Annotated in this window: 52 protein-coding genes and 1 riboswitch (2 of these 53 cut by a window edge); of the genes, 21 read left to right on the top strand and 31 right to left on the bottom strand. The window is 62.0% G+C overall.

The genetic code is table 11. The annotated features are described in order from the left end of the window. A protein-coding gene (locus ABEA58_RS01700) for a TonB-dependent receptor (protein WP_345548247.1) crosses the window boundary here: on the bottom strand, nucleotides 1–1,036 show its start. It extends 1,253 nt beyond the left edge of the window; only the first 1,036 of its 2,289 coding nucleotides appear in the window; the start codon lies at nucleotides 1,034–1,036; its stop codon lies off the left edge, out of view. Between the two features lie 711 nt (nucleotides 1,037–1,747). Beyond that, nucleotides 1,748–2,386, bottom strand: coding sequence for a pyridoxamine 5'-phosphate oxidase (gene pdxH / locus ABEA58_RS01695; protein WP_345548246.1), 639 nt, complete (start codon nucleotides 2,384–2,386; stop codon nucleotides 1,748–1,750). A gap of 221 nt (nucleotides 2,387–2,607) precedes the next feature. On the opposite strand from pdxH, the gene ABEA58_RS01690 reads away from it, so the two are divergent. The 7 genes from ABEA58_RS01690 (at nucleotide 2,608) to ABEA58_RS01660 (ending at nucleotide 9,861) form a co-directional block, all read left to right on the top strand. Further along, nucleotides 2,608–4,212: a 5-guanidino-2-oxopentanoate decarboxylase gene (locus ABEA58_RS01690; protein ID WP_345548244.1), complete on the top strand. Its 1,605-nt coding sequence runs from the start codon at nucleotides 2,608–2,610 to the stop codon at nucleotides 4,210–4,212. Nucleotides 4,213–4,237: 25 nt separating this feature from the next. Continuing rightward, nucleotides 4,238–5,671 (top strand): aldehyde dehydrogenase family protein, encoded by a 1,434-nt coding sequence (locus tag ABEA58_RS01685; RefSeq protein WP_345548242.1) that lies wholly within the window; start codon nucleotides 4,238–4,240, stop codon nucleotides 5,669–5,671. A 66-nt stretch (nucleotides 5,672–5,737) separates the two neighbouring features. Further along, nucleotides 5,738–5,867, top strand: a riboswitch (SAM-I-IV-variant riboswitch). 71 nt (nucleotides 5,868–5,938) lie between these two features. Next, complete coding sequence (locus tag ABEA58_RS01680; RefSeq protein WP_345548240.1) at nucleotides 5,939–6,172, top strand: hypothetical protein; 234 nt, start codon at nucleotides 5,939–5,941, stop codon at nucleotides 6,170–6,172. Between the two features lie 96 nt (nucleotides 6,173–6,268). Then, nucleotides 6,269–7,480, top strand: coding sequence for a glycine C-acetyltransferase (locus tag ABEA58_RS01675; protein ID WP_345548238.1), 1,212 nt, complete (start codon nucleotides 6,269–6,271; stop codon nucleotides 7,478–7,480). 90 nt (nucleotides 7,481–7,570) lie between these two features. After that, nucleotides 7,571–8,593: an L-threonine 3-dehydrogenase gene (gene tdh, locus ABEA58_RS01670; protein WP_345548237.1), complete on the top strand. Its 1,023-nt coding sequence runs from the start codon at nucleotides 7,571–7,573 to the stop codon at nucleotides 8,591–8,593. Between the two features lie 347 nt (nucleotides 8,594–8,940). Further along, complete coding sequence (gene sodC, locus ABEA58_RS01665; RefSeq protein ID WP_345548235.1) at nucleotides 8,941–9,471, top strand: superoxide dismutase [Cu-Zn] SodC; 531 nt, start codon at nucleotides 8,941–8,943, stop codon at nucleotides 9,469–9,471. Nucleotides 9,472–9,726: 255 nt separating this feature from the next. Next, nucleotides 9,727–9,861, top strand: a complete 135-nt coding sequence (locus ABEA58_RS01660) for a hypothetical protein (RefSeq protein WP_345548233.1) — start codon at nucleotides 9,727–9,729, stop codon at nucleotides 9,859–9,861. 21 nt (nucleotides 9,862–9,882) lie between these two features. On the opposite strand, the gene ABEA58_RS01655 is transcribed toward ABEA58_RS01660, so the two are convergent. Together ABEA58_RS01655 and ABEA58_RS01650 are read right to left on the bottom strand one after the other, a co-directional pair. Continuing rightward, the gene (locus ABEA58_RS01655; RefSeq protein ID WP_345548231.1) at nucleotides 9,883–11,223 is read right to left on the bottom strand and encodes a cation:proton antiporter; all 1,341 of its coding nucleotides are present in this window, start codon (nucleotides 11,221–11,223) and stop codon (nucleotides 9,883–9,885) included. A gap of 25 nt (nucleotides 11,224–11,248) precedes the next feature. Next, complete coding sequence (locus ABEA58_RS01650) at nucleotides 11,249–12,793, bottom strand: FMN-binding glutamate synthase family protein (protein WP_345548230.1); 1,545 nt, start codon at nucleotides 12,791–12,793, stop codon at nucleotides 11,249–11,251. Nucleotides 12,794–12,905: 112 nt separating this feature from the next. Here ABEA58_RS01650 and ABEA58_RS01645 point away from each other — a divergent pair, with 112 nt between their 5' ends. From ABEA58_RS01645 to ABEA58_RS01615, 7 genes are all read left to right on the top strand, one after another. Continuing rightward, nucleotides 12,906–13,994, top strand: coding sequence for a PA0069 family radical SAM protein (locus ABEA58_RS01645; protein ID WP_345548228.1), 1,089 nt, complete (start codon nucleotides 12,906–12,908; stop codon nucleotides 13,992–13,994). 176 nt (nucleotides 13,995–14,170) lie between these two features. Continuing rightward, nucleotides 14,171–14,458: a GIY-YIG nuclease family protein gene (locus tag ABEA58_RS01640; protein ID WP_345548226.1), complete on the top strand. Its 288-nt coding sequence runs from the start codon at nucleotides 14,171–14,173 to the stop codon at nucleotides 14,456–14,458. Nucleotides 14,459–14,669: 211 nt separating this feature from the next. Then, nucleotides 14,670–14,990 carry a DUF3301 domain-containing protein gene (locus tag ABEA58_RS01635; protein ID WP_345548224.1) on the top strand — a complete coding sequence of 107 codons (321 nt, stop codon included), beginning with the start codon at nucleotides 14,670–14,672 and terminating at the stop codon, nucleotides 14,988–14,990. A gap of 11 nt (nucleotides 14,991–15,001) precedes the next feature. Next, nucleotides 15,002–15,232: a DUF1653 domain-containing protein gene (locus ABEA58_RS01630; RefSeq protein ID WP_345548222.1), complete on the top strand. Its 231-nt coding sequence runs from the start codon at nucleotides 15,002–15,004 to the stop codon at nucleotides 15,230–15,232. An 80-nt stretch (nucleotides 15,233–15,312) separates the two neighbouring features. Further along, complete coding sequence (locus ABEA58_RS01625) at nucleotides 15,313–16,392, top strand: saccharopine dehydrogenase family protein (RefSeq protein WP_345548220.1); 1,080 nt, start codon at nucleotides 15,313–15,315, stop codon at nucleotides 16,390–16,392. A gap of 187 nt (nucleotides 16,393–16,579) precedes the next feature. After that, entirely contained in the window at nucleotides 16,580–17,110 is a 531-nt protein-coding gene (locus tag ABEA58_RS01620) for a phosphatase PAP2 family protein (RefSeq protein ID WP_345548219.1), read from the top strand. Next, on the top strand, nucleotides 17,107–18,216 hold the full coding sequence (locus ABEA58_RS01615; RefSeq protein ID WP_345548217.1) for an MJ1255/VC2487 family glycosyltransferase: 1,110 nt from the start codon (nucleotides 17,107–17,109) through the stop codon (nucleotides 18,214–18,216). Before ABEA58_RS01620 ends, ABEA58_RS01615 begins: the two co-directional genes overlap by 4 nt. 143 nt (nucleotides 18,217–18,359) lie before the next feature. Here the strand turns inward: ABEA58_RS01615 and ABEA58_RS01610 are convergent, their stop codons facing one another. From ABEA58_RS01610 to ABEA58_RS01580, 7 genes are all read right to left on the bottom strand, one after another. Next, the gene (locus ABEA58_RS01610; protein ID WP_345548215.1) at nucleotides 18,360–19,706 is read right to left on the bottom strand and encodes an ATP-binding protein; all 1,347 of its coding nucleotides are present in this window, start codon (nucleotides 19,704–19,706) and stop codon (nucleotides 18,360–18,362) included. A gap of 43 nt (nucleotides 19,707–19,749) precedes the next feature. Then, entirely contained in the window at nucleotides 19,750–20,424 is a 675-nt protein-coding gene (locus ABEA58_RS01605; RefSeq protein WP_345548214.1) for a response regulator transcription factor, read from the bottom strand. Between the two features lie 21 nt (nucleotides 20,425–20,445). Next, the gene (locus tag ABEA58_RS01600) at nucleotides 20,446–20,826 is read right to left on the bottom strand and encodes a PepSY domain-containing protein (RefSeq protein ID WP_345548212.1); all 381 of its coding nucleotides are present in this window, start codon (nucleotides 20,824–20,826) and stop codon (nucleotides 20,446–20,448) included. Nucleotides 20,827–21,374: 548 nt separating this feature from the next. Then, a complete protein-coding gene (locus ABEA58_RS01595) occupies nucleotides 21,375–22,088 on the bottom strand; it encodes an alpha/beta fold hydrolase (RefSeq protein ID WP_345548210.1) in 714 nt (237 codons plus the stop codon). A 132-nt stretch (nucleotides 22,089–22,220) separates the two neighbouring features. Next, nucleotides 22,221–23,591 (bottom strand): L-cystine transporter, encoded by a 1,371-nt coding sequence (locus tag ABEA58_RS01590; protein WP_345548208.1) that lies wholly within the window; start codon nucleotides 23,589–23,591, stop codon nucleotides 22,221–22,223. 33 nt (nucleotides 23,592–23,624) lie between these two features. Then, nucleotides 23,625–23,987 carry a TlpA family protein disulfide reductase gene (locus ABEA58_RS01585; RefSeq protein ID WP_345548206.1) on the bottom strand — a complete coding sequence of 121 codons (363 nt, stop codon included), beginning with the start codon at nucleotides 23,985–23,987 and terminating at the stop codon, nucleotides 23,625–23,627. Nucleotides 23,988–24,030: 43 nt separating this feature from the next. Beyond that, nucleotides 24,031–25,434: a YihY family inner membrane protein gene (locus ABEA58_RS01580; protein WP_345548204.1), complete on the bottom strand. Its 1,404-nt coding sequence runs from the start codon at nucleotides 25,432–25,434 to the stop codon at nucleotides 24,031–24,033. A gap of 272 nt (nucleotides 25,435–25,706) precedes the next feature. Here ABEA58_RS01580 and arsC point away from each other — a divergent pair, with 272 nt between their 5' ends. The 4 genes from arsC (at nucleotide 25,707) to sppA (ending at nucleotide 29,017) form a co-directional block, all read left to right on the top strand. Continuing rightward, nucleotides 25,707–26,051, top strand: coding sequence for an arsenate reductase (glutaredoxin) (arsC, locus tag ABEA58_RS01575; RefSeq protein WP_345548202.1), 345 nt, complete (start codon nucleotides 25,707–25,709; stop codon nucleotides 26,049–26,051). Next, nucleotides 26,051–26,674, top strand: a complete 624-nt coding sequence (gene wrbA / locus ABEA58_RS01570; RefSeq protein WP_345548200.1) for an NAD(P)H:quinone oxidoreductase — start codon at nucleotides 26,051–26,053, stop codon at nucleotides 26,672–26,674. The genes arsC and wrbA overlap by 1 nt, the downstream gene beginning before the upstream one ends. Beyond that, nucleotides 26,671–27,018 carry a DUF2069 domain-containing protein gene (locus ABEA58_RS01565; protein ID WP_345548199.1) on the top strand — a complete coding sequence of 116 codons (348 nt, stop codon included), beginning with the start codon at nucleotides 26,671–26,673 and terminating at the stop codon, nucleotides 27,016–27,018. Before wrbA ends, ABEA58_RS01565 begins: the two co-directional genes overlap by 4 nt. A gap of 136 nt (nucleotides 27,019–27,154) precedes the next feature. Further along, nucleotides 27,155–29,017 carry a signal peptide peptidase SppA gene (sppA, locus tag ABEA58_RS01560; protein WP_345548197.1) on the top strand — a complete coding sequence of 621 codons (1,863 nt, stop codon included), beginning with the start codon at nucleotides 27,155–27,157 and terminating at the stop codon, nucleotides 29,015–29,017. A 697-nt stretch (nucleotides 29,018–29,714) separates the two neighbouring features. Here sppA and ABEA58_RS01555 read toward each other — a convergent pair. Both ABEA58_RS01555 and ABEA58_RS01550 read right to left on the bottom strand, forming a co-directional pair. Then, a complete protein-coding gene (locus tag ABEA58_RS01555) occupies nucleotides 29,715–30,689 on the bottom strand; it encodes a hypothetical protein (protein WP_345548195.1) in 975 nt (324 codons plus the stop codon). Continuing rightward, on the bottom strand, nucleotides 30,686–31,084 hold the full coding sequence (locus tag ABEA58_RS01550) for a hypothetical protein (protein WP_345548193.1): 399 nt from the start codon (nucleotides 31,082–31,084) through the stop codon (nucleotides 30,686–30,688). Before ABEA58_RS01550 ends, ABEA58_RS01555 begins: the two co-directional genes overlap by 4 nt. A gap of 472 nt (nucleotides 31,085–31,556) precedes the next feature. On the opposite strand from ABEA58_RS01550, the gene ABEA58_RS01545 reads away from it, so the two are divergent. From ABEA58_RS01545 to ABEA58_RS01535, 3 genes are all read left to right on the top strand, one after another. Continuing rightward, the gene (locus ABEA58_RS01545; protein ID WP_345548191.1) at nucleotides 31,557–32,531 is read left to right on the top strand and encodes an HAD-IIB family hydrolase; all 975 of its coding nucleotides are present in this window, start codon (nucleotides 31,557–31,559) and stop codon (nucleotides 32,529–32,531) included. A gap of 203 nt (nucleotides 32,532–32,734) precedes the next feature. Continuing rightward, complete coding sequence (locus ABEA58_RS01540) at nucleotides 32,735–33,958, top strand: glycosyltransferase family protein (protein ID WP_345548189.1); 1,224 nt, start codon at nucleotides 32,735–32,737, stop codon at nucleotides 33,956–33,958. A 14-nt stretch (nucleotides 33,959–33,972) separates the two neighbouring features. Beyond that, nucleotides 33,973–35,730 (top strand): sugar phosphorylase, encoded by a 1,758-nt coding sequence (locus tag ABEA58_RS01535; protein ID WP_345548187.1) that lies wholly within the window; start codon nucleotides 33,973–33,975, stop codon nucleotides 35,728–35,730. Nucleotides 35,731–35,760: 30 nt separating this feature from the next. Here ABEA58_RS01535 and ABEA58_RS01530 read toward each other — a convergent pair whose 3' ends face one another. From ABEA58_RS01530 to leuB, 18 genes are all read right to left on the bottom strand, one after another. Beyond that, nucleotides 35,761–36,987 carry an MFS transporter gene (locus ABEA58_RS01530; RefSeq protein ID WP_345548185.1) on the bottom strand — a complete coding sequence of 409 codons (1,227 nt, stop codon included), beginning with the start codon at nucleotides 36,985–36,987 and terminating at the stop codon, nucleotides 35,761–35,763. A gap of 78 nt (nucleotides 36,988–37,065) precedes the next feature. Further along, nucleotides 37,066–39,111, bottom strand: coding sequence for a transglutaminase TgpA family protein (locus ABEA58_RS01525; RefSeq protein WP_345548183.1), 2,046 nt, complete (start codon nucleotides 39,109–39,111; stop codon nucleotides 37,066–37,068). Beyond that, nucleotides 39,112–40,110, bottom strand: a complete 999-nt coding sequence (locus ABEA58_RS01520; RefSeq protein ID WP_345548181.1) for a DUF58 domain-containing protein — start codon at nucleotides 40,108–40,110, stop codon at nucleotides 39,112–39,114. After that, a complete protein-coding gene (locus tag ABEA58_RS01515) occupies nucleotides 40,111–41,022 on the bottom strand; it encodes an AAA family ATPase (RefSeq protein WP_345548180.1) in 912 nt (303 codons plus the stop codon). A 140-nt stretch (nucleotides 41,023–41,162) separates the two neighbouring features. Further along, nucleotides 41,163–42,350 (bottom strand): O-succinylhomoserine sulfhydrylase, encoded by a 1,188-nt coding sequence (locus tag ABEA58_RS01510; RefSeq protein ID WP_345548178.1) that lies wholly within the window; start codon nucleotides 42,348–42,350, stop codon nucleotides 41,163–41,165. A gap of 212 nt (nucleotides 42,351–42,562) precedes the next feature. Continuing rightward, the gene (gene purF / locus ABEA58_RS01505; RefSeq protein WP_345548176.1) at nucleotides 42,563–44,050 is read right to left on the bottom strand and encodes an amidophosphoribosyltransferase; all 1,488 of its coding nucleotides are present in this window, start codon (nucleotides 44,048–44,050) and stop codon (nucleotides 42,563–42,565) included. Between the two features lie 98 nt (nucleotides 44,051–44,148). Then, a complete protein-coding gene (locus ABEA58_RS01500; protein ID WP_345548174.1) occupies nucleotides 44,149–44,649 on the bottom strand; it encodes a CvpA family protein in 501 nt (166 codons plus the stop codon). A gap of 136 nt (nucleotides 44,650–44,785) precedes the next feature. Further along, nucleotides 44,786–45,421 (bottom strand): SPOR domain-containing protein, encoded by a 636-nt coding sequence (locus ABEA58_RS01495; protein ID WP_345548172.1) that lies wholly within the window; start codon nucleotides 45,419–45,421, stop codon nucleotides 44,786–44,788. After that, complete coding sequence (folC, locus tag ABEA58_RS01490; protein ID WP_345548170.1) at nucleotides 45,405–46,688, bottom strand: bifunctional tetrahydrofolate synthase/dihydrofolate synthase; 1,284 nt, start codon at nucleotides 46,686–46,688, stop codon at nucleotides 45,405–45,407. Before folC ends, ABEA58_RS01495 begins: the two co-directional genes overlap by 17 nt. A gap of 368 nt (nucleotides 46,689–47,056) precedes the next feature. Next, entirely contained in the window at nucleotides 47,057–47,911 is an 855-nt protein-coding gene (gene accD / locus ABEA58_RS01485) for an acetyl-CoA carboxylase, carboxyltransferase subunit beta (RefSeq protein ID WP_345548168.1), read from the bottom strand. Between the two features lie 160 nt (nucleotides 47,912–48,071). Beyond that, nucleotides 48,072–48,887: a tryptophan synthase subunit alpha gene (gene trpA, locus ABEA58_RS01480; protein WP_345548166.1), complete on the bottom strand. Its 816-nt coding sequence runs from the start codon at nucleotides 48,885–48,887 to the stop codon at nucleotides 48,072–48,074. A gap of 10 nt (nucleotides 48,888–48,897) precedes the next feature. After that, complete coding sequence (gene trpB / locus ABEA58_RS01475) at nucleotides 48,898–50,115, bottom strand: tryptophan synthase subunit beta (RefSeq protein ID WP_345548164.1); 1,218 nt, start codon at nucleotides 50,113–50,115, stop codon at nucleotides 48,898–48,900. Continuing rightward, on the bottom strand, nucleotides 50,112–50,789 hold the full coding sequence (locus tag ABEA58_RS01470; protein WP_345548162.1) for a phosphoribosylanthranilate isomerase: 678 nt from the start codon (nucleotides 50,787–50,789) through the stop codon (nucleotides 50,112–50,114). The genes trpB and ABEA58_RS01470 overlap by 4 nt, the downstream gene beginning before the upstream one ends. 80 nt (nucleotides 50,790–50,869) lie before the next feature. Next, nucleotides 50,870–51,748, bottom strand: coding sequence for a tRNA pseudouridine(38-40) synthase TruA (truA, locus tag ABEA58_RS01465; protein ID WP_345548160.1), 879 nt, complete (start codon nucleotides 51,746–51,748; stop codon nucleotides 50,870–50,872). Between the two features lie 86 nt (nucleotides 51,749–51,834). After that, nucleotides 51,835–54,813, bottom strand: coding sequence for a motility hub landmark protein FimV (locus tag ABEA58_RS01460; protein WP_345548158.1), 2,979 nt, complete (start codon nucleotides 54,811–54,813; stop codon nucleotides 51,835–51,837). Nucleotides 54,814–55,012: 199 nt separating this feature from the next. After that, on the bottom strand, nucleotides 55,013–56,008 hold the full coding sequence (locus ABEA58_RS01455) for an Asd/ArgC dimerization domain-containing protein (RefSeq protein ID WP_345548156.1): 996 nt from the start codon (nucleotides 56,006–56,008) through the stop codon (nucleotides 55,013–55,015). A gap of 355 nt (nucleotides 56,009–56,363) precedes the next feature. Continuing rightward, nucleotides 56,364–57,479: an aspartate-semialdehyde dehydrogenase gene (gene asd, locus ABEA58_RS01450; protein ID WP_345548154.1), complete on the bottom strand. Its 1,116-nt coding sequence runs from the start codon at nucleotides 57,477–57,479 to the stop codon at nucleotides 56,364–56,366. Nucleotides 57,480–57,566: 87 nt separating this feature from the next. Then, nucleotides 57,567–57,671, bottom strand: the end of a protein-coding gene (gene leuB, locus ABEA58_RS01445) for a 3-isopropylmalate dehydrogenase (protein WP_345548153.1). 969 nt of this gene lie beyond the right edge of the window; 105 of the gene's 1,074 nt are visible here — the last part of the coding sequence; its start codon lies beyond the right edge, outside the window; its stop codon occupies nucleotides 57,567–57,569.

Here is a 57,671-nt window from a genome sequence, read left to right as displayed (position 1 = left end):
AGGCGAGAATATTGGTGATGGTGCCGTTGCCGAAGGCCACGTCCTGGGTGAACTCGGTGATCACCTGGGACCACTCGTCGTCCTGGAAGCCCTCTTCATTTTGCGCCACCTCGAAGGAGTCGGCGCTGTTATCCCAATCGGTAGCGCCTACTGACCCTGCGATCTGCTGTGCGCCAGGCTCAACAAGAGAGCCACCTGAGGTGAATATTGGCACACCGCGGTTCTGCGCCACGACGCCATCGGAATCCATGCGGCCGTGCTCCATGCGCACCAGCAGCTCGGCGGTTTCCGACAGTGCGACACTGAAGCTGGGGCGAATAAACCAGGTCTCGGAGGCACCGGCCTTGTCGTTGCCGGTGTAGACGTTTTCAAACCAGCCCTGGTCGTTGTTGTAATAGGCGGTGAGGCGGCCATTGACGCTATCGGTAATGGCACCATTGACGCTGGTGGCAACCACGGAATCCAGATTGTCGGTGGTGGAAACCTTGACCTTGCTGGAGAACTCCTCGGTTGGGCGCGCGGTGCGAATCACCACCGCACCGCCAGTGACGTTGCGCCCGAACAGCAACCCCTGCGGGCCGCGCAGCACCTCAATGCCCTCCAGGTCGAACAGGTCGGTAACCACACCGGCGTTCACGCCCATGTACATACCGTCGACAAACACCCCGACGGTGGGATCAATGGAGGGGATGGAGCTGTTGACGCCGAGGCCGCGCACGGTGAAGTTCGCGGTGTTTTTTACCGTGCCGATATCATCCAGCTGCACGTTCGGCATTTTGAAAGACAGGCTCTGCAGGTCTTTGGTTTGCAGTGCCTCCAGCTGGTCGCCGGAATAAGCCGTTGCCGCTACCGGCACTTCTTGCAGACGCTCCGCTTCGGCGCGCTTGCGCGCGGTGACCTGCACCTCTTCCATAATGGTGCCCACGGCGCCCTCGGCCGCCTGCACCGCGCCGATGCCGCTGGCGAGCCAGAGCGCCGCCACTGAACAGGTGGACAGCATCACAGAGGCGCTGCCTCGGTTGAATTGACGTCCCATATTTTCTCTCCATTGCCATTTGAACATTTTTATTGGCAGCAACGGATTCACCGCGATCGGTACTGCTTTACTCCGTTTATGATTATTTTCGGAGTTCCGACCAGTGACCGCGCTGAGTACCTCGGCATCATGCCGATGCATTCAAGAGTACCCCCACCCTGTGACCAGAGGAAGATAACCCGTCGACATATCGGCCCTTTTAATGCTGTTTTTTCTACGCAGCGGCGCAGTCAGCGGATCGCCTTCCTGCCTCGGTTGACTTACCTGCCGCCGCGCACCATGGCTGTGCATCCACATCCCAGGCGAAAACCATGCGCTGAAGAGTACGGATGAATATTGCAGCCTCCCGAGACGGTCGGGAAACCGCTGCGAAAAAGTGCCGAGAAACAGCAAGGAATACGCGCAGGAGCAATGGCAAGCAGGGATGGCCGAAGGCAACCAGCGGAGGGCGTAAAAGGAGAGACGAAGGGCTGCAATAAAAGACTTTCTGAGATGATCTAAGACCCCAGCTCGCAGCCACCAGCCACCTGCCACCTGCCGGCGAGTCATGTGGGGGCGTAACAGAATGCACCCGCGACAACAGGCAAAAACAGAAAGCACGCCCGGTCGGCACCGGGCGCTGGCAAATCGCGTGGAACTACAGCGACGGTATCGAGAGGACCGATAGCGCGGAGACAAGGACCACGGAAATAATGGCCATGAAGATAAGGCTCACGGCGAGAGCCGTTCCAGCTGCCAGTTGTCATCCCCCTGGCGGCGGTAGATAAAGCGGTCGTGCAGGCGGCTGGCACGGCCCTGCCAGAATTCAACCGCATGGTGCACCACCCGATAGCCACCCCAGAACTCCGGCAAGGGGATTTCACCGTCACCAAAACGGGCTTTCATCTCCTCGAAACGGTTTTCGAGCTGTTCACGCGACTCGACCACATCGCTCTGGTGTGAGGCCCAGGCGGCCAGCTGGCTGTCCCGGGGACGGGTGTGGAAATAGGCCTCCGCCTCTGGCCGGGTCAGCTTCTCGGCATGACCGTAGACAATCACCTGGCGCTCAACCGACTGCCACGGGAACAGCAGGCAGACCTTCTGGTTCTGCTCCAGGTCCCGCGCCTTGTGGCTCTGCAAATTGGTGTAGAAGGTAAACCCGCGCGCATCGTAGCCCTTCAGCAGCACAATGCGCTGGGATGGCTGGCCCTCACTGTCCACGGTGGACAGGCTCATGCAACTGGGGTCGGACAGCTCCGTTTCCACCACTTCCTGCAGCCACTGTTCAAACTGCTCGACGGGGTCACCCTTCAGGTCTGAGCGATTGAGACCTCCGCGCAGGTACTCGCGCCGCCACTGATCGATATCCATAGAACTCCATCCTCTTTTTCTCTGCCGTAAGTGTACTGCCTCCGCTACATTTTCCCACAGGCCTGTAAGGCCCCAAGTTTTCCGCCAGTGCGCGCGGCGTTTCGATATTTTCCGGTGAATTTCCCGCTTTAAATGCAGACTCTGCGGGCGCTTGCGCGCTTCCTGCGGCCCGGCTAGGCTCGGCCATCCTGAACATACAACAAACAGGGAAAAGAGCAGTTATGTCTTCCGCACCCACTTGTGCCCAGGTGTTGATGCGCCTGCTGCGCGAATACCAGGTTGAAAAAGTTTTCGGTATCCCCGGCGTCCACACCATCGAACTCTATCGCGGTCTGCCCGGCAGTGGCCTGCAGCATGTCACGCCCCGCCACGAGCAGGGCGCGGCATTTATGGCGGATGGCTACGCCCGCGCCAGCGGCAAGACAGGCGTCTGCTTCCTGATTACCGGCCCCGGCCTCACCAATGCGGCCACCGCCATGGCGCAGGCCTATTCCGATTCCATCCCCATGCTGGTGATTTCTGCGGTAAACCGCCGCGAGGATCTGGGCATGGGCCGGGGACGCCTGCACGAGCTGCCCCGCCAGAGCGATGTCAGCCGCGGCTTTTGCCTGTGGCAGCACACCCTCACCCAGGCCGAACAGCTGCCGGAGGTCATCCAGCGCGCTTTTCAGCTGCTGTCATCCAGCCGCCCGGGACCGGTGCATATCGAAATCCCCATCGATCTCTTTCCGGCACCCATGCCCGGCGCCATCGATGACTACCGCGCAGCCCCGGCTGCGGCACTGCCGGCGGCCGGCAGCGCCGCCATCGACACCGCCAGCCAGTGGCTGAAGAATGCCGAGCGCCCGGTCATCCTGCTCGGCGGCGGCGCCCAGGCCTGCGCTGCCGATGCCACGGCACTGGCGGAGAAGCTGGCGGCACCGGTGTTCGAATCCCTGGCCGCCAAAGGCATCGTCGACGAGCGCCATCCACTGTGCGGTGGCGCCAACCTGACTTTCAGCGCCGTGCGCGAGCGGCTGGAAAACGCCGATGTGGTTCTGGCGGTGGCCACCGAGCTGGCGGAGACCGACCGCAACCTGGTGGGGGAGAATTACGCATTCAAGGGCAAGCTGATCCGTGTGGATATAGACCCCGGTCAGCTGGTCTGCAATGGCAATCCCGATCTGGCGATTTGCGCAGACGCCGGCGAGACGCTGGCGCAGCTGAACCGCGCCCTCCCCGCGGGCGACGCCGAGCGGCAGCAAACCGCCGCCGCGGAACTGCAGCAGATCCTCGAGCGCTGTCGCGCCGAGTGGTGGCCGGGTTCCGAGGAGCGGTTCCCCTGGGTACAGGCGCTGCGCGCAGCCCTGCCCGACGACGGCATTCTGGTCACCGACTCCACCCAGCTGGCCTACAACACCAACCACGCCCTGCCCCTTTACCAGGCCCGCAGCCACGTGACCTGCACCACCGGCTACGGCACCCTCGGCTTCGCCCTGCCGGCGGCCATCGGTGCCAGCCTTGCCACCGAGCGCGATGTGGTGGCATTGATCGGCGATGGCGGTCTGATGTTTACTCTCGGCGAGCTGGCGGTGGCGGTGGAACAGAAGCTGCCGCTGCCGATCCTGGTGTGGAACAATGCCGGATACGGCGAAATCCGCGACTACATGGACGCCGCCAAGGTGCCACAGGAAGGCGTTAACCTGCGCACCCCGGATTTCCCGGCGCTGGCCAGGTCCTTCGGTGCCGAGGGCTGCCGGATCGAGCGCCCCGAACAGCTGGGGCCGGCCATTGCCGAGGCCCTGGGCCGCGACACACCGACCCTGATTGAAATTACCGCGCCCTGAGCAAGGCGCCGACGGAATAGATGTTATGACTGACTTCAGCAAACTGCGTACCGACAAACTGTATATCAATGGCCAGTGGCAGGATTCCCACGGCGGCGACCGGCACGCCGTCATCTGCCCGGCCAGCGAAGAAAAAATCTGTGAGGTCATCCAGGGCACCACAGAAGATGTGGATCTGGCGGTGCGGGCAGCCCGCCGGGCCTTCCAGAGCTGGCGCCGCACCTCCGCCGCGGAGCGCGCCGCTTTCCTGAACGCCATTGCCGACGGCATGCAGGCGCGCCGGGAGGAGCTGATCGAGGCGATTTCGGTGGCACTGGGCTGCCCGGCGCACATCACCGGATGGCTGCATGTGGACGGGCCCATCTACGCCACGCGTTTTTACGCCGAGCGCGCTTACCTGATGGAGGAGACGGAAAAAGCCGCCCACTCCCTGATCATGCGCGACCCGGTGGGTGTGTGCGGTTTCATCACCCCGTGGAACTACCCCCTGCACCAGTTTGTCGGCAAGGTGGCGCCGGCCATCGCCGCCGGCTGCACCATGATCGCCAAACCCTCGGAAATGACGCCGCTGCAGGACTATGTGATGGCGGAAATCATCGACGGGGTGGGATTGCCGGCGGGTGTTTTCAACCTGGTGCCCGGCGCCGGCCCCATTGTCGGCGCGGCGCTGTCTTCGCACCCGGGCATCGACATGGTCTCCTTTACCGGCTCCACCCGCGCCGGCGTGGAAGTGGCCCGCGCTGCCGCTCCCACCGTCAAGCGCGTGTGCCAGGAGCTGGGCGGCAAGTCGCCGTTTATCCTCACCGCCGACGCGGATTTTGAAGCCGCCGTGCGCTGGGGCTGCGAAGACGTCTTCATCAATACCGGGCAGACCTGCACCGCGCTGACCCGCATGCTGGTGCCCGCCGAGCGCTACGAGGAAGCGGTGGAAATCGCCAAGCGCGTCGCCGAGGGCGTCAGGATCGGCAAAGGCGAGGACGCCTTTATGGGGCCGCTCTCCTCCGCCCGCCAGCGGGATATCGTGCGCGGCTATATCGAAAAAGGCATCAGCGAAGGAGCGCGCCTGGTGGCCGGCGGTGCCGAAGCGCCCGCGGGCCTAGAGAAAGGTTTTTACGTAAAACCCACGGTGTTTGCCGATGTCACCAACGACATGACCATCGCCCGCGAAGAAATCTTCGGCCCGGTGATCTGCCTTATTTCCTACCAGGACATCGACGAGGCCATCGCCATCGCCAACGACAGCGAGTACGGCCTGTCCAGCGGTGTCTGGGCCAAGGATGCCGAGAGCGCGCTGCCGCTGGTGCGCCGGCTCGAGGCGGGACTGTGTTTCGTCAACGGTGGCGAGTTCAACTACGACGCGCCATTTGGCGGCTACAAGCGCTCCGGCAACGGTCGTGAATTCGGCAGAGCCGGCCTCGACGAGTTTGTCGAACTGAAATCCGTACAGATGCCGGCATAAACCTCTTTACTGCCCCCTCGCGGGGGCAGTTTTATTGACTGTCCATTCCCGCGCGGCTATCTTTCCCTCGGACATCAAGAGAGTGGCTGACGCCAACGCCAACCTGCCAACCGGGGCAAGGTGGTTTCCCGCTCACCGCCAAAAAACGGAGAGAGGGGATGAGACTCGGTTTTCAAACATAAAACATCGAGTAATCCAACCGGAATAGCGCAACTCGCTGTACTGCTTCCACGTCAGCCCTCCACCGTTTTTTAACCTGGAGGGACCATGTCCGAATTGTTGAATTCAAATACCACATTCGTTGAAATTGTGATTGCCAACCAGCGCAACTGCACCGCGGTCAGCGCCGTGCGCCAGGACGACCAGCAACTGCTGTGGCAGATGCTGTTCGACGATGCCGAGGAAGCGCTGGAGTTCGCCACCACCTGCCGCACCATCGACCGCCAGGGGGAAAGCCCGCTCAGAGCCCAAGAGGCCCGCGAGTGTGAGATTGCGGTGTAAACACTAACATCCTGTATTCGGCACTGTGCACGCGCAATCCGCGACACCCGCAGCCGGGCGCCACAAGCGCATATCCGAGGAGTAAATCAGCACACCATGAGCAAGTCAGAATCCAAGTCAGGGCAATTCTTCCAGCGCCTGCGCGATGAACTGCGGCAGATCGAAGCCGATGGCCTCTACAAGCGGGAGCGCATCATCACCTCCCCACAGGCCGCCGAGATTCAGGTCAACAACGAGCTGCCGGTACTGAACTTCTGCGCCAATAACTATCTCGGCCTCGCCGATCACCCGGAACTGATCGCAGCGGCGAAGGAAGGGCTGGAGCAGTACGGCTTTGGCATGGCGTCTGTGCGTTTTATTTGTGGCACCCAGGACATTCACAAGGCGCTGGAATTTCGCCTGTCGGAGTTCCTGCGCACCGAGGACACCATCCTCTACACTTCCTGTTTCGATGCCAACGGCGGCCTGTTCGAGACACTGCTCGGCCCCGAAGACGCCATCATTTCCGATGCGCTCAACCACGCCTCTATTATCGACGGTGTGCGCCTGTGCAAGGCCCAGCGCTTCCGCTATGCCAACAACGATATGGCGGACCTGGAAGAGAAGCTGCAACAGGCGGATGCCGCCGGCGCCCGTACCAAGCTGATCGCCACCGACGGCGTCTTCTCCATGGACGGCGTGATCGCCGACCTGAAAACCCTGTGTGATCTGGCGGACAAATACGATGCGCTGGTCATGGTGGACGATTCCCACGCGGTGGGTTTTCTCGGCCAGCATGGTCGCGGCACCCACGAGTATTGCGGCGTGCTCGAGCGGGTCGACATCCTCACCGGCACCCTCGGCAAGGCGCTGGGCGGCGCCTCCGGCGGCTACACCTCCGGGCGCAAAGAGATCATCGACTTGCTGCGCCAGCGCTCGCGCCCCTACCTGTTCTCCAATTCCGTCGCTCCGGCCATCGTCAACGCGTCCCTGAAAGTGCTGGATATGTTGATGGAGGGCGGCGCCCTGCGGCAGAAATTGCAGGAAAACTCCGCCTATTTCCGCCGCCGCATGCGTGAAGCCGGCTTCACCCTCGCCGGCGCCGACCATCCCATCATCCCGGTCATGGTGGGCGACGCGGCCCTGGCCCAGAAAATGGCCGACAAAATGCTGGAACGCGGCATCTACGTTGTGGGTTTCTTCTACCCAGTGGTCCCCCAGGGCCAGGCGCGCATCCGCACGCAGATGTCCGCCGCCCACACCCGCGAGCAGCTCGACCGCTGTATCGACGCTTTCGTGGAAGTGGGCAGAGAACTCAATATCATTTGAGCCATTCATTCACCGCACCCCGGGTTCCGCCACAAGTGGACCCCGGGCCTTGTGCTGGCCGCATAACCTGGGCCAGAAACGGGACTCAGCATGAAAGCACTGTCAAAACTCAAGGCCGAGCCGGGTATCTGGCTGACGGATGTGGAGATTCCGCAACCGGGCCACAACGACCTGCTGATCAAGATCCGCAAAACCGCCATCTGCGGCACCGATATGCACATCTACCACTGGGACGAGTGGTCGCAGAAGACCATTCCGGTACCCATGGTGGTCGGCCACGAATATGTGGGCGAGGTGGTGGCCATGGGCCAGGAAGTGGCAGGATTCGAGATTGGCGACCGGGTTTCCGGTGAGGGGCACATCACCTGCGGGCACTGCCGCAACTGCCGCGCCGGCCGGCGCCACCTTTGCCGCAACACCATCGGCGTGGGCGTGAATCGCCAGGGGTCTTTTGCCGAGTATCTGGTCATCCCGGCCCTGAACGCGTTCAAGATTCCGGCGAATATCTCCGACGATCTGGCGGCCATCTTCGACCCGTTCGGTAACGCCGTGCACACGGCCCTGTCGTTCGACCTGGTGGGCGAAGATGTGCTGATTACCGGTGCCGGGCCCATCGGCATCATGGCCGCGGCGGTGGCGCGCCATGTGGGGGCGCGCCACGTGGTCATTACCGATATCAACGACTACCGGCTGGAACTGGCGCGCAAGATAGGCGCCACCCGCGCCGTCAATGTCAGTAAAGAAAAACTCACCGAGGTGATGCGGGATCTGGGCATGGGCGAGGGCTTCGACGTGGGGCTGGAGATGTCCGGGGTACCGGTGGCCTTTCGCGAGATGCTCTCCGCCATGAATCACGGCGGCAAGATCGCCATGCTCGGCATTCCCTCCAGCGAAATGGCGATCGACTGGAGCCAGGTCATCTTCAAGGGCCTGATGATCAAAGGCATCTACGGCCGCGAGATGTTCGAAACCTGGTACAAGATGGCCAGCCTGATTCAGTCCGGCCTCAACCTGGAACCCATCATCACACACCAGTTCCCGGTGGAGGAGTTCCAGCGCGGCTTTGACACCATGGACTCCGGCCAGTCGGGCAAAGTGATCCTCAACTGGTAACGGTGGTCAGCTGCCAGCTTCTCAGCGGGCACTGATCTTCAAAGCTGTGTTCCTCAAGGCAGTGGCTCTTAAGAAGGCTGCGCCCCTTAAGACAGCGGGCCTCAAGATAATCTGCGCCGTAACAGTGGCAGCAACGGGGGAGTCGGCCGGGCAGCGCCAATTAGACAGGCCCGGCCCGCTGACTTTTACCGGCACCCCGGATTTATGTTCCAATGACCGCCGGTTCCCCGAACCTGAAAGGCGTTGGGCACTTCCGTCCACACCTTCTAAACTCAGGGAACAGTCACACCAATTTAAGCGCCAACTGACGCAGCCCTGTGCGCGCAGATGGCATGGAGGAGCAGAACATGAAAGTGAACTGTCGTTTTTTGCTGGGCGCCGCGGCGCTTTCCCTGGCCGCTTTCGCCCAGGCGGAAGTGGTGGTCGAGATGCACTCTGTCGGCAAGGACGGGGTGGGCAAATCTCTCGGCAAGGTGGTGGCCACCGAATCGAAATACGGGGTGGTGTTTACACCGATGCTGGAAGGCCTGCCCGCTCCCGGCACCCTGCACGGCTTCCACGTGCACCAGAACCCCAGCTGTGAGCCCGCTGAGAAAGACGGCAAGATGGTGCCGGCCCTTGCCGCCGGCGGTCACTACGATCCCGAGCAAACCAACCGCCACAGCTTTCCCTGGGGCACTGGCCACCTGGGCGACCTGCCCGCCCTGTTTGTCGATGCCGATGGCAAGGCCAACAGCCCGGTGCTGGCACCGCGCCTGAAACTCGCCGACCTCAAGGGGCGCGCGCTGATGATCCATGCCGGCGGTGACAACTATTCCGACGAGCCCATGGCGCTCGGTGGTGGCGGCGCCCGGGTAGCTTGTGGCGTGATCCGCTGAGGGCTTTTCCCTTAATCCGCTGAGGGCTTTTCCCTTAATCCGCTAAGGGCTTTTGCTTAATCCGCTAAGGGCTTTGCATAAGCCCACTCTATGGGATTTGCATAAACCAAGCTGAGAGCTTTTGTTTAGACCGCTGTGGTTTTTAACAACGCTGAGTTTTTTAAAGCGCTGAGGGCTTTTTGAACCGCTGAGGGCTTTTTTAAAGCGCTGAGGGCTCTACATGAGTCAAGCTGAGGGCTCCAGGTGAAACGCGTCGTGATTGCACTTTTAATCGCTCTGGTACTGCTGACCCTGGCGGGGATGCTGCAGCAGTGCACCAACCGCGAGCAGCGGGAGGGCGGCGCCATTGGCGCCGCCGCTCAGTTTCAGAGCGGTGCAATCACGCGCTGACAGCACTCACACTGACCACGTTCACTCCCGACTATCAGCCGGTCCCTTTCCGCCACTTACATTGCCACCACTTACATTGCCACCACTTACATTGCCGCCATTTAAATTGCCGCCATTGAGACGCGGCTTGCCCAGCAGCCAGCTGCAAGTCGTCCCCTGTACCAACAGGGAAAACAGCACCACGCCAAACACCATGGACTGAATTGTCCACCAGTAGGGCAATTCCGTTGGTAGTGACAGCGCCAGCGCCACCGCCACCACCCCGCGCAATCCGCCCCAGCCCATCACCAGCCGCCATTCCTTGGGAATGGGCGGGCCAATAAAGCGCGCCAAAGGCGCCAGCATAAAAATCGTCAGCGCCCGGGCACCCACCGCTGCGGCAATGGCCACAATCATCGCCAGCCACAGCTGGGTAAACATTTCCCAGGTAATGAGCAGGCCCATAATGACGAAAATCAGCGCACTGAATATCAGACTGAGCCACTGCCAGGTGGGAGCGGCATGTACCAGGAAGGAGGACTGCTGTTCACGCAGGCAGATGCGGGCGACGATGGCACAGGTGATGACCGACAGAATGCCTGAGACATGCACCACATGTTCCGCCAGGTAAAAGCTGCCGAAAGCCGCCAGCAACAACACCAGCAAAGCGGCGCCAGCGGAGCGCAGCAGCAGGACTGCAATTGCCGTCACCAGTCCACAAAGCAGACCGACAGCCACGCCGCCAAAAAACGTGGCGAGGAAAAATACCGTGACGGCACCCACCCCGGGCGCTTCGCCACTGCCGGCGCCGCCCGCCAGCACCAACTGCAGGGCCACCCCGAGGGTCAGGCTGTACAGAAGGATGGCCGCCGCATCGTTGAAGAGGCTCTCCCCCTCCACCAGCGTAATCAGGTCCTCGCCGGCAGCCTCCGCGCGCAATTTACACACCACCGAAACCGGGTCTGTGGCCGCGAGAATAACGCCGGTCAGCAGGGCGGCAATCCAGGGAATCCCCCGGTGATAATCACTGCCGTAGTAGGTCAGCAGGCCGATCAGAATGGCGGAGAGGGCAACGCCGATGGTGGAGAAGAGCAGCACCGGACCCAGCCAGCGCTTGAGAATGGCCGGCTCAATTTGCCAGGCGGCCTCGAAGATCAACACCGGCAGGATGACGAAAAAAACCAGCGCCTGCAGATTTTGGGTGCGCAGGCCGGTATCGAAATCCATCACCGGCAGCAGCATACCCGCGAGCACGCCGGCGAGCAGACAGCCGAGGGTGTTGTCGGTGCGCAGTACACGCGCCAGAGCCAGCCCGGCCACGGCGGCGACCGCCATATACAACCCCTGCCCCACCAGTCTGATGACACTATCGGCCGATTCCATCGCCGCGCTCCTGTCTCGCGCCCGGTTACTGAACACCCCTGTCGGAGGCAATCACCGATTTCGGCTGCACCTCCGGCACCAGTTCCGCCAGTGGCGTTGCCAGGCCGCGCTCGTTGATCACTTCCACATGATGGCGGCGGAGCTGTCGCGGCTCGCGCACACCACAGGAGTGGGCGATGGTGCCCACCTCGTAGGCCAGATTGCGGGCGTAACTGGCAACCCGCTCCGCCTTGTCCACCGGGTCCAGCCCCTGCTGCAGGTCCGGATTGTGGGTGGTCACCCCGGTCGGGCAGGTATTCTTGTTGCACTGCATGGCCTGGATACAGCCCAGCGCGAACATGAAACCGCGCCCACAGTTGACAAAATCCGCCCCCATCGCCAGCGCCCAGGCCACCATCGACGGCGTCAGCAGCTTGCCCGAAGCGATGATCCTGACCCTTTCCCGCAGGCCGTATTGCGCCAGCAGGTCGACCACCAGCGGCAGGCTGCGGTTGATGGGCAGCCCCATATAATCCATCAGGCTCTGGGGCGCGGCGCCGGTGCCACCGTCGGCACTGTCGATGGTGATAAAGTCCGGCGCGTACTCGAGCCCCCGCAGCCGGATGCGCTCGCACATTTCGTGTAACCAGTCACTGGTACCGACCACGCACTTGAAGCCGGTGGGTTTGCCGGTGACCTGGCGAATATGCCGGATCATATCCAGCAGCCCATCGACGCTGTGAAACTCCGGGTGGCCGTTGGGGCTGATGGAATCCTCCCCCACCGGAATACCCCGCACCCGGGCGATCTCTTTGGTGACCTTGACGCCGGGCAGTATGCCGCCCTTGCCGGGCTTTGCCCCCTGCGAGAGTTTCAGCTCGAACATTTTCACCTGGCGCAGCTCCGCCAGCCGGCGCAGCTTGTCGTCACTCAGGGAGCCGTCCAGATCCCGCACGCCGTATTTGGCCGTACCGATCTGAAAAACAATGTCGCAACCGCCACTCAGGTGGTAGTCGGACAGCCCGCCCTCACCGGTATTGAGCCAGATACCCGCCCTGGCAGCGCCATGGGAGAGCGCGGTCACCGCGGGCACTGACAAAGCGCCGAAGCTCATGGCAGAAATATTGACGATAGCACTGGTGGTATAGGGCTGCTCGGCGTAACCCTCGCCAAAGGTGACCTCCATCGGCGGCACAGCATCCTTCTCAAGGGTCGGGAAGGGGTGATTCAGGAACAGCACGTCACCGGGCTGGTTGAGCGGGCGCGTGGAGCCGAAGGCGATGGTTGAATCCACGTTCTTGGCCGCGCGGTAAACCCAGCTGCGCTGGGCGCGGTTGAACGGCAGCTCCTCCCGGTCCAGGGCAAAAAAATACTGGCGGAAGAACTCCCCCAGGTGCTCGAACTTGTAGCGGAAGCGCCCAAGCACGGGAAAGTTGCGCCGGATGGCCTGCTTGGTCTGATTGATATCCGCCAGGTACATGTACAGCACATACAGCACCAGCACCACCAGCGCGAAGGCAAACAGTAAACCGAAAACCTGCAATATCTGCACAGCGAAGCTGCGCATCGCTGCGACCGCCTGTAAATCCATGCCAATACTCCCTAGTCAGATCAGCGCCCCATTGTATGTGGCCCACCGCAGGCTTGCACCCGTGCTGCACGGAGACTTAAACTGTATTTATATACAGTACAGGTAGAAACTCTTGGCCAGTGACCACCCAGACAACCCGACCCAGGCACTGCGCGGCCGCGGCGCCGTCAGCAACCTGGCCGGACGCTTCGCACAGAGCACCAGCGCCCTCGAAAGCGATGGCTGGGACCTGGAAGCGCCGCCGCCAAGGCGCCTTGAAACCGAAGCGCTGCCGGAGCGGGCCAAGAGCATTATCGCCACCAACCGCTCGCCGGATCTCCCCTTCGAGCAGTCCATCAATCCCTACCGCGGCTGTGAACACGGCTGTATCTACTGCTATGCGCGCCCGGCCCACGCCTATGTGGATTTATCGCCGGGGCTGGATTTTGAAACCCGGCTCTTCTTCAAACCCGACGCGCCGGCGCTGCTGGAGCGGGCATTGCGCAAGCCCGGCTACCGCTGCAAGCCCATTGCGCTCGGCTCCAACACCGATCCCTACCAGCCACTGGAGCGGGACAAGCGCCTGACGCGCAAACTGTTGCAGGTGATGCAGCGCTTTCAGCAACCGGTGACCATTGTCACCAAGGGACAGCTGATCCTCGATGATCTGCCGCTGCTGGCGGAAATGGCGCGGGACAATCTCTGCCAGGTAGCCATCAGCGTCACCACCCTCGACAACGCCCTCAAGCGGCGGCTCGAACCCCGCACCGCCGGCCCCGCCGCGCGGCTGCGCACTATCGAGGCCCTGCGCTACGCGGATATTCCCGTGGCGGTGATGGCGGCACCGATGATTCCCGCCATCAATGACAGCGAGCTGGAAGCCATCCTCAGCGCGGCCCACGCGGCGGGAGCGGAGCAGGCGGCGTATATCCTCCTGCGGCTTCCCCATGAGGTTGCGCCGCTCTTTCGCCAGTGGTTGCAGGAGCACTATCCAGAGAGAATGTCGCACGTGATGAGCCTGATCCGACAGAGCCGCGGCGGTCGTGATTACGACAGCAGTTTTTCCCAGCGACAGACCGGCAGTGGCGTTTTTGCCCAGCTGCTGGCGCAGCGGTTTCGCATCAGCTGCCGCAAGCTGGGCCTCAACCAACGCCGGCAAACGCTGGATTGCAGCCACTTTGCCGCGCCGCCGCGGGCCGGGGAGCAGCAGTCCCTGTTCTAGACCGATGCCCGCCCCTCCTGGGTTCCACTTTGAGCCCGTGCGCGCTGCAGCCGATCTTTGCCCGGAGGCTTCAGGACGGCGGCTTCAGCACGGCGGCTTCTGGACGGCGGCTTCTGGACGGCGTTTTCAAATCGCACTCTCTTCACGGACAATAAGCAGCGCAGGAGGACAGGCATTTGAACAGCTGGTTTATCTATCTGGTGCGCACCGCGAGAGGCACCCTCTACACCGGCATCACCCGGGATGTGGCGCGCCGTTTTGCGGAGCACAGTGCCGGTGGCGCCAGGGCGGCCAAGGCCCTGCGCGGTCGCGGCCCGCTGAAGCTGGAATTCCAGTACGAGCTGCCCGATCAGTCTTCGGCGCTGATCGTGGAGGCGAAGGTCAAAAAGTGGCGCAAGGCCAAAAAAGAGGCGCTGGTCCGCGGAGAGATCGCCCCGCTAGAGCTGCTGGCGGAGATCACCTGAATACTCGAGCCCGCAGTGTGCGGTCGCTGCTGGCGCGATCACTGTCGGCAGAATCATTGCCGCCCCCCAGCGCCCTCCGGCGCACAGCAGTGGGCCAGAAGATGCCAGCCGCCAGCGGTAAGCAGGCCAGCCCCCGGCATACCGGTATCAGCTCACCTTCGTGTTATTCTGCCGCCTCAATCTTACTGAACTACTAAATGTCGATGGGTAGATGGTTTACTCTCTGAGCGATCTTGTCTGGGTTTTCCTGCTGGCGCTGGGTGTCTGGTATTTCTGGCACGGCATGGCGGCCAAGGAACTGGTGCGCCGGGCAGCGCACAAACACTGCGCCGAGCTGGGTGTGCAGCTGCTGGACGACACCGTGGTGCTGAAGCGGACGCGGCTGCGGCGGGACCGCGCCGGTCTGCTGCGCCTGCAGCGCACCTACGAATTCGAATTCACCTCCACCGGCGAGCACCGCTACAGCGGCTCGGTGGTCTTGCATGGCCAGCGCATCGCTCAGATGCAGCTTGCGCCACACCACATGGCCTGAGACCGCACCCGATGACGGATATCCCCCGCTGCCCGCGCGGCATCTACCGCCACTACAAAGGCCAGCTCTACGAAGTGCTGGAGGTGGCCCGGCACTCGGAAACCGGCGAATTACTGGTGGTTTACCGCGCGCTCTACGGCGACTACGGCGTCTGGGTTCGGCCCCTGTCCATGTTCACCGAAACACTGCCGCACAACGGTGTCGCAACAGCCCGCTTTTCCCTGCTGCAGGCATTTGACTAAATCGCGGACTCGCCAGTAAGGTTGCGTCACCTTTTTCCACCACCTCCAATACCATCCGAAACAGTACACAGGGCTCCGCAGTGAACGATCAAAAGAACGATAAAAAAATCATGATCTACGGTGCCTACGGTTATACCGGCGAGCTGATTGCCCGAGAGGCCGTGGCGCGAGGTTACCGGCCGGTGCTTGCCGGGCGCAGCGCACAAAAGCTGCAGCCGCTCGCCGAGGAACTGGGGCTGCCGGCCATGGCCATCAGTCTGGACGCCAGCGAGACACTGGAGCGCACTCTGCGGGAGATGGATGTGGTGATTCATTGCGCCGGCCCGTTTTCCGCCACCGCCGAGCCGATGATGCGCGCCTGCATCGCCACCGGCACCCATTACCAGGACATCACCGGCGAAATGCAGGTGTACCAGCGGGCGCACGCAATGCACGAGGAGGCCAAGGCCGCGGGGGTGGTACTTTGCCCGGGCACCGGCTTTGATGTCATCCCCACCGACTGCCTGGCCTCAGCCCTGCACGACGCCATTCCCACCGCCACGCACCTGACCCTGGGTTTTGATTCAGACTCCGCCCTCAGCCCGGGCACCGCCAAGACCTCCATCGAGAGCCTCGGCATCGGCGGCGCCGTGCGGCGCAACAGCACCATCGAGATCATCGGCCACGGCGAACTGACCCGCAGCATCGATTTCGGCCGCGGGGAAAAATTTGCCGTGGCGATTCCCTGGGGCGATGTGGCCACCGCCTACTACTCCACCAGCATTCCCAATATCGAGGTCTACATTCCCATGAGCCCGCGCCGGGCCAAGCAGCTGAAGCGCCTCAATGCCTTGCGCTGGCTGCTGAAGTTTTCCTGGGTCCAGAAGTGGATGAAGGAGAAGGTGGACAGGTCCGTCAGTGGACCCAGTGCGGAAAAACGCGCGACACAGAAAACCTGGGTGTGGGGAGAAATCCGCAACGACCGCCGCGGCGAACGCAAGATCGCCCGGGTACAGACCGCCAACGGTTACGACGTCACCGTGTACGGCTCCCTCGCGGTAATGGAATTCCTGCTGGGCTACCAGGGTGCGGGCGGTTACTTTACCCCCTCCAAACTCTGCGGTTACAAGCTGGTCGAACAGCTGCCCGGCTCCAGTGCCATCAAGCTCGGGATCGACTGAACACCAGCCAGTGCCGCAAGCGCAGACCCTGCGCTTGCGGCAACTCCCCGCTTACCCTGCCCGCCCGATTGCAAGACGGATCAGGCGCCCCATTGTGGGCACCGCTGCAGCGCAACTGTCGCCAGCGTTCACTATCCTGACATCAACCGGTCAAGTAAGCGCAACAATGCCCGGGTAACTTGGCGGCATGAAAAGCTTAGCCGTCACCCTGAAAGCCTTTGATGTATCCCTGGTACTGCAAATGGCACGGCGGGCCAAGTGCCCGGTTTCCCGGCAACGCTATTTATGGCTGTCCAAATCCGCGGACGGCTGGCTGTATCTGCTCTCGCCGCTGCTGCTTGCCCTCACAACCACTGCATCCAATGCCATTCAGTTCCTATCCTTCTGCACCACCGCCTTTGCCGTGGAGCGCTCGCTCTACTGGAGTATCAAGAACACCACCAGGCGCCTGCGCCCGCCCCAGGCAATCCCCGGGCTGCGCTCGGTCGTCATCGCCGGTGACCGTTTCAGCCTGCCCTCGGGGCACACTTCGGGAGCTTTTCTTTTCGTCACCCTGCTGTCCATGTTGCAGAGCCCCCTGTGGCTTTTGGGCTATTTTTGGGCTGCCGGGGTCGGCGCTTCGCGAGTGGGGCTGGGCGTGCATTTCCCCACCGATGTCTGCGCCGGTGCCGCCCTCGGCACCAGTGTCGGCCTACTGATCAGCGGAGCAATGCCTTGAAGATTCTCTACGGGGTACAGGGGACCGGCAACGGCCACATATCCCGCGCCCGGGCTATGGCCAGAGCCTTGCAGGCCTACCCGGGGCTGGAGGTGCAGTGGCTTTTTTCCGGCCGTTGCCCCGAACAGTTCTTCCGCATGGAGGCTTTTGGCGATTACTGGTGGCGCGAGGGGCTGACCTTCGCGCATCGCAACGGCAGCATCGACAGGCTGGCGACAGCCCGGCAGCTCAAGCCCCTGCGGCTTGTGCGCGACGTGAAGACATTGCCCGTGCAAAACTTCGACCTGGTCATCACCGACTTCGAACCGGTAACCGCCTGGGCAGCCAGGCGCGCCGGAATCGACAGTGTCGGCCTCGGCCACCAGTACGCGTTCAACTTCAACATCCCGGCACCGCGTTTCAACTGGCTGGCACGGGGCATCATGCGCGCCTTCGCCCCGGCGCAAACCAGCCTGGGCATGCACTGGAGTCCTTTCGGCCAGCCGATACTGCCACCTATCGCCCAGGCCCACGGCGAAGCAGAGAAGGCTAAAGCCGAGAGCGGCGAACCAGAGAACCGCAAACCAGAGAACAGCGAACACATTCTGGTTTACCTGCCGTTTGAAGCTCAGCGACAGCTTGTGGAACAACTCTCCCGACTACCCCAGCACTTTATCGTCTATGGCGCGCCGCTGGACCTGCCGGCGGCGGACAACGTGCTGCTAAAAGCGCCTTCGCTGGAAGGCTTCCAGCGGGATCTGGCCAGTGCGCAGGCGGTGATCTGCAACAGCGGTTTCGAACTCATCGCCGAAACCCTGCAACTGGGCAAGCCCATCCTGTCACGGCCATTGAGCGGTCAGTTCGAACAGGAGGCCAATGCCCGGGCCCTTGCGCAGCTGCAGCTGGCCACAGTGGTGCCGCAGATCAATGCGGCAGCGATCGGAGCCTGGCTTGAAAAGCGACCCGCCGGGGTGACAATTCAGTGGCCGGATGTGGCGGGCAGCATTGCCCGGTGGCTGGCCTCAGGGCGGCGGCAGCCGGTCGCGCAGCTGGCCGAGGAGCTGTGGCAACAGGTGGTGGCTGACCGCAGCCACATCCGCAAGGCCGCAGACTCTGCTCTGAACTGACAGGCGCAGACTCCGGATAGAGCACAGGGCAAGACTCCGGAAGCAGTACGCAAGACCACCATGAAGCTGATGCGTACAGGGTTACGCTGAGGAAATGAAGCCGGGATGCAGCGGGGATGATGCCGGGGTACTGAGGGCAGGTATCAGAGCGTCAGCGAGATCGCCGTGCCACCCAGGTCGGAGGCGCTCACCCCGATCTCGCCTTCATAACTGGAGACAATATCCACCACCACCGCCAGCCCAATGCCCTGCCCGGGCTGCTGGTCCGCGCGCACACCGCGGCGGGTTATGGATTGCCAGGCATCGCTATCGATGCCCGGGCCATTATCCTCCACCTGAATATGCAGCCTGCGCCCGTCTTCACCGTTGGCGATGTCCACACGGATACTGCCGCCACCATATTTGTAGGCGTTGTCCAGCAAGTTGCCCAGCACTTCCAGCAGGTCGCCCTCGTCGCCGTAAAACAGCGGCTGCCCGGTACAGCGGACCTGCACTTCGGCGGGATGATCGCGGTAGACTTTTGCCAGGGCATCGAGAATTTTCTGCAGCTGCGGCGCAACCGCGACACCGCGCAGAATCGACCGCGGGGAGCCAGTAACGGCGCGCTGCAGCTGATAACGGATAATGTCATCCATGCGCCGCACCTGCTCCATCAGGACCTTGTAGGTGGTGCGCTGATCGCCACTGAAGTTGAGTCCCTTCATTACCGCCAATGGTGTTTTGAGGCTGTGGGCCAGGTCTGCCAGGGTATGCCGGGTTTTCTCCCGCTGGCGGCGCTCATTTTCGATCAGCAGGTTCAGGTTGTCAGTGAGGGGTTTCAACTCCTGAGGAAAGCGCCCCTCAAGACGGTCGCTGCCACCGCACTGCATTGCCTGCAGCGACAGCGCCACCTGGCGCAGCGGCGCCAGTCCCCAGCGCAGCACCAGCCACTGGCTCAGAATCAACAACAGCGCCCCCAGCCCCAGCCAGCGCCACAGGGTTGCGCGGAACTGGGACAGCTGCGCCCGCAGAGGCTCGGCGTCCTCCAGCACCACAAAGGTAAACTGCAGTTGGTTGTCCAACCCCCAGGCAACGCCCTGACGCAGGCGGATAAAATCCCCGGCGCCGGCGATCTGCACGGTGTCGAAGGCCTCGCGCCCCCGGGGGAGTGGCGAGGCGGGCAGTTGCGGCAGTGTCAGGGCCGACTCGGAGCGCCAGATTACCCGCCCACTGGCGTCGGTCACCGCGCCGATCAGGCCCGAATCGGGCTGGTTAAAGCGCTGCTCGGGCAGCACGGGAGGAAAGCGCAGGGAGTCTCCATCCGGTTCGGCAACGGCCAGCAGGGTGTAGATATGCAGTTGCAGCTCGCGCTCTTTTGCCGCATCGAGGGAAGTGCGAAACGCGTGTTCCAGTGCACCGGAAATCAGCAGCACGAAAACCACCAGCACGACGGTGGTCAACAGGGACAGGCGCGCTTTTAATGAGTGCGGCCACAAGGAATGCGGCCACAAAGCCCGCAACCTGCCGAAGAAATCCAAAACCGCAACCGCCTGCTCAGGCCGGCGCCACGAAACGGTAGCCCCGTCCGCGCAGCGTCTCAATGGGCTTGACCCCGGCGGCCGCGTCGAACTTCTTGCGCAGGCGACCGATAAACACCTCGATCACATTACTGTCGCGGTCGCACTCCTGCTCGTAGATATGCTCCGTCAGCACCGTCTTGGATACCACCTCATCCGGATGCAGCATCAGGTATTCCAGCACCTTGTATTCAAAAGCGGTGAGACCCAGCTCCACTCCGGCAACCGTTACCCGCTGAGAACTGGTATCCAAAGTAATGGAGCCTGCCTTAACCACCGGGGAGGAAAAACCGGCGGAGCGGCGCACCAGCGCATTGAGGCGCGCGAGCAGTTCCTCGGTATGAAATGGCTTCACCAGATAGTCGTCACCGCCGGCTTCCAGCCCGTTTACCCGCTCCTGCCAGTGGCCGCGGGCGGTGAGAATCAGGATCGGGAAATGCCGTTCCTCAGCGCGCAGGGTCTTGATGACGTCAATACCGTCGATTTTCGGCAGCCCCAGATCCATTACCGCCACGTCATAGGGAAACTCGCGGCCGAGGTAGAGGGCCTCTTCCCCGTCCGGCGCCTCGTCAACCGTATAACCGGCTTCACGCAGCGATGCCGCCAGCTGCACCCGCAACAGTTCCTCATCTTCAACCAGCAGTGCGCGCATACGCCCCCCGACAATCGATCGTTAGCGGACGATGCGTCCGTTGTTCTTATCCACGAAGACCACATAGACCTGGCTTTCTTGCGACAGGCCTTTGACCCGGTACATGGGCCGCCCGTCCTTTTCCACCTCGGCAACGGCGAGAATCCGCCCGCCGAAACGGCGCTTGACGATGGCCGCCGCCTCATCTTTGGAAACCGCTCCGCCCTGTTCCCGCGACCAGCGCTGCCGTGCCAGCGGCGACAGCACATCTGCCACCTGCGCGGACGTATGCAGCGTCGCTTGCCGCGCGGCAGCCTCTGCGGGCAAGGCCACGGCAATGACAGCTGCCATCGCAATGGCGATGCACAGCGGGGCAAATGCGTGTGCAACAGTAATGTGCAGGGGTTTGCGATTCAGTTTCACTGTCTTGCTCCCGGGGGAACGCCTTTAAATACCGGACCCAGTGGGGTAATACCTGTCCCGGGTGAGTGAATAGCGGGCCGCTATCACTTCGACCCGAACCCGGATTCTATCCCCCGAGTGCTGCTCCGTGCGAATCGGAATGTGACGCCCATAGTAACGATAGCCAACACCGATGCCGAGCAGCTGCCGCAGAACTGGCTGCGAGCGGGTGAATGCCAGAGGCGCGACCAATACCAATCGAGGCTGTGATTCTCTTCTGGGCTTATCTCTTCTGGGCTACCTCCGCCGGGCTTGCCTCTGCCGGGCTTGCCTCGGCTGAAATTGCCTCCGCTGATCTCCCTGCAAGCCTAACGGCAGCGCTGATAGACGCTCAGTTACAAGCTTCCCGGGGGACTCTGCAGAAGCCAGAAGCGCTCTTAATACACTTTTAATGCACCTTTAATGCTAATGCACTTAATGGCCTCTTAATGCACTCTACGCACTCTACATAGGAATCACTGAATCAAGGCTGAACTCTGGCGCTGTGAACCTGCCCACCTGAAGAGGGTTCAAGAGGCTTCGGCCTGCAACCAGTTTTCGATCGCTGCGGCGAGTCGCTGCGGTTGCTCCAGCGGCAGCATATGGCCCGCCTCAGGAATCTCGCACTGGGTAAAATCGGGGCGGCGCTGGCGCAGTTTGTCGAGCCAGGGGCGGGTCACCAGCCCATCGTGCTCACCGAAACAAAAGGTCACCGGCAGTGACAGCTGCGCCAGGGAATCGGCGAGGTCGTCGCGCTCGGAGGTGGCCCCCAGCTGCGACAGCAGCGCCGCTTGCCCCAGGCTCGCATCCATCGCCCGCATGGTGTCGGCGATATCCGCACGGTCACGGTTGTGCGGCGCCAGCATGGCGGCAATTTTGCGGTCGCTGATGCCACTGTAACCGTGGCGCGCAACCCATTGCAGCAGTTGACGACGCTGCCTCAGCTCCTCTTCGGGCAAGGCGCAGGGCGTGTTGGCGCAGATAAACAGCCGTTCTACGCGTTCTGGGTAGGCCGTCGCCAGCGCCGCCGCCAGATATCCCCCCAGGGAGAAACCCAGCAGACTGACCGGGCGATCGGGCAGTGCCGCCGCCAGGCGTTCGACCAGCTCGGCCACCGAAGCGCCAGACGGTATCGCCAGATGCCGCGCCCCGGCTGCGGAAGTATCGACCAGTGTCGACGGCAGCTTGTGCCACAGGCGCTGATCGCACATGGTGCCCGGGATCATATAAAGGGGTGCTGTCATGGTGTGCGTTAAATCTAACTCTCGGGTGTACTGGTCAGGGACATTTTTTATGCGCAGTGGCCTTTATGCGCACTGACCGAATCGAATCAGCCGCACCCTTCGACTCAGGCACTTTCGTCGACTCGCTTTCGCTCAGCCGGAATCGGTGTCGCCTGTGGTTTCCGGCCCGCTTTTGCCCAGCCAGCGCTGGGTGAGGGTGCCGGCGGTCATTGCGCCATTCACATTAAGCGCGGTGCGCGCCATATCGATCAGGGGTTCCACCGATATCAGCAGGGCGGCGATGGTGACCGGCAACCCCATGGCAGGCAGGACAACCAGCGCGGAAAAAGTCGCACCGCCACCCACGCCGGCAATACCGAAAGAACTGACCACAACCACCGCCACCAGCGTGAGCAGCCAGATCGGATCCATCACATCGATACCCAGGGGCACCGCCACCATCACCGCCAGCATGGCCGGATAAATACCGGCGCAACCGTTCTGGCCAATGGTGGCACCGAAAGATGCAGAAAAATTGGCAATCGCCGGACTGTTACCCAGCTTGTCGATCTGTGTCTCCACATTAAGCGGAATCGTCGCCGCGCTGGAACGGGAACTGAAAGCGAAGATCAGTACCGGCCATACGCGGGCGAAATAGCGCAGCGGGCTGATACCGTTGACCAGCAGCAGGGCCCCGTGCAGCAAAAACATCAGCCCGATCGCCACAAAAGAAGCCACCACGAAACTGAACAGATTGAGAATATCGGCCCAGCTGGATTTGGCGATCAGTGCCGCCACCAGCGCCATGACCCCATAGGGGGTAAAGGCCATCACCAGGCGCACCAGTTGCATGATCCACAGCTGGGCGATACCCACAAAGCGCTCGATGGCCTCGCCCTGTTCGGGGTTTTCCCGCCGTACCGCCAATGCCGCGAGACCCAGCAGCACGGCAAAAATCACCACGGCGATTACCGAAGTATCCCGGGCACCGGTCAGGTCCAGAAAGATATTTTCCGGGATGAAGCTCAGTAGAATCTGGGCAATACCAAACTCTTCGACCCGGCCCGCGCGTTCATTGAGAATTTCCGCACGCGCCGCCTCCCGCGTGCCCTCCACCAACCCTGCGGCGGACAGGTGAAACAACTCGGCCATCATCACCCCGACCAGAGCGGCCACGGCAGTCGTGCCGAGCAATACCGCCAGCACCGACAGGCTGATCTTGCCCAGCGACTCGGTGCGGTGCATTTTCACCACCGCGCCGAGTATCGACACCAGCACCAGCGGCATCACCAGCAGGTAGAGCAGCTTGACGTAGCCTTTGCCCACCAGCTCAATCCAGGGCAGCAACTCCCCGGGGCGCACGCCCCACTCGCGGGAAACCTGCAACAGTGCGCCGTAAACGACGCCGAGCAGAAGGCCGGCAAACACCGCCGGCGCCAGGCTGGCGCGGCTGCGATGCCAGATATTAAGCGGCCAGAGCGCGACGAAAAAAGCTGCCAGCAGGAAAAGGGAAAGGAGTTGCATAGGGTCACATCCGCCAGTGCATTACCGCTTCAATCACTCGCTTGTGTGCTTGCCGCTCAAGCCCAGTGCCGAAGCGAGGGTTTCGACAGTCTGAGGGCCCACCAGAGTCGCCCGCCAGCGATTGTCGGGACCGATGACAAAAGTGCTGGGCAGCACCTGCGGCCGCGGCCGCTGCCAGAGCCCGGCCGGATCGTCGCTGATGACTGGAAACTCGATACCGAGCCGCCGGGCCTGCGCAGCGATCTCCGCGGCGGGAAGCGCATCGTAATTGACCCCCAGCACCAGCACATCGTCATACTCAGCAGCCAGCGCATTGAGCTCGGGAATCTCCTTCCGACAGGGTTTACACCACTCGGCCCAGTAATTGATCAGCAGGGTCTTTCCTTCAGCCTGCACCGTTTCTCCCGTGACAGTGTGAAACACCAGCGACTGACTGCGCTCACACCCGCTTATTGCGACGCCCAAAAAAAGACAGGCCGCCCATGCTGTCCATATCAGACTTCGATTTGCCACTGCTTTCTCCACCTTTGTTATTGGCCTTGTCCGCCGCTGGGGGCTTCGGCTTGTTGCCCGCTTGCGGCGCTTTGGGATTGCCGGGTGGGCTTTCCCGGTCCTGCTTGCTTTCCTGCTCCCAGGCCTGACGAAACACCTCGCCAACATTCACCGACAGTTTTTCGCTGGCGTAGTCCTGGGTCTTGGCAAAGCGCTGTTCCACCGCCTCATACCATGGCTGGCCCTGGAAATCCCGCAGGCTGCGACCCGAGATAGGGCTCGGGTGCAACCAGTTGACCAGGTCCATCAGCTCGATGGCGTCCAGATCACGCTGCAACACATAATCGTTGCGCTCTGTCTGGGTGATGATTTTTTTGTCCTGCAGCACTTTGCGAATGCGTCGCCACTGCGCGGGCTTGACGCCAGCCCGGGAAATATCCCCATCCCGCAGCGGCTGTCCCTGCTGGTAGCGCTTGAAGGTTTCCCACAGCAGTATCAGCGACGCCATGACATCGGAATACTGCCGGCCCTGGCTCGCCGCATGGTAGACCGACATGGTGCGCACCAACACACAGCCGGCCAGCACAATCATCCAGATCAGGTACATCCAGATCAGGAACAGTGGTACGAAAGCGAAAGCGCCGTAGATTGCCTGCACCGAACTGCGGGCAACCATAATGCCGAACAGGTTCTTCGCCACTTCAAACGCGAAGGCCGTGATCACCCCCCCGGCAATACCCTGACGCAGCGGCACCCTGCAGTTGGGCACGGCGACAAACAGCAAAGTAAAGGCGATGGCGTTGGTCAGCCACGGCAAAGCTCCAAGCACAACCGGCAGCAGGCCGAGACTGTCATTTTCCGAAAGGAAAACCCGTTGCGAAAAAAGAAAGGTGGTGGCGGCAAGCCCGGCACCCAGCAGAATCGGCCCCAGGCTGAGCACCGCCCAGTAAAGCAGGAAGCTGGATACGCCGCTGCGCCCGCGGGGAATATCCCAGATTGCGTTGAAGGTATTTTCGATGTTGCGCAGCATCAGCCCGGCGGTCACCAGCAGGATCGCAATACCAGGGCCGGTGAGGCGCTGGGCCTGGGAGGAGAAGTTGCTGATGTACTCCTGCACCTCGCGTCCGCTCTCGGGAACAAAGTGCGAAAAAATCTGCTCCTGCAGCTTGCTTTCCAGTCCGGCAAAATCCGGAAACAGTGAGAGCATGGCATAGCTGACTGTCACCAGCGGCACGATGGCGAACAGTGTCATATAAGTGAGGGCCGCCGCGCTCTGCCGGCAGTTTTTCTCGCCAAAGAGCGCCCACAGCGAAAGGAGAAAGTGTCGCCAGCGTTGTACCGTTTCCGTCATGATGTTTTCCGTTATTGCTCGTTTGGGGCCGTGGGAGGGGGCGCGGCACTTCTGCCCCGGCTCCTTGCCGGCCGTTCTAATGACATCATTTTTAAGCTCGCCCGCTGTGCGCAAAAGCACCTTCAGGCGCTTGCCAGTAAACCCGGCCAGCGGGCCTCGTCGGGGAAATCAGGCAGCGAAGTATGCCCCCCTGGCGAACAGAGCCGAACAGCTTAGAACTCGCCGTGGCTATTCGGTTAGAATACGCCAAACCTTAACAGGATACCGTTGTTATGTGGACGATTTACCACAACCCGCGCTGTTCAAAATCCCGCCAGACCCTGCAGCTGCTGCAAGAGAACGGCGTTGAACCGGAAGTGGTTCTCTACCTCGAGACCCCGCCCAGCGCTGAAGCCCTGTCCGGGCTGCTGCAGAAGCTGGGAATCCCGGCACGGGACCTGCTGCGCAGCGGCGAGGAAGCCTACAAGACTCTGCAGCTGAAAAACCCGGAACTGACCGAGGCGCAGCTGATCGAAGCCATGGTCGCGCACCCCAAGCTGATCGAGCGCCCGATCGTCGTGCACGGCGACAGGGCTGTTCTCGGCCGCCCGCCGGAAAACGTGCTGGAGCTGCTGTGATGAGCAGCAACGCAGGTAGTGCAGCTGAAGAGCCTTACGTGCTCATTCTCTATTACAGCCGCACCGGCGCCACCGCCAGCATGGCGACAGAAATCGCCCGCGGTGTGGAGTCCAGCGGTATCGCCGCCCGCCTGCGCACGGTGCCGGCGGTTTCCCCGGATACCGAAGCCAGCCTGCCACCGGTGCCCGATGCCGGCGCCCCCTACTGCACCCCCGCAGAGCTTCGCCACTGCGCCGGCCTGCTGCTCGGCAGTCCGACCCGTTTCGGCAATATGGCGGCGCCGCTTAGGCACTTTCTCGACCAGAGCAGCGACCTGTGGCTCGATGGCAGCCTGGCCGGCAAACCCGCCGGCGTATTTACCTCCACCGGCAGCCTGCACGGCGGCCAGGAAACCACCCTGCTGTCGATGATGTTGCCGCTCCTGCACCAGGGCATGGTGATTGCGGGCATCCCCTACTCCGAAGCGGAGCTGATGCACACCCGCAGCGGCGGCACCCCCTATGGCGCCTCCCACTGGTCCGGTGCCGGTGGCGCGGAGCTGAGCGAAGAAGAGCGCAGCCTGTGCCGGGCCCAGGGGGCGCGGCTTGGCAAGCTGGCCCAACGTCTGGAAGGTGGACTATGAGTGAACAACCGCAACGCAAGGTGGTGATCGGCTGGCGCCTAAACTGGATCTGCTACATCGGCATGATGCTGCTGTTCGCGGTCTGGAACCTGTTCCTGCCGGGAGGCTCCATCAAGCTGTGGGTACTGCAAGTCGTGCCCCTGCTGCTGGTGCTGCCTGGCCTGATTAAGGGCCATTCGCGCAGCCTGCTGTGGCTCTGCTTTATCCTGCTGGTGTATATCTGTGCCGCCGTGGTCGACGTAATGATGCCGGGGCGCGGCTGGCAACATGGCGCCCTGCTGGTATTGAGCCTTACCCTTTTCCTGTCCGCCATGATGACCAGTCGCTGGCAAACCGCACAGTAATTCCCCCGGCCGCACAGCCTGCCAATAAAAGGATGCGCATGTCGACGGGGCAGAGACAGTTCAGAAATACCTGCAATCAGAAACATCAGCAATACGCCAATGGCTGGCAGCCATCCACGCTAAGGAGAGATGAAGTTTGACCGATACAACCCATCAGAAGGGATTCATTCGCCGCTTCTTTGGAGCCATTGGCGGCTCCATTACCTGGTTGCGCCGGGTGTTCACCAACCTGCTGTTTCTCCTCATACTGTTTTTTGTTCTGCTGGCGATTTTTGGTCAGGAAGAACAACTGACCGTGCCGCAGGGCGCCGCCCTGAAGATTGGTCTCTCCGGCTTTCTGGTGGACGAACGCACGCCCCCCACCGGCCTGCCCGCCTTCCTCGGTGGCCCCAGCGGCCCGGCAGAGACACGGGTCAAGGATCTTGTCGACGCCATCGACTTTGCCGCCAAGGACAAGCGCATCTCCTCCATCGTGCTGGAGCTGGATTACCTGATGGGCGGCGGCCTCAGCAAGCTGGAGGAGATCGGCGCAGCCCTGCAGCGCTTCAAATCGAGCGGCAAGCCCATCTACGCGGTGGGCGACAACTTCACCCAGACTCAATACTTCCTCGCCAGCCACGCCGATGAGATTTACCTGAACCCCATGGGATCGGTGTTGCTGACCGGCTTTGGCCTTTACCGCAATTACTTCAAAAGTGCGCTGGATAAGCTCAAGGTCAACTTCCACGTATTCCGGGTGGGGGACTACAAGGACTTTATCGAGCCCTATACCCGTGACGACATGTCACCCGCGTCCCGCGAAAACAATCAGCGCTGGTTATACGAACTCTGGGGCGAGTACACCGAGCAGGTGACCGGCCTGCGCAACCTGCAACCGCAGGCCATCGACATGTTCATCGAGCAGCTGCCGGAAAATCTGCGCGCGCATGACGGCAGCTGGGCGGAGGCCGCCCTTGCCAGCCAGCTGGTGGATCACCTGGCCAGCCGCCGGATTGCGGTCAAGGCCCTGCAGGAAAAAATCGGCGTTGGCAGTGAAGGGCAATCGTATAAGTCCATTGATGCCCTGCCCTATCTGCGCAACCAGCGCCTGACACAACTGCCCCCGGCACCCGGCAGGGAGAAAGTGGCCCTGATCTTCGCCTCCGGCACCATTGTTGACGGCGAGGCACCGGCGGGACAGATCGGCAGCGCCAGCCTCGGGCAATTGATCAGCGAGGCGCGCGAGAAGCAAGTGGACGCATTGGTGTTGCGTATCGACAGCGGCGGCGGTTCCGCCTTTGCCTCCGAGGCCATTCGCCAGGAGCTGCTGGCAACACGGGAGGCGAACATACCGGTGGTTATCTCCATGGGCAGCGTGGCCGCTTCCGGCGGTTACTGGATTGCCACCGCCGGCGACCAGATCTGGGCGACACCCTCCACGATCACGGGTTCCATCGGCGTTTTTGGCGCCTTCCCCACCTTTGAGGAGTCCCTCGAGTCCCTCGGCATCTACAACGACGGGGTCGGCACTTCCGACCTGGCGGGCACCATGCGCCTCGATCGCGCCCTGCCGGAAGTGGCCGCGGAGGTGCTGCAGCTGGGTGTCGACAACACCTACGACCGCTTCCTGCGCATCGTTGCCGAAGCCCGCGGCAGCACCCCCGAAGAAATCCACAAGATTGCCCAGGGACAGGTGTGGACAGGCCGCACCGCCCAGCAACTGGGCCTGGTGGATGAACTGGGCAACCTGAATGACGCCATCGCCGGCGCCGCCAAACTGGCGGAACTGGATGCCTATGAACTCGTGGAGATCAAGCCAGAACTGTCCCCGGGGGAGCGCTTTATGCTCGCGCTGTCGGAAAATATCGACGCCCGTATCAGCGATGGCATTCAGTCCAACCTGCCCCTTGGCGCCTGGCTCAGCAGCCTGCAGCCGGCCCTCGACCCGCTGGCGGAACTGCAGGGGTACCGGGACCCTCGCGCCATCTACGCGCGCTGCCTGCCCTGCCGCGCGCCCTGAGTCACTCCGAGTCACTCCGAGTCACTCCGAGTCACTCCGAGTCACTCCGAGTCACTCCGAGTCACTCCGAGTAACTCTGGCGACTCAGGCGACTGTGGTCACAGATCACAGGTCACAGCGAGCAACGCCAAGCCCGGCCACGGCCGGGCATCGGCGCCGGCATGGAACCCGCACTGGCGGCGAAAACTGGCGGCATCCATGGCGCGAGCACATTGCCCCCCCACTGAAAGTGGCAATCAAAGCGCAATGAAAGGTCAATGAAAGCGCAGTGAACGGGCAATGAAGGGGCAATGCCAAAAACCGGCAGCATAATCTCAGCAATAAAACCAAGGCGGTGAGAAGGGTTTACACAGCGGACTGGCCAGAGAGTTGGATGGCCGAACTATCCCGCAGACTTTCTCGACGGGCCGATTGACGCAACACCAGGAAGGCAGCACCGGGAAGGCAGCAAAGCGGATGGATGATCGACGCGGTGACCCGCTTCATGAGCGTGAAGAAATCAGCGCGGGGGCGCAGGACTCAGCAGGCAAAACCCTGCATCATTACGGGATGGCTTTCCCGCGGATAAAACATCCAACAGAGAGCCTTCCACAGGCTCGGGCCGGCTAGTGAGCCCGGCCCCGCGAATGTGTGGATGGGCGGGCAAAAAAGGGGAATGCCCTCGCTCGCGAGGGCATCTTTACCCGCCAAAACGGCCCTAGAGGCTGTAGCTCCAGCCCAACTGCAGCACGTCGTCCTCTATGCCGAACGGCAGCCGGCCCGAGGAGTAGCCCACAAAGGCATAGCCGCGATCATTATCGCTGGGCATACGCAGGGAAAACTGCAGCAGGCGGCTGCGATGCAGATTGGCACCCTTGATGGCCGCATCGGCGTCCAGTTCACGGAAGTAGCGGTAGTCATAGGCGAGCAGCACGGGCTTGCCGTCGAACAGCCCCACCGGTGTGCTCATCGAGATCTCACCCTCCGCCCGGTAGTATTCATCCAGCTTACCCAGCAGTTCCTGCCGCTGCGTGTCCTCTTGCGGATCGACATGGCCCAGCGCCAGAGAAACAATCGGCCGCAGGGCCGAACCCAGTTCATGATCCGCCGGGTAACCGGTCGCCGCGCGCAGCAGGCCGGGAGCAAAATCCAAAAGGGCGTAAAACTGCGCAAAAGTGGGGTTTTGATCAGCGGCGGGCATTTCCAGTACGCCGTCAAAAGCCAGCACCGTCTGCCCGTCGTCAAAATCCTGGTCGGTCTCATGACTGGCGGATGCGGCAAGGCTCCAGCGCCCCCAGGGGCAGTTGTTGGCGGGCCCCGGGCCCTGCGGAATAGTCCCCGGGCTGACCGCTACCGGTGGCTGACCGCCAGCGGGGTTGACCTGATAACAGTTCTGGACCGAGGCCAGCTCGCGACTGAAGCCAAAGCGCATCATATCCTGTGAACGCACCGCGTCATCAAACGAGTACACGCCCTGCGCGGAAAACAGTACGGGCCCCAGATTCAGGCGATTGATCTCAAAATCAATCCCCAGTGCGGTGCGATCAGCCTCGTCACTGGAGAGGGCGACCAGCTCAAACGATTTGCTGGCGGCGGCATCATTGGCTTCCGCCGTGGAGTAGGCGCCCACCATCACCAACAGGGCGGCTATGGCTTGCGAGGTGGTGTTTTTAAACTTTTCAAAGCTGATCATGCTTCCGCCTCCGCTACTTCATCGGCAAAAACCAGTTCCTCATCCAGCAACAAAGCCAGATGGTCCAGCGTCTTGCCTTGCGGCTGCAGGAACAGCTCGTATACTTTTTTTTGCAGATCTTTCAGACGCTGCTGGGGATCGCCACCATCATCCAAACGCTCGAAACCGGGGCGGTAGAAATGAAACAAATATGCCACGAACTGCTCAGCCAGGCTGGAAGCCCGCAGCTCCTGGTGCTGGCTGGAGGCATGCGGGTTGTAATAAAGCAGCATGGCCAACGAAAAGGTGCCGGCGCTGGCAAACGGGTGCAACTCTGGATGAAACTGCCCCACTTCCCGATGCGCCAGGATTCCCCAGCAGGCACCGGCCGCCATATTTGGTTTACTCCAACTCATGCTTCTCCTCCTTGATAGGCTTTTAAAAATATTCCACTGTCACACCGCCACTACACCGCCATAAGACCGCCATAAGACCGCCATAAGACCGCCACAAGGCAAGAAAACGCCATGCCGTGATTGACGACAGTGAAAGTGAATATATGGCAACCGCGGGTGGCACAAAAGCGTCTTGCTGCAGAAACCCGCCGGCTTACGGCGTAAACAAAAAATAACGGCGTGCATTTCCACCTTCCAGCATCGCCACGCAGGAGCGCCCTAAAGAAGGGCGGCAAACTGTGCAGAGAGAAAACGCCTCACCAGTCTGGTGCAACACCAGTCGCCTCCCATTGCGCTGGGCATCATTGAGTTCTCAACCACTAGTGAACCCCGGCAAGAGAAATCGGTGTCGCAAGCGCGACATTCTCACTGTGCTGTCTCTTCTGGCACTAAATTTGGATTACTGTATTGGACGCACAATGACAGGGCAGTGATGAGCAAGGCACCACGACAACAGCGACAGCACGACGCACTGGCAACAGAAACCGATCACGCCTGGTTAATCGTGACTGATCTGGATGGCACCCTGCTCGATCACTTCGATTACTCCCACACGCCGGTGGACCCGCTGCTGGCCAGGCTCGAAAGCGCCGCAATCCCAGTGGTGCTGAACAGTAGTAAAACCCTCAGCGAAATGCTGGCCCTGCAGAGTGAACTGCAAAACCAGCATCCGTTTATCTGTGAAAACGGTTCCGCCATTGTCATCCCCCGGAGTTATTTTCCCAACCTTCCTGCGGGCATAGCGGCTCTCGAAAGCGCTGACGGAATGCTGATTCTGGAAACCGGTACACCGCGGGAAACGCTGCTGCGCTACCTTGAAGCCGACGCCGTCAAACACGATGCGCCCTACCTGGCTTTTTCCCGCGCCTCTACGGCTGAAATCACCGAGGCCACCGGCCTTTCCAGCGAACAGGCCGAACTGGCCAAGCAAAGACGCTATTCCGAACCGCTGCTGTGGCGGGGCAGCGAGGCAGAAAAAAGCGCCTTTCGCCAGCGCGCCCGTGAGGCCGGACTTGCCACCCTGCAGGGGGGCCGTTTTCTGCACCTGCAGGGGCCGACGGACAAGGGGCGGACAACGGAGATTCTCCGCCGCTGTTATCGGCACGCAGGGCGTGAAGACATTGCCCTGATCTGCGCCGGCGACAGCGAAAACGATCTGGATATGCTGGCGGTGGCGGATGTCGCCGTCATCATCCGCGCCGCAAATCGTCCCGCGCCGGTTTTAGCCTCCACCCCAGCACGGCGGGTCATCGTCAGCCGCGCCGAGGGGCCTCTTGGCTGGCGGCAGGTAATTGGTGAACTGGTATTCCCGGGCTGCGGCTTCGGCGAGGCCAACACTGACAAAAGCATCAACAACAGCACCGACAAGCGCACGGTTAAGCGCACCAAGTCTGGCAAGCCGATATAGAGTCCCACAAAAAGAGCCAAATAAATCAAAAGAAAGACGACAGAGAATAACTGCAAGGTAAAACAAGAAAGACAAGCTGGAAAGACAAACGAGAAAGATCGCCAGGATCAACCAGCAGCACAACCCAGAGAGAAAGCCAGCGTTTTCCCATCCTCCGCATGAGGGCGGCAATGAAAAACGCGGAATAACCCCAGGAGCGCCCAGTGACTGATTTTTTCCAGAACGGCAGTATTACCACCCTCCACAACCTGTCGCACAGGCCCCTGGAGGAAATGGAACGGGAGCTGGTTGAGTTCTCCCGCCAGCGGCCCATGTCCCTGCTGCTGCCCTCGCTGTATTCCGAGCTCGAAGGGGAGGCATTGCCCAAAATTCTCGAGGAGCTGTCCCGGGTTCCCTACCTGTCGGAGATTGTGATTGGGCTCGACCGCGCCGACAAGTCGCAATACCGGGACGCCTTGCAGCAATTCAGCAAGCTGCCACAGCATGTGCGGGTGCTCTGGAACGATGGCCCGCGCCTGCGGGAACTGGATGCCAAGCTGCAGGAGCGCGGCCTGGCGCCGCTGGAGCCGGGCAAGGGCCGCAACGTCTGGTACTGTCTCGGCTATATCCTATCCTCCCGTCGCGGCGAGGCGATCGCCCTGCACGACTGCGACATCATCACCTACGACCGCTCGCTGCTGGCGCGGCTGTTTTATCCCATCGCCAACCCGAACTTCAATTACGAGTTCTGCAAGGGGTTCTACTCGCGGGTGGCCTCAGGCAAGATCAACGGTCGCGTCTGCCGCCTGCTGGTCACACCGCTGATCCGTACCCTGCAGAAAATCTATGGCCACAGCGATTATCTGAATTACATGGACAGCTTTCGCTACGCCCTGGCCGGTGAATTTTCTTTCCGCCGCGACGTCATCAACGATCTGCGCATCCCCAGCGATTGGGGGCTGGAAATCGGCGTGCTTTCAGAAATGTATCGCAATTACTCCACCAATCGCCTGTGCCAGGTGGATATTGCCCACTGCTACGACCACAAACACCAGTCTGTCTCCTTTCACGACGACCAGGGCGGGCTGTCGAAAATGTCCATCGACATTTCAAAATCCCTGTTTCGCAAGCTCGCCACCCAGGGGATTGTCTTTTCATCGGAAATCTTCCGCAGCATCAAGGCCACCTATTTCCGCATTGCGCTGGATTTCGTCGAGACCTACCGCAACGACGCCATCATGAACGGACTTTCATTCGACATTCACCGGGAGGAAGAGACGGTGGAACTGTTCGCCCGCAACCTGATGAAAGCGGGCCAGACCTTTTTGGAAAATCCGATGGAAACGCCGTTTATCCCCAGCTGGAGCCGCATCACCAGTGCCGCGCCGGAGTTTTTGCTGGAACTCAACGAGGCCGTCGAAGCGGATTACCAGGAATACTGTCCCTGAGTGAAAGGATGCCCATGAGTAGCCAACAGAGCACCGACCTGCCGACTCGAGACCTGCTGCTGCAGAAGGTCTGCGATCACCTGAAAGTTATCTACCCGCACCTGCAGGACTGCGGCCTGGCCGAGGAGCTGGTGCGGGTGATGCGGCTCGACGAGGACTGCCAGACGCCATTGCCGCACAAGGACCTCTGGGATGAGACCGACATCGTGGTCATCACCTATGGCAACACCATCCTGAGCGGCAACCAGCACCCCCTGAAGACGCTGCATCACTTCCTCAAAACCCACTTCACCATGCTGATCAACAGCGTGCACATACTGCCGTTCTTTCCCTACTCCAGTGATGACGGTTTCGCGGTGATCGACTACCGGCAGGTGGACCCGAGTCTCGGCGACTGGAACGACATCCTGCCCATCAGTACCGACTTCCACCTGATGGCGGATTTGGTCATCAATCACTGTTCTTCGCAGCACCAGTGGTTTATCAATTTCCAGCGCAACCAGGATCCGGGCCGGGACTATTTCTTCACCGTGCACCCGAACGAAGACTTGAGCGGTGTGGTGCGGCCTCGGACTACGCCGCTGTTGCGCTCGGTAAAAAACGGAGATGAATCCCGCTGTGTCTGGTGCACCTTCGGTCACGACCAGATCGATCTGGATTTCCGCAACCCGAAAGTACTGCTGGAGATGGTGGATATTATCCGCCTCTACTTGGATATGGGTGTGCGTATTTTCCGTCTGGATGCGGTGGCCTTTCTGTGGAAGAAGATCGGCACCAGCTGTATCAATCTGGAGGAAACCCACGAGATTGTGCGCCTGCTGCGCACGCTGGTGGAGCATGCCGACCCCAACGCCATCATCATCACCGAAACCAATATCCCCAACCGGGAAAACCTCTCTTATTTCGGCAACGCCAACGAAGCGCACCTGATCTACAACTTTTCCCTGCCGCCGTTACTGGTGCACACGCTGGTGAGTGGCAACTGCCACCACCTCAAGAACTGGCTGATGAGCATGCCGCCGGCACAGAACGGCACCACTTATTTCAACTTTATCGCCTCTCACGACGGCATTGGGCTGCGCCCGGTGGAGGGGCTGCTGAGCGATGAAGAACAGCAGGCGCTGATCCAGACCATGGAGAATTTTGGTGGCAGGATTTCCTGGCGGGCGCTGGACGATGGCAGTGCCAAACCCTACGAGATCAACATCGCCCTGTACGATGCCCTGCGCGGCACCACCGCGGGCGAAGACCAGTGGCAGCTGCAGCGCTTTATCTGCGCCCATGCGATTATGCTGGCTCTCGAGGGTATACCAGCCTTTTACCTGCACAGTCTGGTGGGCACCACCAATGACTATGCGCGGGTGGAGGAACACGGTCACAATCGCGCCATCAACCGGCGCCAGTGGCAGGAACAGGCGCTGAACGAAAAACTCGCCGACCGCGACAGCCACCACCACCGGGTCTTCTATCGTTTGCGGGAATTGATCCAGCTGCGCCGCGAGCAGGCGGCTTTTCACCCCAATGCCACGCAGTTCACCCTGCATCTGGGAGAGCAGATCTTCGCCTTCTGGCGCCAGAGCCTGGACCGCCGCCAGAGCGTGTTCTGCCTCAACAATATCTCTGACCGCGAACAGCGGGTGCTGTTATCCAGCCTCAACCTGATCGGCATCGACTGCTGGAAAGACCTGCTGAGCGGTGAGGTGTTCGAGGATATGATGGGAGAGATCACCCTCGCCCCCTATCAGACCCTGTGGATCACCAACCGCTGGTAGCCCCACCGGCACGAAGTCTGAAAACGGCGGTCAGTCGTGCATTCCGACCCGGTAGCGGCGCAAATCGCCGCTGCTGATCAACAGCGCAAAAGCAACCAGGCTGGCCCCCCCGGCCCAGCGCAGTGTCATCAAGGGGGCGGCGTACTCGCTCACCACCCCCGCCGTCAGCGCACCCAGTGCCGCCGAGCCAAACAGCGCCAGCTGATAGATGGAGATAATGCGACTGCGGTACTCCTCCGGCGCCAGAATCTGCACCACCGAACGCCCCAGCGCTGCGGATGCCGCGGCAACCACGCCCCAGAGACCACACAGCAGCAACAGACCCAGCGGTGTGGGCCCTAAACTGATCGCCACCAGCAGGGCGGCACTGTAGAGCATGCACATCAGGATGCCCCGGCCGGGCTCGCGCCCCTGACCGCGCCGCAACATCAGCACACTTGCCGCCACGGTGCCGGCGATAAACGCCAGTTGCAGGGTGGCGTAGTAGCTGGCGCCACGGCCATAGTCCTCCGCTAACAGTGGCAGCACCACCAGAAATACGCCGATATGCACGAAGCCATTGAAGGCCACCAGCGCGATCAGCTCCCGCAGTGCCGGGCGCTGCCAGGCCTGTGTAAAACCCTCCCTGATCAAACCGGGCGGAAGCCGAGACCGGTGACGGCTGTCGTGGCTGCGCAGGCGCAGTGAAAACAGCAGCGCGGATGCCATCAACAGTGCCGAAACCTGGATCGAGAGCAGTGTTTCCACTCCCCACTGGTCGAAGCGGCTGGCAAACAGCATCCCCACCGCCTGACCGCCGTATTGCGCCAGCATCATCCAGGTGACCGTATGCTGCACCCCGCTGTGCACCGCGCTGCCGTCGCTGCCCTCGCTGCGCTGTACGCTGCGATGCACCAGGCTGTCCCGCGCCGGCTGCAGGAATGCGGTACACACCCCCAGGCAGACACCATAAAGCAGCAGCACATACAGGTCGGGAAGGCGGTAGGAGAAGTACAGCAGCAGCGCGCCGTGGCAAGCGGCCAGCCCCAGGCAGGCCAGGCCCGCAACCCGCGCCGAATCGCGCCGGTCGGCGAGCACACCGCCAAACAGCAGAAACACCAGATTGGGCAGCAACACCGACGCCTGCACCCAGCCCAGCTGCAGCGCGGGCAGATCCGCCACGGCCACGGCGATCCACGGCAACAGGATCACCTGCAGGCCGGTAGCCATTGCAGTGCCGCCGTAGCCGAGGAGAAATCTGGTCAGTCTTGCCGCCATAGTGCCTGTCGGTAACCGGGTTGGGTGGGTCTTATCTAGAGTTCTTCTGGGTTTTTATCTAAAAATCACGCGGCCCAATCAGGACTGCGTGCGGGCTTGCTGCGGTGCAGCGCCCGCCAGCATGGTACGCATTCGCCAGTGGCGCAACAGTCGGCCCAGTTGCCGCTCCGCTGCCGGGTCCTCGGCGTAGGCCGCGCGCTCGTAAGCGGTGGTCACCGCCGAAGCCATGGGCGCCAGCCCCGGCGCCACACTGGCGATGCGGCGGACAAAATCCCGCGGTGCCTCGCCGTTTCGGCGCGCTATGCCTGCGCGGGCCATGCGGCGGCAAAACTTCAGGTACAGACGCTGGGCCCTTGGCAGCCGCTGGCTTCGCCCGCCCCACCAGAGCCACAGCAGGAGCAGGACGAGGCCAGTGGCCACTGGAATCAGCAGCAGGGCGGCGAGACGCATTGGCGATACCTGTCCCAGCAGCCTTCGCAGCAGGTTCTCCTGCCGGTCGCTGTCAAAGCTCACCACCGCCTGATACCAGCGGTAATTGATCATGTCCCACTGCAGGCGCGCGCGATTGAGCAGTGAAATACGGTGAATCGGCAGCAGGGCATCCTCCATAAACTCCTCCGGTGCCGCACTCTGCAGGCCATCGCGAATCCGCTCCGGGGACACCGCGGCGGTGGGGTCTACCCTGTGCCAACCCCGCGCCGGCGTCCATATCTCCGCCCAGGCGTGGGCATCGTACTGCCGTACTAACAGGTACTCCTCCTGTTCGACCCACTCCCCTCCCTGATAACCCGCCACCACCCGCGCGGGCACTCCGGCGGCGCGCATCAGAAAGACATAACTGCCGGCAAAGTGCTCGCAAAAACCCTGCTGGCTTTCGAACAGAAATTCATCGACCGAGTCCGCGCCCAGGGCCGGGGGCTTCAGGGTGTAGGTAAAGCGGCTGTTGAAGAATTCGAGCACCGCGCGCGAGATGGCATCGCCGCTGGACTGCTCCCTGGCCAGACTGCGGGCCCAGGAACGCGCGCGCATATTGCCATCTTCGGGCAACTGCAGATTGCGCCGGCGCTCAAAGTCCCCCAATTCCACAGGCTGGGCCAGACTGCTGCGGGGCCAGGATTTCACCTCGTAGGCAAAGCGGCTGTATACCGGTGCCGAGCGCACCAGTCGGTCGTCGCGGGTTTCGCCCACCCCCGGCGTTTCCGAGTAGGGCCGCGCCATGGCGAACAGCCATTGATTGTTGCTGGGCTCCTGAATAACCCGGTAGCGGTAGCGCGGCCCTATCTCCGGCAGGGGATCGCTATTCGGCAGGGCATCATCCGTCGGCAGCCAGTACACCGGTGCGCCCTGCCGCGGATCGACACCCAGCCCCTGGCTCCAGCGTCGACCATCGAAATGGGAATACACCACGCCGCGCCAGTAACGCTGATCCGGCGGCGGTAACGGGCCGTCGAAGGCAATCCGCAAGGCCGGCTGGTCAGACTTGGAAAGCTCGGTGAAGTCGCCGGGGCTCATGGAGTCGCTGACGCCGGTGCTGCCGCTATCGTTCTTCTGCGGCACCGCCCAGAGCGGCCCCAGCCTCGGGATGACCACAAACAGCAGCAGCATCAGCGGTATTGACTGGGCCAGCAGGCGCATGGACAAACCCAGCGCACGGCGCGGGCGAGCGCTGAACTGCCCCTGCTGGGCGGCCAGTGCCGCGGTCACCAGCACCACCGCAAGCAGCCCGTAGAGGGCATAGGGGATGGTCTGCTCGAAAACAAACAGCGTGGCGGCCACAAAATAGGCCAACAGCAGGCTCAAAAAAGCATCGCGGCGACTCACCAGCTCCAGGTTTTTCAGTGCAAACGACACCGCCAGCAGCGCCACCATCGGCTCCAGCGCGAACCAGCGCCGATAGGAAAACACCAGGCCAGCCAGCGCCAGCGAAACCGCCAGCAGTTTCACCAGCCGGCTCGGGTACTCCCAAATACCCCGGTACACCTGAATACGCCACAGCACCGCCACCACCCAGCCGAGCACCACCCACAGCGGCAGGCGCGCGAAGTGGGGCAGGAGCACCGTGAACTGGGCGGCGAATATCCACAGCAGGCTCTCGCGGGGCAACAGGGCGTCGGGGCGGCTCATTCAAGCCCCCTGCAGCGGGAAGTCCGCCAGTGCTGTGAGCGCCCGCTGCCGGTGGGATTCCCCCAGCGCGGGCGCCAGGGTCATGCCCGGCAGACGCAAGCCATAAGGGATCTGCCGGCGCTCCGCCTCCAGCACCCAGTGACACAGGCCGCTGAGGCAGGTTTCCAGCTCTCGGCCGGCCAGCAGGTCCCAATCGAGCCACAACCGCGCGTCGGCGCCGCTGTCGTAGTCCTTGCTGTACAGATCCCGCCCGCCGGCGAACTGCTTCCACGCCACATGCCGGAGAGAATCCCCGGGCTGGTAGGGGCGCAGCCCGGCGAAGTCATCGCCGCCGCGACGCCGTTCCGGGCTGTCCCCCTCCTCCTGCGCCGCGCCAAGGGGCAGTGGGCCCAGGTCGCGCGGCGCGGGGTAAACCAGCAATTCGATATCCAGATCCACATGGCTCCAGCAGCGAAACAGGCTCAGGGGGTAACGGCTCTGCACCCGCAGACGGGGGGCGCGGGAGCGACCGCGCCGGGTCACCGGCATGGACACGTCCACTTGCCTCGTCTGGGTATCGAACAGGTCGAACTGCACGGCATCTTCGGGCGGCCAGGCAATCTCGATATGCTCCCGCGGGCGCCGCCCTCCCCGCTCGGCCTCGATCCGCACCCGCGCATAGTCACCGGCAAAAGCGGGGGCCGCCGCAATGAAACGCAGGTTGAGGCCGGAGAGATTGGCGAAGGTGTGCAGCGGCAGAACCACCAACAGGCTGACCAGCAGGAAAGTCAGCGCATACACCAGGTTGTTTTCGTAGTTGGTGCCAAGCAGCCACAGCAGCAGGATAACCAGCAGGAAACTCAGACCGGCGCGGGTGGGCAGAATGAACAGTTTGCGGTGGCTCAGGGTCACGGCCCGAGCGGCCGGGGCACGTTTTTCCAGCCAGCGATTGGTCAACCTCCGCCAGCGTGCACGCAGGCTCTGGGTTGCCGACTCCCCCCCGAAGTGCGCCCTATCCATCTAGGCCGCGATCACGTCGACCTGGTGCATCAGCCGCTCCACCAGCTGGGTGCCATCGCCGCCCTCGCTGTGCAGGCGGTGGCCAGCCACGGACGGCAGTACCGCCTGTATGTCCTCCGGCAGCAGGTGTCCGCGCCCTTCGATCAGCGCCCAGGCGCGGGCCGCACGAAGCAGCGCCAGGGCGCCGCGGGGAGACAGGCCCACCGCGCAGTCGGGGCTCTGGCGGGTAAAGGCGATCAGGCGCTCGAGATAATCGAGCACACTGTCCGATGCCTTCACCTTGCCCACCAGTGCCTGCAGCCGCTGCAGGGCCGCAGCGTCGATGCGCGGCTGCAGCTGGCGCAACTCCCTGCGCGGGTCCACCCCCTGAAACAGCGCGCGCTCGGCCTCCCGTGTGGGGTAGCCGAGGCTGATCCGCATCAGGAAGCGGTCCAGCTGGGACTCCGGCAGCGCGAAGGTGCCGGACTGATGCAGGGGGTTCTGGGTGGCGATTACAAAGAAGGGCTCCGGCAGCGGCCGGGTTTCCCCGTCGATGCTGACCTGGCGCTCCTCCATGGCCTCCAGCAGCGCGCTCTGGGTCTTGGGCGATGAGCGGTTAATCTCATCCGCCAGCAGCAGCTGACTGAACACCGGCCCCTCGTGGAAACGGAAACTGCCGCTGTCGCGCTCAAAGATCGACACGCCGAGGATATCCGCCGGCAGCATGTCACTGGTGAACTGCACCCGGTTGTAGGAAAGGCCGAGCACCCGGGCCAGGGCATGGGCCAGGGTGGTTTTGCCCATACCGGGCAAGTCCTCGATCAGCAGATGACCCCGGGACAACAGACACGCCAGCGCCAGTTTTACCTGATGCTCCTTGCCCAGAAGCACCCTGCCAATATCGTTGACGATGGCGGAAATAATTTTTTGCACGGCTAATCCATTACTGCTCAGTTATTTATCACGGGGGCGGCGGCCAGTGGTGGAAAACTGCGCCTGACACCCCAACAGTAATCATAGGTGCCGGACTCCGCAACTCTGGCCGGCCCCGCACAATCGGCGCCTATCCCACCTTATTTCTGCAGCAGCGCCAGACCCTGGGCCAGGTCCCGTTGCAGGTCGTCGACATTCTCGAGCCCCACCGACACGCGAATCAGGTTTTCGGTAATGCCGGCGCGGGCCTTATCCTCGTCACTGAGCCGACCGTGGGTGGTGGTGGCCGGATGCACGATAGTGCTCTTGGCGTCGCCCAGGTTCGCGGTCACGGAAAAAATCCTGCACGCATCGATGACCTTCCAGGCCTCCTCGCGACCGCCATGCACGGTAAAGCTGAGGACACCGCCAAAGGCGGACTGCTGGCTGGCCGCCAGCCGGTGGCCGGCGTGTTTGGGCAGGCCGGTGTAATAGACCTTCTCCACCGCCGGCTGCTCGTCCAGCCACCAGGCCAGCGCCAGCGCGTTGCGGCAGTGGGCCTGCATGCGCAGGTTGAGGGTTTCCAGCCCCTTGAGAAAGACCCAGGCATTGAACGGGCTCATGCTGGGGCCGGCGGTGCGCAGGAAAATCACCACCTCATCCATCACCGCTTTCCTGCCGACCACCACGCCGCCCACACAGCGGCCCTGGCCGTCCAGGTATTTGGTGGCAGAATGCACCACGATATCGGCACCGAGCGTCAGCGGTCGCTGCAGGGCCGGGGTGCAGAAACAGTTGTCCACCACCAGCTGCGCGCCGACACTGTGGGCCAGTTCCGCCAGCGCGCCGATATCCGCCACTTCGCACAGGGGATTGGAGGGGGTTTCCATAAACAGCAGTTTGGTATCACTATCCAGGGCATCCCGCCAGGCCTGCATATCGGTCAGGTCGACAAAGCTCACCTGCACTCCGAATTTTTGCATATAACGGGTGAACAGTGCGGTGGTGGTGCCGAAGACACTGCGGGAGCAAATGACCTTGTCGCCGGTTTTCAGCAGGGCCATGCACAGGCTCAAAATGGCGGCCATACCACTGGAAGTCGCCACGGCGGCCTCGCCCTGCTCCAGCGCGGCGATGCGCTCCTCGAAGGTGCGCACGGTGGGATTGGTATAGCGGGAGTAAACATTGCCCGGACTCTCGCCGGTAAAGCGCGCCGCCGCTTCGGCGGCGGAGGGAAATACATAGCTGGAGGTCAGGTAGAGTGCCTCCGAGTGCTCGCCCTCATGGGAGCGGGTCTGGCCGGCGCGCACCGCCAGAGTCTCCAGAGCGTAACCATCATCTTCAAACATTCGTGCACCGTCACGGATTATTATTGACTACAGACTACTGTAAAAACCGTGATTGTAAACGAGTTTGTCCAAGCCTCCCGCCACTGGTTAGGAAAAACGCAAAAACAAAAAAGCCCGCGCTGTTCGCGCGGGCTTTGCGGCATAAGGGACGAGATCGGCAGCACTCAGTAATGCAACTCAGCAGTTCTGCTCAGCGCAACAGCTGAGCGCGATCAGAGCGGGCTGTGGTTGCCGCTGCCCTTTTTCGCCTCGTCATTGCGCTCCGCGTGCAGCTGCTGCAGGTATTGCTCGTTCACGTCGCCGGTCACATAGTCACCATTGAATACGGAGCAATCGAATTTTTTGATCGCACTGTTGCCCTCGGCGGAGCTCTCGATCAGGTCTTCCAGATCCTGATAGATCAGCCAGTCGGCTCCGATCACCTCGCAGACCTCCTCGGTGGTGCGGCCATGGGCCACCAGCTCTTCCGAGGACGGCATATCGATACCGTACACATTCGGATATTTCACCGGCGGCGCGGCGGAGGCGAAGTAGACCTTGTTGGCACCGGCCTCTCTGGCCATCTGGATGATCTGCTTACAGGTGGTGCCGCGCACGATGGAATCATCCACCAGCAATACATTCTTGCCGCGGAATTCGAGATCGATGGCATTGAGCTTCTGGCGCACAGACTTCTTGCGCTGCTTCTGGCCCGGCATGATAAAGGTGCGGCCGATATAGCGGTTCTTCACCAGGCCATCGCGGAACTTGACCCCCAGGCCATGGGCCACCATCTGTCCGGCGGAACGGGAGGAGTCGGGGATGGGAATCACCACATCAATATCGTGATCGGGGCGCTCGCGCAGGATTTTGTTTGCCAGGTGCTCCCCCTGGCGCAGGCGCGCCTTGTGCACCGATACGCCATCCATGATGGAGTCGGGGCGGGCAAAATAGACGTGCTCGAAAATACACGGGGTCAGGCTGGCATTCTCCGCACAATCCTGCGCGTGCACCGTACCGTCGAGTTCGATGTAGATGGCCTCGCCGGGGCCCACATCGCGGACCACGGTATAGCCCTGCACGTCGAGGGCCACCGATTCGGAGGCGACCATATACTCGGTGCCCTTTTCCGTCTCGCGCTTGCCGTAAACCAGCGGGCGGATGCCGTTGGGATCGCGGAAGGCGACGATACCGTAGCCCACGATCAGGGCCACACAGGCGTAGCCACCGCGGACGCGCTTGTGCACCTCACGCATGGCCGTAAAGATATCCTCGGCTTTCGGCTGCAGTTTGCCCAGTTTGTGCAGCTCGTGCGCAAAGACATTCAACAGCACTTCGGAGTCGGAGTCGGTGTTGATATGCCGCAGGTCCTGCTGGAAGATTTCGTCGACCACCTCTTTCATATTGGTGAGGTTGCCGTTGTGGGCCAGGGCGATGCCGTAGGGAGAGTTGACATAAAACGGCTGCGCCAGGGCGGGACCGGAGCTGCCCGCTGTCGGGTAGCGCACATGACCGATACCGAAGTTGCCCTTCAGGCGCTCCATGTGGCGCGCGCGGAACACATCGCGCACCAGGCCATTGGCTTTCTGCTGATTGAGACGGTCACTGTCGCAGGTGACGATGCCGGCGGCGTCCTGCCCACGATGCTGCAACAGAGTAAGCGCATCGTAGAGTTGCAGATTGACGTCACTCTTACCGACGATACCGACAATACCACACATAATTTCAGCCCTACTGGTCGAGCGGGGTACAGGACACCCCGGGAAAAATTCTTTCAATAAACCGGCGGCAGCACCACGAATGCCTCTGCCGCCCCGGCTCAGCCGGAAGCGCTCTTCACAAACAGATCCTTGACCACCACCGCAAGACTTCGCGCATGATCCTCAAATTCGAGGAAATGGGGAATCAATACCGACTGCCGCCACCAGCCATCCTCCTGCACCGGCACCAGTGCCGGGGCCAGGATCAAAATCGCCATCACCACCACGGCACCGCGCATAAGACCGAACACCATGCCCAGCACACGGTCGGTCCCGGACAGACCCGTGGCTTCCACAAAGGCCGACAGGGTCATATTGAGACCGGCTCCCGCCAATAAGGTGAAGATAAACAGAATTGCGAAGGCGACGATTGTCTGAAGAGACGGCGTATGGACAAGATTCGACAGCAGCGGGGCCAGTTCATCGCGGAACATGGTGGCCACGATAAAGGCCGCAACCCAGGTCAGCATGGACAGAACTTCGCGCACAAAGCCGCGACTGAGGCCAATCAGGGTCGAGATGGCCACAATTGCCAGGATGGTCCAGTCAGCCCAGTTCATTCCACCTTACCTGCCGCTTGGCGGCTGCCGCAAAGAGCGCGCATTCTAACAGAGTAGCGCCCCCTGACCAGAGGTCTCTGCGGCACCGCTGTGAACTGGTGGTCAACACGGAATCCGGACGGGCAGTGCGCAACCCTTATTTCAGGCGCATCACCAGAGTCTGGGCGGAAAGCAGCTGATCCAGTTCGCGCTTGACCGCCTCGGCATCCCCCCGCTCAACCTTGGGGCCCACGAACACCCGCACAAAATCACCTTTGGCGGTACTGGCGGAGCGCGTATAGGCTTTGTAGCCCGCGTCCATCAGCCGATCACGCAGGGCATCTGCCTGCGCCTGCTCGCGATAAGAGGCCACCTGCACCACCCATGCCCGGGGCAGGCCGCGCTCATCCAGAACCGACTCCGTTACGGCCGGCGCGGATTGGGGAGAGGCTGCGGTTGCAGGAGTGGTTGTCGGCGCAGAAGCCACGGCCTGCGGGGCTGGCGCCGCCGACGGCTGCTGCTCGGACACCGGCTGCGGCTGGAAAATTGCCCCGGCTTCCGGCGCCGGGGCGATCCCCTCAACAGGCTGGGGTGCGGCAATTTCAATCGGCTGGATATCCGGCGCCGGCGGGATCTGGCTGGTCATGTCGATATAGCGCGCGCCTTCGCGATCAAACAGGCTCGGCAGGAAGATCACTCCCAGCGCAATCAGCACCAGCGCCCCCACGATGCGCTGCTTGAAGCCATCATTCAATCGCCCTGTGGAGCTCAGATCATTATGCCGACTCGCCATCGCGGTCATCTCTCACGCGCTGTAAAACTTCCGCAACGGTAAAGAAAGAACCGAAGACAAGCAACCGGTCCTCCGCCTGCATGCCCTCCACCAGCGTTTCCAGGGCATCCCCAACCGCCGGATCGCCCTGCCCCACGGACAGCGACGGCACACCCGCCTGCTGCAGCGCCGCGCGCAGTGCCGAGGGTGTCGCTGCGCGCTCATTGCCGGGCAGTTGCGCCGGCTGCCAGTGGCTCACCTGCTGCGCCAGGGGGCGCAACAACCCCAGCAGATCCTTGTCAGCCATGGCCGCCACCAAGGCAACAGTCCGGCCCGCGCGCGGGTGATCGCTGAGCCACCGCGCCAGATAGCCTGCGGCGGCGGGATTGTGGCCCACGTCAATGAGCAGCTGGCGCCCGCGCCAGGTCACCTGCTGACAGCGCCCAGGCAGCTGTATCCCCGCGATCGCGTTGACAATGGCCTCGGGTCCGCCCGCGGGGAGGGCGTCGAGTATTTTCAGGGCAGTGATCGCCGCGGCGATGCTGGGTTTTGGCAGGCTCACCGGAGGCAAGCGCACCAGCAATTCAGCGGATTCACCCGAACCACCCCAGCGGTAACAATCGCCCTCCAGGGTGAAGTCCCGACCGATAAAGCGCGACTGCGCCGCCAGGCCGGCGGCTGCGGACACAACGGAAAACGGCGGCTCCGGATCGGCACAGACAAAGGGACTGCCCGGGCGCAGAATGCCCGCCTTCTCACGACCGATCACCTCCCGGTCACTGCCAAGCCAGGCCTCGTGATCAATGGCCACGCTGGTGATCACGGCGAGATCCGCGTCCACCAGATTGACCGCGTCGAGGCGACCGCCGAGGCCGACTTCCAGCAGCGCGAAGGCAACGCCGGCACGCTGGAACAGCCACAGCGCCGCGAGTGTGGTGAACTCAAAGTAGGTCAGGCTGGTCGCGCCCCTGGCGGCTTCCACGACCTCAAGCGCCTCCACCAGCGCGGCGTCGCTCACCTCTTCACCGTTGATGCGTATGCGCTCGTTGAAGCGCAACAGATGCGGCGAACTGTAAGCACCGACGGTGTGGTCACCGGCCAGCAGCAGTGCCTCCATGGTCGCCACACAGGAGCCCTTGCCATTGGTGCCGCCGACCGTGATCACCCTCGGCGCCGGCTTCTGCACGCCGAGAGTGTCCGCCACCGCCGCCACGCGGGCAAGACCGAGCTCGATCTCCGTCGGATGCAGGCGCTCCAGGCGCGCAAGCCAGTTTTGCAGTGCACTCATACAAACAACCCTGAAGGCAGATAAGAAAACCGGGGAAGCCTAACCGAGAGTTCGCCAGTGCCGCCAGCGATTCATGCATACGCAGAGTACCAGCGATCTTGTATACGCCGAGTACCAGTGATCCATGCATACCAGGGCTGCCGGCGATTCATAGCGCCCGCCACTGCCGGGCGACAGCACCCAACAAAAAACGGGGCTCAAGAGCCCCGTTATCGTCAGAATTGCCGCAGGTTTTTGTTTCGGCGCCAGGCCTTCAAACCTCTCACTCAACCCGCTAAGCCAGCCCACTAAGCCAATCCACTCACCTATCCTCCGCCACAGGAGGCATCAGGTCATCGTTACAGGTCCGGACAGCGGAGCAAAGCCTGTCAGTCGTTCATCAATTTTCCGAGTATCCGCGCCAGTGTCTCGCGCATCTCCGTGCGGGAAATGATCATGTCGATAGCGCCGTGCTCCAGCAAAAACTCGCTGCGCTGGAAGCCCTTGGGCAGCTTCTGGCGAATGGTCTGCTCGATAATATTGGGGCCGGCAAAGCCCGCCCGCGCCCCGGGCTCGGCGGCGTTGATGTCACCCAACAGCGCCAGGGATGCGGAAACACCGCCATAGACAGGGTCTGTCATCACGGAGATATAGGGCACCCCGGCCATTTTCATTTTTTCCAGCACCGCGGAAGTCTTGGCCATCTGCATCAGCGAGATCAGCGCTTCCTGCATGCGCGCGCCACCGGTCGCGGAGAAACAGACCAGAGGAATCCGCTCTTCCAGAGCGCGTTGCGCGGCGCGCGTGAAGCGCTCGCCGACCACATAGCCCATAGAGCCGCCGTGGAAGGCGAATTCGAAAGCCACCGCCACCACAGGCCGGCCCTGCAGGGTACCGCGCATGGCGACCAGGGCGTCTTTCTCGCCGGTGGCCTTCTGGGCCTGGGTGAGGCGGTCCTTGTATTTCTTGACGTCCTTGAACTTGAGGCGGTCCACCGGCACCACGTCGGTAGCCAGCTCCTCGCGGCCCTCTTCATCGAGGAAGATGTCCAGACGCCGACGGGCGCCGATACGCATATGGTGGCCACACTTCGGGCAGACATCCAGGTTGCGCTCCAGCTCCGGGCGATAGAGCATGGCGTCACACTTGACGCACTTTTTCCAGACACCTTCCGGCACCTTGCTGGCGCCTGGGCGACGCTCGGTGCGAATCACTGCGGGAACAATTTTTTCTAACCAGCTCATGTCGTTACCCAATCCCGATCTTCGATTAGCCAAATACCCGCCTGTCGGCGGATGGCGGCAAAGGGGAGAATTAAAACACTAACCGACGCGCTTCACTTGGCCAGTTCAGCCGCTATTTTTGGCTTTCTGGCCAAACTCGACCCGCAGGTCGCAAACTGCTCTAGCGATCCAGCGCACCGCGTATCTCGGCCACCAGTCCGGCCACGCGATCTCTAGCCTCAAGGCCATCATTGGCTTCGCCAACCGCAGAGACCAGCACACTGCCCACCACGGCACCGTCGCCGGCGGCGCTCACCGCACGGGCTGAAGCGCCATCTTTAATGCCAAAGCCGACACAGAGCGGCAGTTCGGTGTGCTTGCGAATGCGCTCCAGGTTTTCCCGCACGGATTCCGGGTCCAGGTTGCCGGCGCCGGTAACCCCCTTGAGGGAGACGTAATAGATAAAACCACTGGCGAGCTCGGTAATCGCGCGAATCCGCTCTTCGCTGGTGGTGGGCGTGAGCAGGAAGATATTGCGCAGGTTGCGCTCGGCCAGCAGACCGCTGAGTTCGCCCGCCTCCTCGGCTGGCAGGTCCACGGTCAGCGCACCGTCCACTCCGGCAGCCTGTGCCGCATCGGCGAAAGCCTCGCCACCCATCCGCTCGATAGGGTTGGCATAGCCCATCAGAATCACCGGCGTCTCGCTATCGTCACGACGGAATTCCGCCACCAGCTCCAGGCAGCGACGCAGCGAGGTCTTGTGGGCCAGCGCGCGCTCGTGGCCCTTCTGGATCACCTGACCCTCGGCCATGGGGTCGGAAAATGGCACCCCCAGCTCGATCAGGTCGGAACCGGAGGACACCAGCTGGTGCATCAGCGGAACTGTGTTTTCAATGCCGCCGTCACCGGCCACGATATAAGTGACCAGCGCCTTGCGCCCCTCGCCGCGCAACTTGGCGAAGCGTCGGTCAATACGGTTTTCTGCTTGTTCGCTCAATCTGTTCCCCTCAGACCTCGATGCCGTCGATGGCGGCTACGGTAAAGATATCCTTGTCGCCGCGCCCGGACAGGTTGACGACGATGTTCTGCTCCGGCTTCATGGTCGCCGCCAGCTTGAGGGCGTAGGCCACCGCGTGGCTCGACTCCAGAGCCGGCAAAATGCCCTCACTGCGGGTGAGGGTGCGGAATGCATCGAGTGCTTCCGAGTCGTTGGCGGACACATACTGGGCGCGGCCAATATCCTTCAGCCAGGCGTGCTCGGGACCAACGCCCGGGTAATCCAGACCAGCGGAAACGGAATGGGTTTCGATGATCTGACCGTCCTCGTCCTCCATCAGGTATGTGCGGTTGCCGTGCAGCACACCCGGGATACCGGCGTTGAGTGGCGCCGCGTGGCGGCCCGTCTCAATGCCGTCCCCACCGGCCTCGACCCCGTACATTTTCACATCCGCATCGTCGAGGAAGGGGTGGAACAGGCCCATGGCATTTGAGCCGCCACCAACACAGGCCACCAGCGCATCCGGCAGCTGACCGAACTGTTCCAGGCTCTGCCTGCGGGCCTCGCGGCCGATCACGGAGTTGAAGTCCCGCACCAGCTGCGGGTAGGGGTGCGGACCGGCCACGGTGCCGATGATGTAAAAAGTGTCGTCCACATTGGTGACCCAGTCCCGCATGGCCTCATTCATGGCGTCCTTAAGGGTCTTGGAGCCGGACTGAACCGGGATCACCTCGGCGCCCAGCAGCTTCATGCGATAGACGTTGGGCGACTGGCGCTTGACGTCCTCCGCGCCCATATACACCGCGCACTCCAGGCCCAGCCGCGCCGCCACGGTGGCAGTGGCCACGCCGTGCTGGCCGGCGCCGGTTTCCGCGATCACGCGGCGCTTGCCGCTGTGCTTCGCCAGCAGGGCCTGGCCGACGGTATTGTTTACCTTGTGGGCGCCGGTGTGGTTGAGGTCCTCGCGCTTCAGCCAGATGCGCGCGCCACCGGCGCGCTCGGTCAGGCGCTCGGCGAGATAAAGCGGTGAGGGCCTGCCCACATAGTGGGCCAGGTCGTAATCAAAAGCGGCCTGGAATTCCGGGTCGTCCTTCAGGCGGAAATACATCTCCTGGAGATGATCCAGCGCATCGATCAACGTCTCGGATACGAAACGGCCGCCGTAGGGACCGAAGTGCCCCCGGCTATCGGGGAATGCGGCAAAATCAACCGGCTTGCGATCGCTCACTTCTCTACTCCTTCACACTTGCCTGCGCCGGCGCTGTCAGCGGCGCCGGTGCTCGTAAATTCTTCCCACTGCTTGGCGGCGCGCACGAAGGCCACCACCCGCTCGGGATCCTTTCTGCCCGGCGCCTTCTCAACGCCACCGCTCACATCCACCGCCTGCGGGCGGGCCACCCGAATCGCTTCAGCCACATTTTGCGCAGAGAGACCGCCGGCAAGAATAATCTGTCGACCACTGTTGCCGGGCACCCGCTGCCAGTCGAAGGGCTCGCCAGTGCCGCCCGGCACACCGGGACGATAGGCGTCGAGCAGAAATCCACGCGCACGCGGATGGGCAGCCATGGCCGCTGCCACATCCATTGCCGGTTTCATCCGCAACGCCTTGATATACGGGCGCTGAAACTGCTCGCAGTAGGCTGCGGTTTCATCGCCGTGAAACTGCAGCAGGTTCAGGGGGACCTGCGCCAGGGTGTCGATCACTTCCCGCGCAGACGCATTGACGAAAAGCCCCACCAATTGCACGAAAGGCGACACGCTGCCGGCAATCTCCAGCGCCTGTGCCGGCCCGACCGCGCGGGGGCTCTTTGCATAAAAAACCAGACCCAGTGCGTCGGCACCGGCGTCCACCGCCATTTCGGCATCCCGGGCACTAGTAATACCGCAGATTTTTACTCGCATTTCTGGATCCGCGCTCGACCGGTGGTTCAGAAAAATGGGGAGAGGCGATACTAGCAGATAGGCGCCGGGCACGAAATGAGTCAGACCGGCAAAGCGCCCAGCGGCAACGGCACAAGCAGTGGCCCCGGGTCAGATTCCGGCAGCTCAAATTCGCCTGGATACTGCACATCCACCAAATAGAGCCCGTAAGGCGGCGCGGTGACCCCGGCAACAGTGCGATCGCGCGCGGCGAGCACCTCGGCAATCCAAGCGGGGGAACGCTCGCCCCGCCCCACAGCCATCAGCGCGCCGGTGATGTTGCGCACCATATGATGCAGAAAGGCATTGGCACTGACCTCCAGCACAATCAGTCGCCCCACCACCGCGATGTCCAGGCGCGTCAGCGTGCGCACCGGGCTTTTGGCCTGACACTGGCTGGCGCGGAAGCTGGTGAAGTCATGACACCCCAGCAGATGCGACGCGCCGGCGCGCATGGCCTGCAGATCCAGCGGGTGCTGGGTCCAGGTAACACCGGCAGTGCAGTGAGCGGAACGGGTCGGCGCGCTGTGGATCAGATAGCGATAGCTGCGCGCAGACGCCGAGAAACGCGCGTGAAACTGCGCCGGCACTTCCCGCGCCCAGTGCACGCGCACTGCATCCGGCAGCTTGGTATTGACGCCCTGCACCCAGGCCCGCTCCGGCCGCTGCGCCCGGGTATCGAAATGCACAACCTGGTTGGTGGCGTGCACGCCGGCATCCGTGCGCCCGGCGCAGACCAGGGTCACCGGCTCTGCTGCGATATTGGACAGGGCCTTTTCCAGCCACGCCTGAACCGTATCCGCCGCGGTTTTCTGCTTTTGAAAACCGTGCAGCCCGGCCCCGCAGTACTCAACACCCAGCGCCACGCGCCGCAGCCCCGCAGGCAGCGACTCACCGGGCGGAACCTCACCATTGGGCTTGTACTGGTATGCACCCTGCATCGGTCGTAATTACTCCTCGTCCACCTGAACAACAAACATAAAAAAACCCCGCACAGGGTGCGAGGTTTTTATTACCGCGAGAGCGCTTACGCCATGCGCTCCAGCATTTCCCGGGCCCGATCGCGGTGCTCGCCCTGCCCCTCCTCAACCACTTCGTTGAGGATATCGCGGGCACCCTCGCTGTCACCCATATCCATATAGGCCTGGGCCAGCTCAAGCTTGGTCCCGACTTCATCGCTGCCCTCGAGCAGGTCCAATTCGGAGTTCAGGTCGCTGCCCAGGTCAAAGCCGAGATCCTCGAAGTCCGTATCATTGCCGGCGGCAGCGGCAGGTGCGCCACTTGCAGAAGGCTGGGTTGCGCTCTGGCCAACACTGATCTCGTCCAGGCTGGCCGCATCAAGGTCAGCGGAACCGAGATCAACGGAATCCAGGTCCACAGATTCCAAGTCGAGCTCGCCACCAAGGTCACCGAAATCCTCGAACCCATCCTCGTCAAAACCGCTGTCGGTGCTTGCCGCTGCCGACTCGGACAAGGCCCCAAGCTCGCTGCCAGTATCAGCGACTGAACTCAGATCCAGGTCGAAATCGAGCCCACCGTCATCCTCCAGTGATTGCGACTCCTCCACTGTCGGTATGCCTGTCTCGCCAGCGGCAGTGTTGGTGTCGATATCAAAATCGAGGTCGAGATCCAGCCCCCCGAAATCATCGGCGGGCTCACTGCCAGCCAGGCTGTCCGCACTGCCGTCACCTTCCAGGTCCAGGCTGTCGAGCCCCAGCTCCGGGGAGACCAGGTCATCAATATTGAAGCTGTCGCTATCGCCATCGTCATGGCCATCAGCCATCGGTTGCTCGATGCCACCACCCAGCTCACCGAAACCACTATCGCCATTCAGCTCGGAATCAAGGTTGAAATCGGTATCCAGGTCGAGGGAGAAATCGTCTTCCAAAGAGCCGCCCAGATCATCCAGCTGCCCGGATTCCAGGGAATCCCCGGACAGGGACTCGCCGGACAGAGAGTCACCCGACAGAGAGTCACTGGACAGGAAATCATCGGGCAGGGAGTCATCGGGCAGAGAGCCGCCGGAGAAGCCCATGGAGGCCGGGGCCTCGAATTCACCCGCGCCGGCAATCGTTTCACGCAGACGCGCTGCGCGATCCGCCGCATGGCCATCATCCACGGCCAGCAGCTGACGATAGTGCTCATCAAACTTGCCGATGTCCTGCTGCTGAGCATAGACCTCCAGCAGCATCAGGCGCGCGTCGACATGCTGCGGGGACTGCTCCAGGCCGGCAATCAGTTTTGCCTCTGCCTCAGCGTGCTGCCCCAGCGACAGGTGAATCTCCGCCTCGGAGACAGGATCGTCGGTACCCACGTCATCCAGTTCGACGAAATCACCCTCTCCAAAGTGATCCTGAAGCTCCTCGTCACTCAGTGCGTCTTCCGTCTCGAAACCCTCGGGGGCATCCCCCAGAGAGCGCTCGGCCAGCATTTCGGCTTCCACCAGACGGATCGCCTCTTCCTCTTCCGCCGCCTTGCGACGACGCACAACGAGGAGGCCGCCAAGGGCAAGCAAAAGGCCGCCAATACCGATACCGATGGGCACGATGTTGTCCAGCGCCCGCTCGATCAGTGTCGGCTCCTTGTCGGCCATCACAACCACTCGGTTGCGCTGGTCGGCGGCGGCATCAACCTCTTCCGGCTCGGCGCTGTCGGCCTGAGACTCAGGTGCACGCTCGCTAGCTTCGGTAGCCGCCAGCGGGTCCACGGACGGCTCCGCGCGGCTCGATGCCTCCTGCACAGCCTGCAGCTCGTCGTTGGACACCTCGACAAGGCGCTCCATGGTATCGATCTGCTCATCGAGCTCGGAGATCCGCTCCCGCAGCTCCTCACTCTCCAGGCGCGACTTGTCCAGTTCCTCTTCCGTCACAGTCAGCTCGCCGGACAGAGCCTCGCTTTCATCAGCGCCGCTGCCAGTGCCAGACAACACGGCCTCGTTGTCACCGGGTGCGGCCAGACTGACACGCCCCTCAACGGAGTCACCACTACTGCTGTCTTCAGACACCGCGCGGGCGTCGAGAGGCGCAGCAGTGGCTTCCGGCGCATTGATACGCCCACGCCAGCTTTCATTCTGGGCCGCCACTTCGGAAATGGCTTCGCTCAGGGTGAGCTCGCGCATCTGGTCGACGTTCGGCAACCGCAGCACGGCACCCTTCTTCAACAGGTTGATATTGCCGTTGATAAACGCTTCCGGATTCAGGCGCTGGATCGCCAGCATGGTCTGCTGGACCGACAGCTCGCGATTATCGCGGTTGCGCAGTGCAATTTCCCACAGGGTCTCATTGGCGGACACCGGACCGTAAACCTGGCTCTGCTCAGCGGCCGCTGATTCTCTGCGCAGCTCAAGCGGTTCCTCTTCCGCCAGCTCCTGACGGGGGGCGGGGTTGGTTGGCCGTTCATCGACAGCGGCTTCTGGCCCCGCCGCCGGCTCGGCCTGCGCGGACTCGGCTTGTTCCTGTGCTTGAAGCGGTTCCGGCTGCGGTGCTGCCACCGCTTCCGCACGCGGCGCGGGCTCAAGGGCGGACTGAGGTGCCACCGCTGGCGCCTGGCGCTGAACCTGCTGGCGCTCGCGCTCGGCCGCTCTCACAGGCTGGCTGGCAGCCGTCTCAGAAAAGGCGGGCAGGTCCATCAACAGGGTGTACTCCCGCAGCAGTCGCCCACTGGGCCAGCGGGTTTCCACCAGGAAGTTCAGGAAGGGTTCGCGAATCGGCGAGCGGCTGCTGACACGGATCACCGGTTCAGCACCCGAGTAATCCACATCGAAGCGCAACTCTGTGAGCAGGTAGGAACGGTCGACACCGGCTCTTTCGAAGTCTTCAGGGCTGGCCAGGCGAACCTTGATCTCGTTCTCACCAAGGTCGCGGATCTGCAACAGACGGATCTCGGCATTGAGTGGCTGGTTGAGGACCGAGTTCAGCTTGGCTTCGCCCAAGCCGAGCGCCAGAGCCGCGTTGCCACCCAGTGCGCTGACCAGACCCACCGCAAGTGCCAGCTTTCGCACACGCATATCTGATTCCCTTTATTGTTAGAATCAACCGGGAATTTCCGAAAAAGACGCGCCTTCAGAAAGCCCCATCACTGTACAGTAAATGTTCAAAGGAACGGTTGCCGCCAAACATACCACCGACAACTGTTTAAATAATCGCCACCCCAAGACCCGATAAAGTTAAGGTTAAACCTTCACTATGGCGGCTAAGTATTAATTATCAGTGGTTTTTTAGCAACAAGTGCACTAACTGGGCACAATTCATTGCCAGATCACGGCGCAAATTATCCGAAGCTGCACAAAAATTGACCTGCCGCGGATTCAACAGACTCTGCCGCAGTCGACCGACAAGGGTTTCATCGCCACCCACCGCCTGTTGCGCCGACGGGCGTTCCGTCATCTTGAGCCGCGCGCCATTGCGCAGCCTGGCGCGCACACTCTCTGCCTCGGTTTCTTCCTTCATCACCACCCGCAGATTGGCCAGCTGGCCGTGAAACACCGAGGCGGTATTGATGGTGGCGTCCAGCGCGACCTGCTCACCGAGCAGGCGGCGCAGGTCATGAATCATTGCCAGTTCAGCCAGATTGTGGCCACTGGCGAGCGGTGCCTCGGCAGAGCTGAGGTGATTGAACGCCAGGCGGTGACCTACGGCCGGGTCAATCTCTGCCTCCTGACCATTGAACATACGTGCGGTCTGGGCCGCCATGGCATCCACGGCGGATTTACCCAGTGCCGATACCGGCTGGTTGAGAACCACCTCCACAGCCTGCAGCTGATCTTGCAGCGGCAGCAGCGCCTCCGCCACCATTGCAGCACCGGTGCCAGGGAGCGCCAGCACCCGCCGCTCGGCTTTAGCGATTTCCGCCGCATTCAGCAGTGGGTGTACGAGAATCACCGACTCGTCGCCGCGGGTATTATCCGCCGCATCGACTACCCAGGCCCCGGCGGCTTCCGCCGCAGCGAGAGCGGCCTGCGCCGCGCTACCGCTTTTCAGCAGTACCACTACCTGCTCTGGTGCGAAGCGAAACTTCTCCAGGGACTCCACCGCAATACTGCGGTTGGCAAAGACCTGCGGGTCCACCTCGGTTTCCTCTTCATCGAGGAGCCGCAACTGGTTCGGGGCGAGGGTTTCACGCTCCTCCAACACCTCCAGCAGAGGCGGGAAGGCGGCATTGTCGACGCCAATGAGGACCAGTTCGCGGTTCACTTCCGACATAAATCTTCACTTCATCAATTAAGGCATGGAAAAGCGTGGCGATTATACAGATCGCCTGTTCTGTGAACAGCCACAGAAGACCCCTGCGGGCATTCAGCGCCAAGGGAGGAGCAAACAAAACAGAGAAAGCGGGGAGAACCGGGGAAAGCTCGGAGCCGGCACTGCACGGGCGCGATCAGGCAGGCGGGCGCAGCCCATATGGCGATACTGGCCGATCACCGCAAGCCGATCACCACAGGCGAGTGCGCGGTCCACTTTTGCTTCCGCGGCCCAACTTAGCGGGTCAGCGGCGCTGAGCGCCGAGTGGAACTAAGAGAATTCGGGCCGCCCCCCGGCGGGGCAGCGGCCCAGGGACTCAGAGTTTCCCCAGCAGAATCATCAACACCCGGCGCAGCGGCTCGGCGGCACCCCACAGGAGCTGGTCACCGACCGTAAAGGCGGTCAGGTATTCAGGCCCCATACTCAGCTTGCGCAGGCGGCCTACCGGAATATCCAGCTTGCCGGTCACGGCGGTGGGCGTGAGCTTTTCCAGGGTGATATCGCGATCGTTCGGCACCACGGAAACCCAGTCATTGGCACTCTCGATCAAGCGCTCAATCTCATCCATGGGTACATCTTTCTTCAACTTCACGGTAAACGCCTGGCTGTGGCAGCGCATGGCGCCGATCCGCACACAGGTGCCATCCACCGGAATCGTCGTGTCAGTGCCGAGAATCTTGTTGGACTCCACCTGCGCCTTCCACTCTTCGCGGCTCTGGCCGGTCTCCATCTGCTTGTCGATCCAGGGCAGCAGGCTGCCCGCCAGCGGCGCGCCAAATTCCGACGTGGGGAAATCGCTGGAGCGCATCTTCTCCGCCACCTTGCGATCGATGTCGAGGATAGCGGACGCCGGGTTGGCCAGCTCATCGGCGACGCCATCGCGGATGGCACCCATCTGCGAGATCAGTTCACGCATATTCTTGGCACCGGCGCCACTGGCGGCCTGATAGGTCATCGCCGAGATCCACTCCACCAACCCGGCCTTGTACAGGCCGCCAAGGGCCATCAGCATCAGGCTCACGGTACAGTTGCCACCGATAAAGTTCTTCACACCGCTATCGATGCCCTTGTCGATCACATCGCGGTTGACCGGGTCCAACACGATGATCGCATCGTCATCCATACGCAGGCTCGAGGCCGCGTCGATCCAGTAACCCTGCCAGCCTTTCTCCCGCAGCTTGGCGAAAACCTCACTGGTGTAATCGCCACCCTGACAGCTGACGATGGCATCCAGCCCGGCGAGGGCCTCCAGGTCATAGGCGTCGCCCAGGGGCGCAACCTCGCGACCAATATCCGGCGCCTTGCCACCGGCGTTGGAAGTGGAGAAGAAAACCGGTTCGGCGATATGGGCAAAATCGCCCTCGGCGAGCATGCGCTCCATCAGCACCGAGCCGACCATGCCACGCCATCCAATAAATCCTACCTTGTTCATCACAGTATCCTGTTCATTCTGTATTCGTTTGCGCCCGGACTGACCGGACCGCGTATGTGTCGAGCGCTGAAAGAAGAAACGGGAATATCAGAAGGCGGCCACCACTGCTGCGCCCATCTCCGCCGTGGAGACTTTTTTGGCACCATCGGTGACGATGTCGGCGGTGCGCAGTCCTTCATCGAGAACCTGGCT

It is taken from the genome of Microbulbifer aestuariivivens (assembly GCF_039545115.1).
Lineage (GTDB): Bacteria > Pseudomonadota > Gammaproteobacteria > Pseudomonadales > Cellvibrionaceae > Microbulbifer > Microbulbifer aestuariivivens.
The sequence above is the reverse complement of the archived record's forward strand: the minus strand, read 5'-3'. Positions and strand labels throughout refer to the sequence as shown.

Bases quoted from the DNA above. Each gene is read 5' to 3' on its own strand.
- pdxH (WP_345548246.1), bottom strand. From the start codon at position 2,386: ATGGATATCGATCAGTGGCGGCGCGAGTACCTGCGCGGAGGTCTCAAT.
- ABEA58_RS01690 (WP_345548244.1), top strand. From the start codon at position 2,608: ATGTCTTCCGCACCCACTTGTGCCCAGGTGTTGATGCGCCTGCTGCGC.
- ABEA58_RS01685 (WP_345548242.1), top strand. From the start codon at position 4,238: ATGACTGACTTCAGCAAACTGCGTACCGACAAACTGTATATCAATGGC.
- ABEA58_RS01680 (WP_345548240.1), top strand. From the start codon at position 5,939: ATGTCCGAATTGTTGAATTCAAATACCACATTCGTTGAAATTGTGATT.
- ABEA58_RS01675 (WP_345548238.1), top strand. From the start codon at position 6,269: ATGAGCAAGTCAGAATCCAAGTCAGGGCAATTCTTCCAGCGCCTGCGC.
- tdh (WP_345548237.1), top strand. From the start codon at position 7,571: ATGAAAGCACTGTCAAAACTCAAGGCCGAGCCGGGTATCTGGCTGACG.
- sodC (WP_345548235.1), top strand. From the start codon at position 8,941: ATGAAAGTGAACTGTCGTTTTTTGCTGGGCGCCGCGGCGCTTTCCCTG.
- ABEA58_RS01655 (WP_345548231.1), bottom strand. From the start codon at position 11,223: ATGGAATCGGCCGATAGTGTCATCAGACTGGTGGGGCAGGGGTTGTAT.
- ABEA58_RS01650 (WP_345548230.1), bottom strand. From the start codon at position 12,793: ATGGATTTACAGGCGGTCGCAGCGATGCGCAGCTTCGCTGTGCAGATA.
- ABEA58_RS01635 (WP_345548224.1), top strand. From the start codon at position 14,670: ATGGTTTACTCTCTGAGCGATCTTGTCTGGGTTTTCCTGCTGGCGCTG.
- ABEA58_RS01630 (WP_345548222.1), top strand. From the start codon at position 15,002: ATGACGGATATCCCCCGCTGCCCGCGCGGCATCTACCGCCACTACAAA.
- ABEA58_RS01620 (WP_345548219.1), top strand. From the start codon at position 16,580: ATGAAAAGCTTAGCCGTCACCCTGAAAGCCTTTGATGTATCCCTGGTA.
- ABEA58_RS01605 (WP_345548214.1), bottom strand. From the start codon at position 20,424: ATGCGCGCACTGCTGGTTGAAGATGAGGAACTGTTGCGGGTGCAGCTG.
- ABEA58_RS01595 (WP_345548210.1), bottom strand. From the start codon at position 22,088: ATGACAGCACCCCTTTATATGATCCCGGGCACCATGTGCGATCAGCGC.
- ABEA58_RS01590 (WP_345548208.1), bottom strand. From the start codon at position 23,591: ATGCAACTCCTTTCCCTTTTCCTGCTGGCAGCTTTTTTCGTCGCGCTC.
- ABEA58_RS01580 (WP_345548204.1), bottom strand. From the start codon at position 25,434: ATGACGGAAACGGTACAACGCTGGCGACACTTTCTCCTTTCGCTGTGG.
- arsC (WP_345548202.1), top strand. From the start codon at position 25,707: ATGTGGACGATTTACCACAACCCGCGCTGTTCAAAATCCCGCCAGACC.
- wrbA (WP_345548200.1), top strand. From the start codon at position 26,051: ATGAGCAGCAACGCAGGTAGTGCAGCTGAAGAGCCTTACGTGCTCATT.
- ABEA58_RS01565 (WP_345548199.1), top strand. From the start codon at position 26,671: ATGAGTGAACAACCGCAACGCAAGGTGGTGATCGGCTGGCGCCTAAAC.
- ABEA58_RS01555 (WP_345548195.1), bottom strand. From the start codon at position 30,689: ATGATCAGCTTTGAAAAGTTTAAAAACACCACCTCGCAAGCCATAGCC.
- ABEA58_RS01550 (WP_345548193.1), bottom strand. From the start codon at position 31,084: ATGAGTTGGAGTAAACCAAATATGGCGGCCGGTGCCTGCTGGGGAATC.
- ABEA58_RS01545 (WP_345548191.1), top strand. From the start codon at position 31,557: ATGAGCAAGGCACCACGACAACAGCGACAGCACGACGCACTGGCAACA.
- ABEA58_RS01535 (WP_345548187.1), top strand. From the start codon at position 33,973: ATGAGTAGCCAACAGAGCACCGACCTGCCGACTCGAGACCTGCTGCTG.
- ABEA58_RS01530 (WP_345548185.1), bottom strand. From the start codon at position 36,987: ATGGCGGCAAGACTGACCAGATTTCTCCTCGGCTACGGCGGCACTGCA.
- ABEA58_RS01525 (WP_345548183.1), bottom strand. From the start codon at position 39,111: ATGAGCCGCCCCGACGCCCTGTTGCCCCGCGAGAGCCTGCTGTGGATA.
- ABEA58_RS01520 (WP_345548181.1), bottom strand. From the start codon at position 40,110: ATGGATAGGGCGCACTTCGGGGGGGAGTCGGCAACCCAGAGCCTGCGT.
- ABEA58_RS01510 (WP_345548178.1), bottom strand. From the start codon at position 42,350: ATGTTTGAAGATGATGGTTACGCTCTGGAGACTCTGGCGGTGCGCGCC.
- purF (WP_345548176.1), bottom strand. From the start codon at position 44,050: ATGTGTGGTATTGTCGGTATCGTCGGTAAGAGTGACGTCAATCTGCAA.
- ABEA58_RS01500 (WP_345548174.1), bottom strand. From the start codon at position 44,649: ATGAACTGGGCTGACTGGACCATCCTGGCAATTGTGGCCATCTCGACC.
- ABEA58_RS01495 (WP_345548172.1), bottom strand. From the start codon at position 45,421: ATGGCGAGTCGGCATAATGATCTGAGCTCCACAGGGCGATTGAATGAT.
- folC (WP_345548170.1), bottom strand. From the start codon at position 46,688: ATGAGTGCACTGCAAAACTGGCTTGCGCGCCTGGAGCGCCTGCATCCG.
- accD (WP_345548168.1), bottom strand. From the start codon at position 47,911: ATGAGCTGGTTAGAAAAAATTGTTCCCGCAGTGATTCGCACCGAGCGT.
- ABEA58_RS01470 (WP_345548162.1), bottom strand. From the start codon at position 50,789: ATGCGAGTAAAAATCTGCGGTATTACTAGTGCCCGGGATGCCGAAATG.
- truA (WP_345548160.1), bottom strand. From the start codon at position 51,748: ATGCAGGGTGCATACCAGTACAAGCCCAATGGTGAGGTTCCGCCCGGT.
- ABEA58_RS01460 (WP_345548158.1), bottom strand. From the start codon at position 54,813: ATGCGTGTGCGAAAGCTGGCACTTGCGGTGGGTCTGGTCAGCGCACTG.
- ABEA58_RS01455 (WP_345548156.1), bottom strand. From the start codon at position 56,008: ATGTCGGAAGTGAACCGCGAACTGGTCCTCATTGGCGTCGACAATGCC.
- asd (WP_345548154.1), bottom strand. From the start codon at position 57,479: ATGAACAAGGTAGGATTTATTGGATGGCGTGGCATGGTCGGCTCGGTG.